The 51,229-nt window shown below is 73.5% G+C and carries 39 protein-coding genes; 18 read left to right on the top strand and 21 right to left on the bottom strand.

All coding sequences use genetic code 11. The features are described from left to right. Positions 1-657, top strand: a 657-nt coding sequence (locus tag ADK60_RS28205; RefSeq protein ID WP_107094740.1) for a GNAT family N-acetyltransferase, incomplete at its 5' end; no start/stop codon positions are given. Positions 658-748: 91 nt separating this feature from the next. On the opposite strand, the gene ADK60_RS28200 is transcribed toward ADK60_RS28205, so the two are convergent. Together ADK60_RS28200 and ADK60_RS28195 are read right to left on the bottom strand one after the other, a co-directional pair. After that, the gene (locus ADK60_RS28200) at positions 749-1,981 is read right to left on the bottom strand and encodes a serine hydrolase domain-containing protein (protein ID WP_053649700.1); all 1,233 of its coding nucleotides are present in this window, start codon (positions 1,979-1,981) and stop codon (positions 749-751) included. Between the two features lie 152 nt (positions 1,982-2,133). Beyond that, entirely contained in the window at positions 2,134-2,340 is a 207-nt protein-coding gene (locus ADK60_RS28195; RefSeq protein ID WP_030395545.1) for a hypothetical protein, read from the bottom strand. A gap of 403 nt (positions 2,341-2,743) precedes the next feature. On the opposite strand from ADK60_RS28195, the gene ADK60_RS28190 reads away from it, so the two are divergent. The 5 genes from ADK60_RS28190 (at position 2,744) to ADK60_RS28170 (ending at position 10,228) form a co-directional block, all read left to right on the top strand. After that, the gene (locus tag ADK60_RS28190) at positions 2,744-3,424 is read left to right on the top strand and encodes an RNA polymerase sigma factor (protein ID WP_053649698.1); all 681 of its coding nucleotides are present in this window, start codon (positions 2,744-2,746) and stop codon (positions 3,422-3,424) included. Next, positions 3,421-4,488, top strand: coding sequence for a CU044_5270 family protein (locus tag ADK60_RS28185; RefSeq protein ID WP_053649696.1), 1,068 nt, complete (start codon positions 3,421-3,423; stop codon positions 4,486-4,488). The genes ADK60_RS28190 and ADK60_RS28185 overlap by 4 nt, the downstream gene beginning before the upstream one ends. Positions 4,489-4,665: 177 nt before the next feature. Next, positions 4,666-5,136, top strand: coding sequence for a DUF11 domain-containing protein (locus ADK60_RS28180; RefSeq protein WP_053649694.1), 471 nt, complete (start codon positions 4,666-4,668; stop codon positions 5,134-5,136). A gap of 241 nt (positions 5,137-5,377) precedes the next feature. Continuing rightward, positions 5,378-8,866, top strand: coding sequence for an ATP-binding protein (locus ADK60_RS28175; protein WP_053649693.1), 3,489 nt, complete (start codon positions 5,378-5,380; stop codon positions 8,864-8,866). A gap of 201 nt (positions 8,867-9,067) precedes the next feature. Then, positions 9,068-10,228 carry an N-acetylmuramoyl-L-alanine amidase gene (locus ADK60_RS28170; protein WP_079008742.1) on the top strand — a complete coding sequence of 387 codons (1,161 nt, stop codon included), beginning with the start codon at positions 9,068-9,070 and terminating at the stop codon, positions 10,226-10,228. Positions 10,229-10,352: 124 nt separating this feature from the next. Here ADK60_RS28170 and ADK60_RS28165 read toward each other — a convergent pair whose 3' ends face one another. From ADK60_RS28165 to ADK60_RS28150, 4 genes are all read right to left on the bottom strand, one after another. Beyond that, complete coding sequence (locus ADK60_RS28165) at positions 10,353-11,384, bottom strand: PLL family lectin (RefSeq protein WP_107094739.1); 1,032 nt, start codon at positions 11,382-11,384, stop codon at positions 10,353-10,355. A gap of 175 nt (positions 11,385-11,559) precedes the next feature. Then, positions 11,560-13,230, bottom strand: coding sequence for an AMP-binding protein (locus tag ADK60_RS28160; RefSeq protein ID WP_053649689.1), 1,671 nt, complete (start codon positions 13,228-13,230; stop codon positions 11,560-11,562). Between the two features lie 113 nt (positions 13,231-13,343). Continuing rightward, positions 13,344-13,934 (bottom strand): isochorismatase family protein, encoded by a 591-nt coding sequence (locus ADK60_RS28155; RefSeq protein ID WP_053649687.1) that lies wholly within the window; start codon positions 13,932-13,934, stop codon positions 13,344-13,346. Positions 13,935-14,104: 170 nt separating this feature from the next. After that, positions 14,105-15,604 carry an MFS transporter gene (locus ADK60_RS28150; protein WP_053649685.1) on the bottom strand — a complete coding sequence of 500 codons (1,500 nt, stop codon included), beginning with the start codon at positions 15,602-15,604 and terminating at the stop codon, positions 14,105-14,107. Between ADK60_RS28150 and ADK60_RS45125 the strand changes: the two genes are divergently transcribed. The 3 genes from ADK60_RS45125 to ADK60_RS28140 all read left to right on the top strand — a co-directional run bounded on the left by ADK60_RS45125 (position 15,603) and on the right by ADK60_RS28140 (position 17,486). Next, on the top strand, positions 15,603-15,794 hold the full coding sequence (locus tag ADK60_RS45125) for a hypothetical protein (RefSeq protein ID WP_159400619.1): 192 nt from the start codon (positions 15,603-15,605) through the stop codon (positions 15,792-15,794). The two genes, ADK60_RS28150 and ADK60_RS45125, sit on opposite strands and share 2 nt — an antisense overlap. Before the next feature lie 101 nt (positions 15,795-15,895). Then, entirely contained in the window at positions 15,896-16,351 is a 456-nt protein-coding gene (locus tag ADK60_RS28145; protein WP_053649683.1) for a MarR family winged helix-turn-helix transcriptional regulator, read from the top strand. 64 nt (positions 16,352-16,415) lie between these two features. Further along, on the top strand, positions 16,416-17,486 hold the full coding sequence (locus ADK60_RS28140) for a TIGR03617 family F420-dependent LLM class oxidoreductase (protein ID WP_053649680.1): 1,071 nt from the start codon (positions 16,416-16,418) through the stop codon (positions 17,484-17,486). Positions 17,487-17,622: 136 nt separating this feature from the next. Here ADK60_RS28140 and ADK60_RS28135 read toward each other — a convergent pair whose 3' ends face one another. Next, positions 17,623-18,327, bottom strand: a complete 705-nt coding sequence (locus ADK60_RS28135) for a ScbR family autoregulator-binding transcription factor (protein ID WP_053649708.1) — start codon at positions 18,325-18,327, stop codon at positions 17,623-17,625. Positions 18,328-18,638: 311 nt separating this feature from the next. Further along, the gene (locus tag ADK60_RS28130) at positions 18,639-19,058 is read right to left on the bottom strand and encodes a RidA family protein (protein WP_053649678.1); all 420 of its coding nucleotides are present in this window, start codon (positions 19,056-19,058) and stop codon (positions 18,639-18,641) included. 193 nt (positions 19,059-19,251) lie between these two features. On the opposite strand from ADK60_RS28130, the gene ADK60_RS28125 reads away from it, so the two are divergent. Further along, positions 19,252-19,848 (top strand): C40 family peptidase, encoded by a 597-nt coding sequence (locus ADK60_RS28125; RefSeq protein ID WP_053649676.1) that lies wholly within the window; start codon positions 19,252-19,254, stop codon positions 19,846-19,848. Between the two features lie 56 nt (positions 19,849-19,904). On the opposite strand, the gene ADK60_RS28120 is transcribed toward ADK60_RS28125, so the two are convergent. Then, complete coding sequence (locus ADK60_RS28120; protein WP_079008741.1) at positions 19,905-20,402, bottom strand: MarR family winged helix-turn-helix transcriptional regulator; 498 nt, start codon at positions 20,400-20,402, stop codon at positions 19,905-19,907. A gap of 91 nt (positions 20,403-20,493) precedes the next feature. Here ADK60_RS28120 and ADK60_RS28115 point away from each other — a divergent pair, with 91 nt between their 5' ends. Next, complete coding sequence (locus tag ADK60_RS28115; RefSeq protein ID WP_053649673.1) at positions 20,494-20,904, top strand: VOC family protein; 411 nt, start codon at positions 20,494-20,496, stop codon at positions 20,902-20,904. A gap of 35 nt (positions 20,905-20,939) precedes the next feature. Here ADK60_RS28115 and ADK60_RS45120 read toward each other — a convergent pair whose 3' ends face one another. Both ADK60_RS45120 and ADK60_RS47850 read right to left on the bottom strand, forming a co-directional pair. Continuing rightward, positions 20,940-21,299, bottom strand: coding sequence for a hypothetical protein (locus ADK60_RS45120; protein WP_053649671.1), 360 nt, complete (start codon positions 21,297-21,299; stop codon positions 20,940-20,942). Positions 21,300-21,451: 152 nt separating this feature from the next. Next, positions 21,452-28,732: an RHS repeat-associated core domain-containing protein gene (locus ADK60_RS47850; RefSeq protein ID WP_053649669.1), complete on the bottom strand. Its 7,281-nt coding sequence runs from the start codon at positions 28,730-28,732 to the stop codon at positions 21,452-21,454. A gap of 373 nt (positions 28,733-29,105) precedes the next feature. On the opposite strand from ADK60_RS47850, the gene ADK60_RS28100 reads away from it, so the two are divergent. Then, positions 29,106-33,410, top strand: coding sequence for a LamG domain-containing protein (locus ADK60_RS28100; protein WP_053649667.1), 4,305 nt, complete (start codon positions 29,106-29,108; stop codon positions 33,408-33,410). Positions 33,411-33,532: 122 nt separating this feature from the next. Here the strand turns inward: ADK60_RS28100 and ADK60_RS45115 are convergent, their stop codons facing one another. The 3 genes from ADK60_RS45115 to ADK60_RS28085 form a co-directional block, all read right to left on the bottom strand. Beyond that, positions 33,533-33,760: a hypothetical protein gene (locus tag ADK60_RS45115; protein ID WP_053649665.1), complete on the bottom strand. Its 228-nt coding sequence runs from the start codon at positions 33,758-33,760 to the stop codon at positions 33,533-33,535. A gap of 176 nt (positions 33,761-33,936) precedes the next feature. Next, positions 33,937-35,238 carry a threonine--tRNA ligase gene (gene thrS / locus ADK60_RS28090; RefSeq protein ID WP_079008740.1) on the bottom strand — a complete coding sequence of 434 codons (1,302 nt, stop codon included), beginning with the start codon at positions 35,236-35,238 and terminating at the stop codon, positions 33,937-33,939. 226 nt (positions 35,239-35,464) lie between these two features. Then, positions 35,465-36,199 (bottom strand): leucine-rich repeat domain-containing protein, encoded by a 735-nt coding sequence (locus ADK60_RS28085; RefSeq protein WP_053649663.1) that lies wholly within the window; start codon positions 36,197-36,199, stop codon positions 35,465-35,467. A gap of 162 nt (positions 36,200-36,361) precedes the next feature. Here ADK60_RS28085 and ADK60_RS28080 point away from each other — a divergent pair, with 162 nt between their 5' ends. Next, entirely contained in the window at positions 36,362-38,026 is a 1,665-nt protein-coding gene (locus ADK60_RS28080; protein WP_053649661.1) for a peptide-N4-asparagine amidase, read from the top strand. 106 nt (positions 38,027-38,132) lie between these two features. Here ADK60_RS28080 and ADK60_RS28075 read toward each other — a convergent pair whose 3' ends face one another. The 5 genes from ADK60_RS28075 to ADK60_RS28055 all read right to left on the bottom strand — a co-directional run bounded on the left by ADK60_RS28075 (position 38,133) and on the right by ADK60_RS28055 (position 44,073). Next, positions 38,133-39,917: a vWA domain-containing protein gene (locus ADK60_RS28075; RefSeq protein ID WP_053649659.1), complete on the bottom strand. Its 1,785-nt coding sequence runs from the start codon at positions 39,915-39,917 to the stop codon at positions 38,133-38,135. Between the two features lie 22 nt (positions 39,918-39,939). After that, the gene (locus tag ADK60_RS28070; RefSeq protein WP_045939158.1) at positions 39,940-41,004 is read right to left on the bottom strand and encodes an AAA family ATPase; all 1,065 of its coding nucleotides are present in this window, start codon (positions 41,002-41,004) and stop codon (positions 39,940-39,942) included. 177 nt (positions 41,005-41,181) lie between these two features. Next, entirely contained in the window at positions 41,182-42,501 is a 1,320-nt protein-coding gene (lysA, locus tag ADK60_RS28065; protein ID WP_053649704.1) for a diaminopimelate decarboxylase, read from the bottom strand. Between the two features lie 223 nt (positions 42,502-42,724). After that, entirely contained in the window at positions 42,725-42,931 is a 207-nt protein-coding gene (locus tag ADK60_RS28060; RefSeq protein ID WP_053649657.1) for a hypothetical protein, read from the bottom strand. Positions 42,932-43,152: 221 nt separating this feature from the next. Beyond that, positions 43,153-44,073 (bottom strand): SMP-30/gluconolactonase/LRE family protein, encoded by a 921-nt coding sequence (locus ADK60_RS28055; protein ID WP_053649656.1) that lies wholly within the window; start codon positions 44,071-44,073, stop codon positions 43,153-43,155. A 91-nt stretch (positions 44,074-44,164) separates the two neighbouring features. Between ADK60_RS28055 and ADK60_RS28050 the strand changes: the two genes are divergently transcribed. Continuing rightward, entirely contained in the window at positions 44,165-44,605 is a 441-nt protein-coding gene (locus ADK60_RS28050) for an Lrp/AsnC family transcriptional regulator (RefSeq protein ID WP_045939170.1), read from the top strand. Positions 44,606-44,722: 117 nt separating this feature from the next. On the opposite strand, the gene lpdA is transcribed toward ADK60_RS28050, so the two are convergent. Then, positions 44,723-46,135, bottom strand: coding sequence for a dihydrolipoyl dehydrogenase (lpdA, locus tag ADK60_RS28045; protein WP_045939160.1), 1,413 nt, complete (start codon positions 46,133-46,135; stop codon positions 44,723-44,725). A 229-nt stretch (positions 46,136-46,364) separates the two neighbouring features. Next, positions 46,365-47,990: a M28 family metallopeptidase gene (locus tag ADK60_RS28040; protein ID WP_079008737.1), complete on the bottom strand. Its 1,626-nt coding sequence runs from the start codon at positions 47,988-47,990 to the stop codon at positions 46,365-46,367. A gap of 109 nt (positions 47,991-48,099) precedes the next feature. On the opposite strand from ADK60_RS28040, the gene ADK60_RS28035 reads away from it, so the two are divergent. From ADK60_RS28035 to ADK60_RS28020, 4 genes are all read left to right on the top strand, one after another. Next, positions 48,100-48,279, top strand: coding sequence for an antitoxin (locus ADK60_RS28035; protein WP_045939161.1), 180 nt, complete (start codon positions 48,100-48,102; stop codon positions 48,277-48,279). 260 nt (positions 48,280-48,539) lie between these two features. Further along, entirely contained in the window at positions 48,540-49,025 is a 486-nt protein-coding gene (locus ADK60_RS28030) for a cation:proton antiporter regulatory subunit (RefSeq protein ID WP_045939162.1), read from the top strand. A gap of 7 nt (positions 49,026-49,032) precedes the next feature. Beyond that, entirely contained in the window at positions 49,033-50,388 is a 1,356-nt protein-coding gene (locus ADK60_RS28025) for a cation:proton antiporter (protein ID WP_053649654.1), read from the top strand. 300 nt (positions 50,389-50,688) lie between these two features. Beyond that, positions 50,689-51,229 (top strand): TetR/AcrR family transcriptional regulator (locus tag ADK60_RS28020; RefSeq protein ID WP_053649652.1); only part of this gene is annotated, 541 nt, incomplete at its 3' end.

Here is a 51,229-nt window from a genome sequence, read left to right as displayed (position 1 = left end):
CCCATACCCACCCCCGCACCCACCCCCGCCGACCCGGACGGCGCCGAGCCGCGCACCTTCCGCCGCACCACGCTCGACCTGGGCGACACGGTGCTCCGGCCGTGGGGGCGGCCCGACGCCGAACCGGGGCCGGTGCTGGACAGCCTGGTCGCCGCCGCGGCCGATCCGCTGATCGCCCTCTGGAACCCGCTCGCGACCCACGACCCGGCCGCCGCCCTCACCTGGCTGGAGTCCCGCGAGGACAGCTGGGACCGGGGCGTGGCCGCGCCGTTCGCCGTGCTGGACGCCTCCGACGGCGCCCTGCTGGGCTGCGTCAACCTGCGCTGGACCGATCGCGCGGACGGCCTGGCGATGATCGGCTACTGGGCGCTGCCGGCCGGACGCGGCCGGGGTCTGATCGGCCGGGCCACCAGGGCCGTCACCACCTGGGGCTTCCGCACGGCCGACGCCCGCCGGATCGAGATCGCGCACTCGGTCGGCAACGAGGCCTCCTGCCGGCTGGCCCTGAACTGCGGCTACCTCCCCGAGGGCACCCTGCGGGCCTCGTTCCGCTTCGGCGACGGGACGTACCACGACGAGCACCTGCACGCCCGCCTGGCCACCGACCCCGAGCCTGCGCCTGCGCCTGTGCCTGTGCCTGTGCCCTCGCCCAGGTAGCGGCAGCCCGCCCGGAGCTCCACCGGGCCGACCACCCGGTGGAGCTCACGGACCGTCGACGAACAGCCAGCCGTTGACCAGCCGCCCTTGATCAGCCGACCTTGAGCGGGTGGTCCGGGGCGAGCAGGGCGGCGATCCGGGCGGCGACGTCCTGCGCGGTGTTGCGGTCCGGCGCCGCGCAGTTCCGCGTCGTGCTGACGGCGATCGCCAGATGCTCGTCCGGCTGGTAGGCCTCGACCGCGGCGTAGCCGGAGAAGGAGGGGTTGGACAGGATCCAGCCCCGGTCCACGATGACGCCCAGGCCGAAGTGCTGGGCCTCGGTCTGCGGCAGGCAGACGTCCTGCGGACAGCCGTGCACCGGACCGGGCAGGCCGACGGTGCCGGGGTTCAGCTGGGTGCGGAAGGACTCCGGGGAGAGCAGCGCGCCGGTGCCGACGGCCTCCACCGAGCGGGTCAGGTCACAGATGTCGCTGACCAGCACCGCGCCCGGGGCGGTGGTCCAGGACGGGTTCCAGAAGGTCGACTCCTCGTACGTGCCGCGCGAGGCGGTGAAGGCGTGCTGCACGGGGGTGGGGATGTCGGGGGTGAAGCTGTTGACGGTCTGGCGCAGACCGAGCGGCCCGAAGATCCGCTGCTCCAGCAGATGGTCCAGCCGGGTGCCGGTGATCCGCTCCAGCGCCTCGCCGAGCAGGACGAAGTTCGCGTGCGAGTAGCTCCAGTTGGTCCCCGGCTCGTACCAGAAGTTCTGCCCGGTGGAGATCGCGACCAGTTCCTCCGGGGTCCAGTGCCGGAACGGCTCGGCGGCGAGCTCGTCCAGGAAGCCCTTGTCGGTGACGTAGTCGGCGAGCCCGGAGGTGGTGTCGCCGAGCATCCGCAGGGTGATCCGGTCCGCCTGCGGCAGGTCCGGCAGCCAGGGGGCGACCGGGTCGTCCAGGCCGATCCGGCCCTCCTCGGCAAGCTGCAGCAGGACGATGCCGAGGAACGGGAAGGCGACCGAGCCGGCCCGGAAGTGCATCGCGGGTTCGGCCGGAACACCCGTCATCGACTCGCCGAGAGCGCCGGTGACGAGCTCCTGGCCGTCGACGGTGACCCGCAGGACGACCGACTTCAGGTCGAGCTCCTGCTGGACCTGCCGGGCGATGTCGAGCACCTCGCGGGCCCGGGGGTCGGCGTCGGGGTCCGAGCGAACACAGGCGCGCGCGGGCGAGGGGTTCTTGGCGACGGCGCGGGCGGCGGCCGGCGGTCCGGCCGGGAGGGCGACGGAGGTCAGGGTCGCGGCCGCGAGGACGGCGGCGGCGAGCACCCTGCTACGGGAGAAGGTCATGACCGCACTATGGGCGGACGCTCCGGGCACGATCCGGCGCAACACTCCGCAGGGTCCTCCGGTGGAAGCAGCGCCGCGCCCGGCACATCGCCCCGCCGGACACGCGCGAACGCCCCGGGGCCACAGCCCCGGGGCGTTCGAGGAGCGTGGGATCAGCCGTTGGAACGGTCGAAGTACTGCACCCAGCTGCCGCGCGGGCCGACGAGGCCGACCGCACCGTTGCCGGCCTGCAGGCCCGACGAGGCGGACGGCTGCGAGCCCCCACCGTGAGCCACCGCAGCGGTCGGCGCGATCACGGCCGCCGCGGCGGCGACGGTGGCGATCACGGCGAACTGGCGGAGCTTTCCACGAACCGACATCTCAGGTTCTCCTTGATGGATGGTCAATAGCCTTGGCCGACCGCCTCCGAGGACGACCGGACGCGACACACGTTTGCACACGAACGTGGAAAAACCCGACACCCCCGCAACCCGGACGGGCCGAACGGGTGAGAACATACGCCCCCCGGGTGACCCCCACAGACCCGTCCGGCCGTACCCCGCCACCCCGTCCTCCTCGCCCGCCACTCAGCCTACGATCCAGGACGAACTCCGGGCCCGCCGCACTGGCGACCTCCCGAAGACGAGCCAAACCCCCCGACCGGGCCCGGGGTGGTGGGTGGTGAGCCGTGCTGCATGATCGGCAGCACGGGGGACATCCCTGAGGGCGCCACTGGTGACGCGCGTCACAGGAACCGTCCGGTCCGCTCGGACAAGGCTTGACGTGAACCATCCGCACTCCCGGCTCCGGGCCGGGAATCCTGAAGCATTTCGCGAGCTCTTCCGGGAGCACTCCTCCTTGGTGTACCGCCATGCCGTGCGTGTGACCGGGAACTGGGCGCTCGCCGAGGACGTGGTGTCGCTGACCTTCCTGGAGGCCTGGCGCCTGCGCGGGAAACTGCGCGACGAGGGTGACAGTCCACGGCCGTGGCTCATGGGCATCGCCGTCAATGTGCTGCGCAATACGACGCGTGCCGCGCGCCGCCACAATGTGGCGATGGCCCGCATGCCCGCGGCCGATCCGGTGCCCGACTTCGCCGACGAACTCGTCGGCCGGATGGCCGACTCCGAGCAGCTCGCGGCCGCCCGGAAGGCGCTGGGGCGACTGCGGCGCTCGGAGCGCGAGGTCTTCGCCCTCTGTGTCTGGTCCGGGCTCGGCTACGCGGAGGCGGCGGCCACCCTCGGCGTACCCGTCGGCACCGTGCGGTCGCGCCTCTCGCGGGCCCGCACCCGGCTGCGCAAGCTCGCGGACGACGAGCTGCGCGCCGCGAAGAAGAACGCCGTGAAGACGAACGCCACGAAGAAGAGCACCGCGAAAAAGAACCCGGAACCGCTCCCGGTCCCCGGACAAGTACAGGGCGGCCGCAGCATTGCGGCCCGGCCGCACAAGGAGACGCACCGATGATCCGCAACCCGTGGCGGCACAACGAACCGCTCGACCGCGCGGAACTGGCCCGTCTGCTGCCGGCGCCGGCCGATCCCCGCCTGGCGGCCGACCGCCAGGACCTGCTCGAGGAGTACTTGATGAGCGAGATCCACCAGTCCGACCACGCCACCGCGGGCGCCGCGGCGGCCTCACCCGCACGGGGGCCGCTGCGCCGCGCCGTGCTGTTCGCCACCCCCGTCGCCGCGGCCGCGGCCCTGGCCGTGGTGGTGTCCGTCGGCGGCTCGCCCGGGGCCGACACCGTGGCCGCCCCCGAGCTGGTCAAGGCACCCGTCGTGCAGATCGAGGAGGGGAGCACCGTGCAACTCGCCTCGACGGTCCGCGAGATCGCCGCCGCCGCGACGGCGCGCACCACGCCCCAACCGGGGCCGGGCCAGTTCATCTACATCAAGAGCCGGGTCTCCTTCATGACCACCCGCCACAACGTGGACACCGAGGAGTCCACCACCTGGGTCCAGCCGCTGCACGACCGCGAGGTGTGGAAGTCGCCCGACGGCACCAAGGGCTGGCTGGACGAGCCGGGCTACCAGGACAAGGGCGGCATCACGCTGGACAACAAGGAGCCCCGCAAGCAGTCGACCTACAAGTGGCTCGCGGCCCAGCCGGCCGACCCCGACGCCCTGTTGAAGTCCGTCTACGCGACGGTGAGCGGCGACCGGGACCACGACCAGCAGGCGTTCAACGAGATCGGCTCCGTCATCCGCGAGCAGCTCGTGCCCGCCGCGCTGGCCGCCTCGCTCTACGAGGCCGCGGGCAGGATCCCGGGCGTCGTGGTGGTCGAGCACGCGCAGGACGCCTCCGACCGGGACGGGATCGCGTTGGCGCGGCTCGACCCCCGGACCGGCGAGCGGTCGGAGTGGATCTTCGACCGGGAGACCCACCAGTACCTCGGCAGCCGCGGCGTGCAGGTCAGGGAGTTCGGCGGCGTCAAGCCCGGCACCGTCGTGGAGCGTACGAGCATCGTCACCCGGGCGATCGTCGACGCGAAGAACCAGCGTCCCGGTGCCGGGCAGGCCACCGTCTGACGGTCCCGCACCGGCCGGCCCGCCGGGTCACCCGTACGGGCGATGCCCCGCCGTGCCCCGCCGTGTCCCGCCCAGGCGGACCGGCGGGGCACCGATGCTGGCCCTGACACGGCCCGACCGGGCCCGTCGCCGGCCCCGAGCCGTGGTCCGGCGTACCGAACGAAACGGGTGAGTGCGATGTCCCGACTGCTGCTTTCCAGGGCCCTCCGGGCGGCGTGCGCGGCGGTGCTGCTGAGCGCCGGACCGGCGGCCGCCGACGCGTGCGCGGCCGGCGCGGACCTCGCGGTCTCGGCCGCCGACCCCGCCCCGGTGCGGGACGGCGGCTCCACCCTGCTGCACCCGGTGGTGACCAACACCGGCGGCACCGCCACCGCCGTACCGTTCACGCTGTACGTGCACCTGCCGCCCGGGGTGGTGGGCACCGGGCAGTCCCCCACCGCGACCTGTACCACGCTGCCCCACGGCCACACCGTTGCCTGCACCGTCCCGGCCGGCCTGGCGCCGGGTGCCTCGGCCACCGCCGAGGTGCGGATCTCCGTCGCTTCCGGCATGGATCCCGAGGTGCTGGACGGCACCGTCGAGGCCGAGCTTCCGGACGACCCGACGCCGGACAACAACAGCAGCACGTTCAGGATCACCGTGATCTGACACAGCACCCCCCGCTCCGGAGCACCTTCCCGCTCCGGAGCACCCGCCCGCCCGGCTGTCAACCCCCGCTCTGCACACGACAGATGGCCGAAAGCAGGACAACGCGGGGGCCGATTCACTACGGTCGTCCTCACGACAGCGGCACCGGCGGCACCGGACTCGTGGTCGGCGCGACCCGCCGGGTGGGACGGCAGGGGGTGGCATGGCTCAGGCACGGAGGCGTCCGTCGCGTGCGGAGGCGGTGCGTCAGCGCACCGGTGCTCAATTCATCGGCCGCAGAGCGCAGCTGGCGCTGTTCGTGGACAATCTCGCCCGTGACCCGGACCCGGATGCCGGGCCGGATCCGGCGGACTTCCTGTTCCATGTGCGCGGGGTCGGCGGGGTCGGCAAGTCCACACTGCTGGCCCAGTGGCGCGAGGCGGCCCGGCGGGCCGGTGCGCTGACCGCGCTGGTCGACGAGACCGATGTGCACGGCGTCGGCACGGCGCTCACCGCGCTCGCCCGCCAGCTCGCCGAACAGGCCGGTCCGCTGCGGGAGTTCGACAAGGCCCTGGAGCAGTACCGGCGTTCGCTCCAGTCCGCGGCGGACCGCGAGCCGGAGCAGCCGCCCGGCGGGGAGGGCGCGTCGCTGCCGACCCGGCTGGTGACCCAGGCGGCCTTGGGGGCGGCCTCGGTGCTGCCGGGCGCGGGTGTGGTCGCGGCGATGGCGAACCCGGACGCGGTGGCCCAGGGCGCCGAGCGCCTGATCGCGGGGGTGCGCCAGCGCCGGCGGGGCGGCGACGTCGAGGAGGCGGCACTCGGCCGGGCCTTCGTCTCCGAGCTGTCCCGGCTCTGCGAGCGCGACCGGGACCGGGACCACAGCCGCGACCGGGACCGCGGCCGGGACCGGGACCGCCGGCCGTGGATCGTCCTGTTCCTCGACACCTGGGAACTGACGGGCCGCTATCTCGACGGGTGGCTGCGGGAGATCCTCGACGACGCGTTCGGCCCCCTGCCGCTGGAGGTGGTGTTCGTACTGGCCGGCCGGGACGAGCTGGCCGAGCGCGAGTGGGCGCCGTGGCGGCCGGTGCTGGTGGACGTGCCGCTGGAGGTGTTCACCGAGCAGGAGGCCCGCGACCTGCTGACCGCGCGCGGGGTCACCGATCCGCTGGTGGTCGACGCGGTGCTGCGGATGTCGATGCGGCTGCCGCTGCTGGTCGCGCTGCTGGCGGCGGCCGATCCCGGCGCGGTCGAGGAGGTCGCCGACGTCGGCGCCGACATGGTCGACCAGGCGGTGGTGCGCTTCCTGCAGTGGATCCCCGAACCGGAACGCCGGGACACCGTGCTGGCCGCCGCGCTCCCGCTGCAGCTGAACCGCGACCTGTTCGCCTGCGCCGTCCCGGAGGCCGAACCGGCCGTCTGGGACTGGCTGTCGGTGCAGCCGTTCGTGACCGGGCGCGGCGACTTCCTGCAGTACCACGCCGTGGTCCGCACCAGCATGGTGCGCCGGCGCCGGATCCACACCCCGCGGGAGTGGACGGCCGCGCACACCCGCCTCGCCGAGCACCACGCCGCAGCGCGGGCGGCGGTCGAGCAGTACCTGCCGGCGGCCCGGCGCGGCGCCGACCCCAGGTGGCGGCGGCAGCTGCTGAACGAGACCTACCACCTGCTGTGCTCCGATCCGCTGGCCCGGCTGCCGCGCGCCCTGGAGCACACCGCGCGCACCGCCGGGGACGCGCCGGACGCGCTGGCGCCGTGGGCGGAGATGCTCAACCAGGCCGCCCAGGACAGCGACGACGCCGAACTGACCCGCTGGGCCCGCCGGATCCACGCGGCGGCGGCCGGCGAGCAACCGGTGCTGGCGGTCCTGGACGTGCTCGCCGGTCCCGGTCTGCCGGTCCGGGTGCGGGCCTGGGCGCTCACCCATCGCGGCTACCAGTACTTCGTCGAGGACCGGGACGACGACGCACTCGCCGACCTCGACCAGGCCGTCGCGATCGCCGCCGACCTGCCGCAGGCCCTCGCCTACCGGGGGCGCGTGCTCAACTGGCACGGCCACCACGAGCAGGCGCTGGCGGACTTCACGGCGGCGCTGGCCCTCGACCCGGAGTACGCCTGGGCGCTGTCCCGGCGCGGCGAGGCCCGGCAGTTGGCCGGCCTGACCGAGGAGGCGATGGCCGACTTCACGGCGGCGCTGACGCTCGACCCGGACGACGCCTGGGCGCTGGGCTCGCGTGGCCAGGCGCACCGGCTGGCCGGGCGGTTGGACGAGGCGGTCGCCGATCTGACCGCCGCCATCCTGCTCGACCCGGAGTACGCCTGGGCGTTCACCCAGCGCGGTGAGGCGTTCCGGACGGCCGGGCGGCTGGCCGAGGCGGTCGCGGACTTCACCGCCGCGCTGGCGCTGGATCCCGGTGACGCCTGGTCGCTGAGTTCACGGGGCCAGGCCCTGCGGCAGGCCGGGCGGCTGGACGACGCGATCGCCGATCTGACCGCCGCGCTGGCGCTCGGCCCGGAGAACGCCTGGGCGCTGGCCGAGCGGGGCGAGGCGCACCGGCAGGCGGGCCGGCCCGAGGAGGCGGTCGCGGACTTCACGGCGGCGATCGCGCTCACTCCGGAGCACGCGTGGGCGCTGGGCTCGCGTGCCCAGGCGCACCGGCAGGCGGGCCGGTTGGACGAGGCGGTCGCGGACTTCACCGCCGCGCTGGCCCTCAACCCGGAGTACGCGTGGGCGGTCGGCGAGCGGGGCGAGGCGCATCGCCAGGCGGGCCGGTTGGAGGAGGCGGTCGCGGACTTCACGGCGGCGCTCGCGCTGGACCCGGAGTACGCCTGGGCGCTGGCCGAGCGGGGCGAGGCGCACCGGCAGGCGGGCCGGCTGACGCAGGCGGTGGCGGACCTGACCTCGGCGCTGGAGCTGGACCCCTCGGACGTGTGGGCGCTGCGGGCGCGCGGGCAGGCGTACCGGCAGGCGGGCCGGCTGGACGACGCGATCGCGGACCTGTCGGCCGTTCTCGCGATCGACCCGGACTACGCCTGGGCGTTGGCGCTGCGCGGCGAGGCGCACCGGCTGGCGGGGGACCTGGCGGAGGCGATCACCGATCTGAGCGCCGCGCTGGCGCTCGAACCGGACGACCCCTGGGCGCTCGGTTCCCGGGGGCAGGCCCGGCGGCAGGCCGGTCTGGTGGAGGAGGCGATCGCCGATCTCACGGCGGCGGTCACCCACAATCCCGACTACACCTGGGCCCTGGCCGAGCGCGGTCAGGCGCACCGGCAGGCCGGGCGTCCGGCGGCGGCGGTCGCCGACCTGTCGGCGGTGCTGGCCCGTGATCCGGCGGATCTGGCGGTGCGGTGCGCGCTGGCCGCGGCGTACCGGCACGACGGCCGGTTCGAGGAGGCCCGGGCACTGCTGGCGGAGGTGGCGCCCGAGGTCGCGGCGTCGTCGACGGTGCTGGTGGAGGTGGCGGTGCTGCGGCTGCTGACGGAGGGGCCGACGGGTTCGGCGGACACCTGGGAAGCCTTCCTGGAGTGCCCGTACGAGGACCCCCGGGACCCGTTCGAGCCGGCGGTGCGCAAGCTGCTGCACGGTCTGGTCGCCGGGGATGCCGAGCCGGAGGAGCTGGCGCGGGCGTTCCTGGCGGTGCCGGGTGCCGGGGCGGCGCGGGCCGATGTCTGCCTCTATCTCGGCGAACTCGCGTGCGCCGGGGCACCGGTGGGGGCCCGGGCGGCGGCGGCCCTGCGGATCCTCGGGTAGCGGCGGCGGGCCCGGAAGAATCGGGCGGGGCGGGCGGGCGCACTGGTCGGGCGCAGTGGACGGGTGGGCTGCCCGTTCGGGCAGCCGAATTTTAGGGGTTGCCACCAGAAACGATCATTTGGGTAGATTCATGATCGACTCATTGACCGGCTCACGCCCGGTCGACCTGCACTACCGTGCCACCCCGAGAACAGGATTCCGATGCCGAACCCCAGCTCCGCCGTGAGCCGTCGCACGCTGGTGACCGCGATCGGCGCCACCGCCGCCGCGATCGCCACCGCCCCGGCCGCGCACGCCGCCGCGCCGAGCACCACGGCCGCGCCGGCCACCCCGGCCCCGGCCGCTCCGGCCGCGCCCGGCAACCAGGCCGCCCGGACCGTGACCGTCCCGGCCACCCGGGCCCGCTCCGCCGCCGGGCGCGCCGCCGCCGGTGTGCGGACCGACTTCCCGATCCAGTACGTCGGCGTCAGCTGGGACGGCCCGCGCCGCGGCGGCGCCATCCGGCTCCACCACGAGGAGACCGGCCCGGGCGCCTGGCAGCCGATCGTCACCGGTTGTGCGGGCGGCCCCGATGTCGCTGGCACCGCCGCGAAGGCCGCCCCGGTCTCGGCCGCGCTGGTCCCGGCCGGCGGGGCGGTCGGCTACGACCTGCGCCTGCCCGACGGTGCCACCAACCTGCGCTCCACCGCGCTGGACACCACCGCGGGCCCGGCCCGCACCACCACGCTCTCCCCGACCACGCCGGTCACCTTCTGCGGCGTCGAGTACCTGAGCCGCGCCGCCTGGGGCGCCGACGAGTCCAAGCGGTTCAAGAACGGCGTGGAGAACTCCCCCGCCAAGTACTACCCGCTGCAGACCCTGACGGTGCACCACACCGACACCGCGAACGCGGACCCGGACCCGGCCGCCACCGTGCGGGCGATCTACGAGTACCACGCGATCACCAACGACTGGGGCGACATCGGCTACCACTTCCTCATCGACGAGGCCGGCCGGATCTACGAGGGCCGCTGGTCCGGTGACGACGGCATCCCCGGGCACGACGCCAACGGCAACGCGGTGACCGCCTTCCACACCGCCGGCTTCAACTCTGGCAACCTCGGTGTCGCCCTGCTCGGCACCCTGGTCAACCAGGAGCCCACCGCCAAGGCCCGCCACTCGCTCGCCCTGGTGCTCGCGCTGGCCGCCCGCACCCACGGGCTCGACCCGCAGGCGCACGTCACCTTCGTCAACCCGGTCAACGGGGTGACCAAGCCGGTCGACCTGATCAGCGGTCACCGCGACTGGCTGGCCACCGACTGCCCCGGCGGCATCATGTACGGCACCCTCCCCGCCCTGCGGGCCGAGGTCGCCGCGCTCTGAGTCCCGCTCCGGCGGGCGCAGCGCTCCGCCGGGCGCGACCGGTCACCGCCGTTCCGGGGCCTCGGGCACTCCCGACGCCCCGGAACGGGCCGGCCCGCGGGGACGGACCCGTGTCCGCCGCACCTCAGGGCGCCCCGAGCGACCGCCAGCCGGACCAGTCGCCCGGATCGGTCTCCCAGGTGTGCTGGACGCTGCCGTCGGCGAACCGCGCGAACACGTCCAGTCCTGCGTCGGCGTTCCGGGCCACGGCCGGGTCCCCGACCAGGGTGCCGCCGAGTGAGGCCCAGTGCGTCCAGCCCTGGCCGATCGGCCGCTGCGCGGTGTACTGGAGGGTCCCGTCGGTGCCCCGGGCGAAGAGTTCCAGCCGGCCGTCCCTGTTCCGGGCGGGCGCCTGAACGCCGGCCAGCGAGCCGCCGAGCGACTCCCACTTGCCCGTCCAGCCGTTGCTGGCAGCGGTCTGCCAGACGTGCCAGACCGTGTTGTCGCTGAAGCGCACGAACAACTCCAGCCGCCCGTCGTCGTTCTGGACCACCGACGGGTCGTCGGCCACGCTGCCGCCGCCGAGCAGCCTGCCGACCTTCCAGCCGTTGATGAGCGGGCGCTGCCAGGCGTGCTCTATCTCGCCGCCACCGCCGTTGGTGAACACCTCCAGATGACCGTCGGCGTTCGGGGCCGGCGCGGGATCGCCCACCTCGTCGATCTCGATCGTCCCCCAGGAGGACCAGCCTCCCTCGGGCTCGGTCTGCCAGATGTGCTGGACCTCGTTCCCCGTGCTGTGGACGAAGACCTCCAGCCGTCCGTCGTCGTTCTGGGCGACCGAGGGGCTGCCCACCGTCCGACCGCCGAGCGACTCCCACCGCGTCCAGCCGTGGTCGCCCCCGGGACCCTGGCGGATGTACCGGAGGGCGGCGTCGTCCCCGTTGTGGACGAAAACGTGGAGGCTGCCGCGGGCGCTCGGCGCCACCACCGGGACTCCCGTCAGTGTGCCGCCGAGCGACTCCCACGGTGACCAGTCCCGATCCCCGTCGGGGGTCACCTGCCAGATGTGGTGGAGGGCGCCGTCCGCCCCGCGGGCGAACACCTCCAACCGGCCGTCCGCGTTCGACCCGATCCACGAGTACGCGGTGGCGAAACCCGTTCCGACTGTCGTAACCATGAGACTCCCCTTCCCGGTGCGGCGACGCCGGCCACCGGAGGTCGAGCGGAGATCCGCGGGAAGCGCGTCGAGCGCGGTTCACCGACCTACAGGTTCGTCTACGATCCTATCCTCACCCGGCGCGCCCGTACAGCGACCCCGGGTAACCCTCCACCGGCCGGCCCGGCCGCCGCGCTCAGGCGTGCTCGACGTCCGCCGCGTCGGCCAGGCCCAGCAGTTCGACGGCCCGCTCCCGCATCTCCACCTTGCGGACCTTCCCGGTGACCGTCATCGGGAACTCCTCCACCAGGTGCACGTAGCGCGGCACCTTGTAGTGCGCGATCCGGCCCGCGCAGTACTCGCGCAGCGTCTCCGCGGTCAGCTCGGGCGCACCGGGCCGCGGCCGGATCCAGGCCATCAGCTCCTCGCCGTACTTGACGTCGGGGACGCCGACGACCTGGACGTCCAGGATGTCCGGGTGGGTGTGCAGGAACTCCTCGACCTCGCGCGGGTAGATGTTCTCGCCGCCCCTGATCACCATGTCCTTGAGCCGGCCGGTGATGTTGAGGTACCCCTCCTCGTCCATCACCGCGAGGTCGCCGGTGTGCATCCAGCCCTCGGCGTCGACCGCCTCCGCGGTGCGGTCCGGCTGGTCCCAGTAGCCGAGCATCACCGAGTAGCCCCGGGTGCGGAGTTCGCCGGGGGTGCCGCGCGGCACGGTCAGGCCGGTCTCCGGATCGGCCACCGCGACCTCCAGGTGCGGGCCGACCCGGCCGACGGTGGACACCCGCCGCTCCAGCGGGTCCTCGGCCCGGGTCTGGGTGGAGACCGGGGAGGTCTCGGTCATGCCGTAGCAGATGGCGACGTCCCGCATGCCCATCCGGTCGACGACCTGCTTCATCACCTCGATCGGACACGGCGAGCCGGCCATGATCCCGGTGCGCAGACTGGACAGGTCGTGCTCGGCGAAACCCGGGTCGTTCAGCTCGGCGATGAACATGGTCGGCACGCCGTAGAGCGAGGTGCAGCGTTCGGCCGCCACCGCGCGCAGGGTGGCCACCGCGTCGAAGGCCGGGGCCGGGATCACCACGCAGGCCCCGTGCGCGAGCGCCGCCAGGTTCCCCATCACCATCCCGAAACAGTGGTAGAAGGGGACGGGCACGCAGATCCGGTCCGCTCCCGTGTAGCCGCACAACTCCCCGACGAAGTAGCCGTTGTTGAGGATGTTGTGGTGCGAGAGGGTGGCGCCCTTGGGGAAGCCGGTGGTGCCCGAGGTGTACTGGATGTTGATCGGATCGTGGGCGCCGAGTCCGGCGCCGACCGCCGCCAGTCGCTCCCGGTCGCCGCGCTCCCCCGCCGCCGCCAGCTCCCGCCACTCCGGCGAGCCGATCAGCAGCACGTCCCGCAGACCGGGACAGCGCGGGCCCGCCTCGGCGAGCATGGCCGCGTAGTCGGAGGTCCGGAAGCTCGGCGCGGCCACCACCGTGCGGATGCCCGCCTGCCGCAGCACGTACTCGACCTCGTGCGCGCGGTAGCCCGGGTTGACGGTCACCAGGATCGCGCCGATCCGGGCGGTGGCGTACTGGGTGAACACCCACTCGGGGCAGTTCGGCGCCCAGATGCCGACCCGGTCGCCGACCCCGACGCCGAGGCCCAGCAGGCCGAGCGCGATCCGGTCCACCTCCGCCGCCAGCTCCCGGTAGGTCCAGCGGCGCCCGCTCGGCAGGTCCACCAGCGCCTCCCGGTCGGGGAACGCGGCCACCGCGCGGTCGAGTGCGACACCGATGGTGTGCTCCAGCAGCGGCACCGAGGTACTGCCGGCGCTGATGCTGGGAGCGGGGGCGGGCACGGGAGGGGGCGGGGTCATGGCAACGGCTCCAGGACTCGTCCGGGCACAGGGCGACCGAGTCTACGCAGACCACCACCCCCCGTCACCCGGTTCCGCCGGCCCCGTTGCGGCGGCGCGGCGACCGGCCCGGGTCAGGCCAGGACCACCGGGGTACCCGTCAGATCGACCCCGGCGGCGCGGAGTTCGCCCAGCGCCGTGGCGGTGGTGTCGGCGGCGACCCCCGCCGTGTAGTCGAGCAGGACGCGGACCGCGAAGCCCGCCCTCGCGCCGTCGAGCGCGGTGGCCCTGACGCAGTGGTCGGTGGCGATGCCGACGACGTCGACACCCTCCACGCCGCGGGCGCGCAGCCAGTCGGCCAGCGGGGTGCCGTCCGCGGCGAAGCCCTCGAAACCGCTCTTCGACGCGGACCGGGCGCCCTTGAAGAACACCTCGTCGACCGCTCCTTCGGCCACGGCGGGGGCGAAGTCGGGATGGAACTCGCCGCCCTCGCTGCCGACCACGCAGTGCACCGGGAAGGAGTCCCGGAAGTCCGGGTGGTCGGAGAAGTGCGGGCCCGGGTCGATGTGGTGGTCCCGGGTGGCGACCACGCAGCTGTACTCGCCGTCCGCGGTGCGGACCAGGTCGGCGATGGCACCGGCCCGCCCGGCGCCGCCCTTCACCGGGACGCTGCCGCCCTCACAGAAGTCCTTCTGCACATCGACCACGATCAGAGCCCGACCCATGGTGAAATCCCTTCCTCGGGGGGTGACTTGTCCCTCGGTATGGTCGCCCGCCCGGATCGGGGAGGACGGCGCACGCGCCGGGCACTCACCCGATCGGGTCCGCACCCGATCGGGTCCGCAGCTGATCGGGTCCGCAGCTGATCGGGCAAGGCTCGCGGCCGCCCGGTCGGTCAGGCCGGGGTGCCGTCCTGGACCGGGGCGCTCCCGACGGTCCCGGCGGTCCCGGCAGTCCCGGCGGACTCCTGGGCCGCGGCGGGCTCCTGGACGGCGCGGACCGGCGGCGCCGGGACGGTGGCGGCCACCGCCGCGGCGGCCAGCGCCACCCCGCAGCCGATCAGCAGGCCCACCCGGAAGCCGGTCTCGGAGGGCAGCACGTGCCCGCCCACCGTGGTGGTCAGCTGGGCGAGCACGACGCCCACCACGGCCGCGGAGACCGAGGTGCCGAGCGAGCGCATCAGGCTGTTGAAGCTGTTCGCCGAGGCCGTCTCGGAGAGCGGCACCGCACTCATGATCAGCGCCGGCATCGCGCCGTACGCGAGGCCGACACCGGCGTTGCAGATCAGCGTGACCACCAGCACGCCCCAGGTGGACCCGATCAGCAGCATCGACAGCCCGTACCCGGCCGAGATCGCCAGCGCACCGGCGACCAGGGTGAACTTGGGCCCGCGCGCCGCCGAGAGCCGGCCGCCGAGCGGCGAGACGACCATCATCATCAGGCCGGACGGCGCCATCCACAGCCCCATCGCGAGCATCGACTGGCCCAGCCCGTACCCGGTGGCCTCCGGCAGCTGGAGCAGCTGCGGGACGATCAGCGCCTGCGCGTACATGCCGAAGCCCACCAGGACGGACGCCGCGTTGGTCAGCAGCACCCTCGGCCGGGCGGTCACCCGCAGGTCGACCAGCGGCTCGGCGAGGCGCAGCTCCCAGGCGCCCCAGGCGAGCAGCAGGACCACCGCGGCCGCGAACAGACCGAGCGTCGTCCCGTCGGTCCAGCCCCAGTCACCGCCCTTGGAGACCGGCAGCAGCAGGCAGACCAGGCCGGCGCCGAGGCCGAGCGCCCCGACCGCGTCGAAGTGTCCACCGGCCGGGCGGGTGGTGGGCGCGGGGACCAGGAGGCGGATCATCGCCGCGACCGCCACGGTGAGGACGGCCGCGCCCCAGAACAGCGCCCGCCAGCTGGCGTACTGGGCGACGGCCGCCGAGATCGGCAGGCCGAGACCGCCGCCGATGCCCATCGAGGCGCTCACCAGGGCGATCGCGGAACCGAGCCGCTCGGGCGGCAGTACGTCGCGCAGCAGGCTGATGCCGAGCGGCACCACGCCCATGCCCATGCCCTGGAGGCCGCGTCCGGCGATCATCGGCAGCACCGAGGAGGTCAGCGCGCAGATCACCGAGCCGAGCAGCAGCGGGACGCAGCACGCCAGCAGCATCCGCCGCTTGCCGAACAGGTCGCCGAGACGGCCGCTGATCGGCACGAACACGGCGGCGGAGAGCAGGGTGGCGGTGATCACCCAGGAGGCGTTCGAGGGGGAGGTGTCCAGGATCCTCGGCAGCTCGCCGATCAGCGGGGTGACCAGGGTCTGCATGATCGCGGCCACCGTACCGGTGAGGGCGAGGGTGGCGACGACTCCCCGGGTCCGGTCGGGGGCGGTGGTCTGTGGGGCGGCCATGAGCGGGGGCTCCTCGGTTCCGGTCGGCGGGCAGAGCGGGGCAGGTGCGGCGTGGTGCGGTGCGGTGCGGCGTGGCTTCGTGCGCGGCGGCGCGGTCGTGCGGCGCGGCGCGATCGTGCGCCGCGGCGCGATCGTGCGCCGCGATGCGATCGTGCGCCGCGATGCGCGTTCATATGCAGAGTACACATGATGTGTATCGTGCACATCACCGCGACTGGGCGGCCGCCTGCCATACTGTGCGCAAACACCGCAGGTCAGCGCCCCGGAACCAGGGACGGGAAGGACGGCATCATGAGCGGGCCCACGGACGAGGTGGCGTTCGAGTACATGGTGCTCAGCCGGCACCACTACCTGAGCCCGGCCGGCGCCCGGCCGGAGGGCAGCCGGCTCGATCGCAGCGCCTACATCCTGCTCAGCCGGATCCGGATGCAGGGCCCGATGTCGATCGGCGAACTCAGCGACGCCTTCGGACTGGACGCCTCGACCCTCAACCGGCAGACCGCCGCGATGACCCGGGCCGGGCTGGTCGAGCGGATCCCCGACCCGGACGGCGGGATGGCCCGCAAGTTCCGCACCACCGAGGAGGGCGAACGCCGCCTCGACGAGGACCGCGCCGCGCACGCCCACGCCCTCGACCTGGTGATGGCCGACTGGCCGACCGAGGACGTCCGGACCTTCGCCGAGTTCCTGCGGCGCTTCAACACCGGCATCGAGCGCCTCGACGGCCGCCCCTGGCCCCGCGCCTGACCCACCGTCGCCCGGCACCCCGGCCCCGACGATGCCCGCCCGCCCCACCAGGAGCTCCGACCGCATGGACCGTCCGCAGGCCCCCGCCCTCCTCCTCGACGCCCTCGCCCCCGCGCACCCGGCCGGCATCCTCGACGCCGCCGAGCGGGCCGAACGACGGGGCGCGGACCGGCTGGTGGTCTCCGAGACCGCCTACGACCCCTTCCTGCAACTGGCCCGCGCCGCCGACCGCACCAGCTCCATCGAACTGGCCACCGGCGTGGCGGTCGCCCTCCCCCGCACCCCGATGACGCTCGCCTACCAGGCCTGGGGGCTGCACGCGGCCTCCGGCGGCCGGGCCGTGATCGGACTCGGCTCACAGGTCAAGCCGCACATCGAGAAGCGCTTCGGGATGCCCTGGGACCGGCCCGCCGCCCGGATGCGCGAGTACGTGCACGCGGTGCGGGCGATCTGGCACAGCTGGCAGACCGGCGACCGCCTGCGCTTCCGGGGCGACTTCTACACCCACACGGTGATGACCCCGGTCTTCGCCCCCGACCCGGTCCCGGCCGGGGTGCCGCGGATCCTGCTGGCAGGGGTCGGCCCGCTGATGGTGCGCACCGCCGGGGCGGTCGCCGACGGCTTCCTCAGCCACCCGTTCACCTCGGTCGACTACCTGGCCCGGCAGGTGCTGCCGGCGCTGGCCGAGGAGCGCGGCGCGGCCGAGGCGGCGGGCGCAGCCTGGACCGGGCGGCCGTTCGAGATCGTCGGGAGCGTGCTCACCGCGACCGGACGCACCGAGGAAGAACTGCGGACCCACCGTGCGTCCGTCCGGGAGCGGCTCGCCTTCTACGCCTCCACGCCCGCCTACCGCCCGGTGCTGGCCCAGCACGGGTGGGAGGACCTGCACGAGGAACTGCACCGGCTGTCGCTGCGCGGGCGGTGGCCGGAGATGGCGGCGCTGATCGACGACCGGGTCTTCGACACCTTCGCCGTCGCGGGCAGCGTCGAGGAGGCCGCCCGGGAGATCCACCGCCGCTACGCGGGCCTGGCGACCAGGGTCTCGGTCAGCCTGCCCGAGGACGCCGACCCGGACCTCGGCCTGGACGTCCTGGACGCGCTGCGCGCCCTGGACGGCCGCCCGGCGCCGCACTGACGGGGCCTGGGCGGCTACCCTCCGCAGTCGACCCGGAAGGGCGGTCCGGCCGGAAAACCGGATGCGCCGTATGGTTCGACCGCGCCACCCGCCCTACGGGTGAAGGGTCGTGACAGTGCCTCAGCCCGCGTCGACCTCAACCCGCGTCGGCCTCGGCGCCTTCCGGGCCGGCGTCGTCCGCCGCCTCGCGCGCCGCAGCCTCCCGTGCCGCCGTCATCTCGGCGTAGACCCGCGCACCCCGGTCCGGGGCCAGGTCCAGACAGGCCAGCACACCGGGGACGGCCACGCTCGGCATCAGGTGCCGGTACAGCGTCGAGACCCGGACGGCCAGGTCGGCGCGGCCGGTGAAGCGCTGCGACTGGAGCTGCACGCCGACCCAGGAGGCCGTCATCAGCCCGGCCGTGTCGGCCGGCACCACGTGCGGCAGCAGTTCGCCGCGCTCGCCCGCGTCGACCAGCAGCCGCTCCAGCCTGGAGATCCAGCCGGGCGCGGCGTCGATGCCCATCTGCTTGTCCGCGCCCTGGTCCACCGAGAGCCGGACGGCCGCGCTGACCAGCGGATCGATGGGCACCAGATGCGTGACCACCATCCCGGTGTCCACGAACTCCTGGAGCTTGCAGGAGCGCTCCGGCACCGCCTCGGCCTCGAACTGCCCCTCGATCACCCCTTGCGCGAGCTCCCGCTTCGAGGCGAAGTGGAAGTAGACGGCGCCGCGCGTCACCCCGGCCCGGGCCACGACCTCCCCGATGGTCGCCCGCTCGTAACCGAACTCGTCGAACACCGAGGCCGCGGCCTCCAGAATCAGCCGCCGCGTCCGCAGCGCCCGTTCCTGTCGCGCCACCCCGACCACCCCCACCACACCCGCACCGAAACAAAACCAAACAGCCCGTATCTTACCCGGGGCGCGGGACCGCCCCGACGGCCGTACCGGCGAGGGCGCCCGCACACGGGCTGTCAGAGAATACCGACCGTGCGGTCCGCTCCGAACGCGCACCCCGGGGCCGGCTCGCCCTCACCCGGTGCGGGGGCGTACTCCCGGGCGCGCCTCCCGGACCTGCTCCGAGTGTGCTCCGGGTGAACTCCCGGGCGGCGACCGGCCGGAGAGGCCCGACCCCACCCGTCCCGGCCCCACTCGTCCCGGCCCCGCTCCGCTCACCCCGCCTCCGCCCGGTCGAGCACCGCGACCGCCTCGACCTCCACCAACTGGTCGTGGTACCCGAGCACGGAGACCCCCAGCAGGGTGCTCGGCACATCGTGCGCGCCGAGGTACTCGCGATAGACGTTCCAGACGGCCACCAGGTCGCTCTGCCGGGAGGAGGCCACGTACACCGTGGTGCGCACCAGGTCCGTGAGCGCGGCACCCTCGCCCTCCAGCACGGTGACCAGATTCCGCATCACCTGGTGGGCCTGCCCCGCGTAGTCGCCCACGGCCACCGTGCGCCCCTCGGTGTCCAGCGGGCAGGCTCCGGCCAGCCAGAGCGAGCGGACCGGCACGTCGACGGCCGCCGCGTAGGCGTAGTCGACGGCCTGGGTGAGCCGGTGGTTGCGGATCAGCCTGACGGCGCTGCTCATGGGTGCCTCCCGGACGGTCGTTCGGTGTTGTCGGAACCATCGTTCGAAGCCGGGGACGGGACCGTCAATCGATTTACCGCGACACCCCGCCCGCCCCGGGCCCCGCCGGTCGGGAATTCACCTCTGCGGGTGATGGCGGCACGGGAGCCCGAACCGGGATCCTGGTGGTTCGCCGACGACCGAGGGGGCTGCCGTGCCGTTTCCGCACACCACCGGGGGCTGGGGCCGCCGCCGGCTGCTGGGGGTCGCCCTGGGGGCCGGTCTGGCCCCGCTGGGGGCCGCCTCCGCCGCCGCCCGCCCCCGCGAGGAGGACCCGGGGCTCCCGCTCGGCCTCCGGGTCGCCGCCGTGGCGACCGCGCAGATCGGCGTGCCGTACGCCTGGGGCGGCGGCGACCGGCTGGGGCCGAGCCTCGGCTTCTGCGACGAGGAGAACGGCTACCTGAACGGGCAGTGCCTGGGCGAGAGCACGATCGGCTTCGACTGCAGCGGCCTGTCGCTGCACTGCTGGTACCGGGCCAGCGGCGGAGCGGTGGAGCTCGGCCACTACACGGTCGCCCAGTTCCACCGCTCCGCCCCGGTCGACCGGTCCGGACTGCTCCCCGGCGACCTGCTGTTCTTCTCCCGCCCGGACGCGCCGCTGCACCATGTGGGCCTCTGGGCCGGTGACGGCGCGATGATCCACGCGGAACGCACCGGCACCCTGGTGGCCCGGGTCGAGAACGTCCTCGACCTGCCGCGCTGGGCCGGCGAGTTCGCCGGCGCCCGCCGCCCCCTGCCGCTCGACCGCTGACCCGCCGACCCGCCCGACCTGCCGACCGCCCGACCCGCCGACCGAGGCCGAGCGGGTCACGGGGTGCCCGGCAGCTCCGCGTGGATCCGGGCGAGCAACTCGTGCAGGACGCGCCGTTCCGCCCCGCTCAGCGGGGCCAGCACCTCGTCCTGCACGGCCAGTGCCTCGGCGCGCAGCTCGGCGAGCAGCGCCCGGCCGGCCTCGGTGACGGTGACCGAGAGCCGACGGCGGTCCGCGGCGTCCCGGGTCCGTTCGACGTACCCGGCGAGGGCCAGTTGGTCGGCGACCTTGGCCATGTCACTCGCGTCGACCCCCAGCCGCCGCACGAGGTCCCGCTGCGCGTGGGGCCCGAAGTCGGCCAGCGCGGCGAGCACCGCCATGTCCCACAGCCGCAGCCCGCGCCGGGCGAGGCGTTCGGCGAGCCGCGAGCGGGCCGCCTTCCCGGTCCGGGACAGCAGATAGGTGCTGAGGTCCAGCAGTGTCGGCGGGGTCGCCCGGGCGGGTGACGGACCGTCGGCGGCGGGAGCGGTGGAGCCGGGTTCCTCTGAGGCCATGGGAGAAGTCTAGGGTGCGGCCCTATAGTGGGAACAGACCCACGATTTCGTAGCCGTAACGACCCCGCACCCGAGGCGAGGAACCCTGACCATGGACGCCCTGTACCACCGCCTGCTCGTCGCCGACTTCCCCGCCTGCTACGGCTTCTACCGGGCCGTACTGACCCCGCTGACGGGCGCCGCCCTGGTCAAGGGGACGCCCGACGGCCCCTACGCCACCTGGGACCTCGACGGTCAGGCCGTGCTGTCGCTGTTCGACCGGAGCCTGCTGGCCGCCGCCGTCGGCACCGCCGCACTGCCCGCCGAACCGGCCGCCACCGCCCAGGACGGCACCATGCTGGTGTTCCGGGTCGAGGACGTCGGGCCGGCGTTCGACCTCTGTCTGCGGCACGGCGCCGACCCCGTCGTCGGCCCCACCGACCGCCCCGAGTGGGGGCCGGGACTGCGCACCGCCCATCTGCGCGACCCGGAGGGCCGGCTGATCGAGCTTCAGTCGTACTGACCCGCCCCGGCCACCGGTCCGGACCGGGCGGGGGCTCAGCCGCGCGGGCGGCGCAGCATCTGCTGCGGCAGGCTGCCGGCGGTCCAGTAGCCGTCGAGGATGCGCAGCAGGCCCTCCGGGTCCCGCATCACCTCGGCGATCCGGTCGCCGTGGGCGTCGGCGAGGGGGTCGCGGTCGACCGTGCGGCGGTCGGCGGCGGTGAAGGAGGAGGAGTAGGCGTGGCAGGCGGGGCACCAGAGGTAGTTGATCATCGACGGGCCGCTCCGGCCGAACTCCTCGTGGTGGTAGGAGCGCAGGCCCGCGTGGTCGCAGACCGGGCAGATGCGCTCGGCCACCGGCAGGTCGAGCTGGTCGCGGAGTGCCTCGCGGTGGTTCTCGTCGTACGGCCGGGCCATCGGACGGTGGTCCTCTCGGTAGTGCGGGTCGTGCGGGTCGTGCGGGTCGTGCGAGTGACACAGGTCGTGCGGGCGGCACGGGTCGGCCGCGGCGGGGCTTCCCCGCCGCGGCCGGCCCTACCGGTGAGCCGTGGGAACGGCTCGGTCATGGGTCAGTCCTGTCCCGATATCCTCCGCCACATCATGATGCCGAAGTCTTCGGCGTCCTTCTCGGTCCCCGTGTCACCGTAGTTGCGCATCCGGTTCTGGTGGTGGGTCTCGTGGAAGAACGTGATCACGGCCTCCCGCATGTTCCGAAGGCCCTTGTTGGACATCTCGATGATCGGCAGTCCGTTGCGGCCGGTCTTGGGCTTCGCCGGGTACGGATAGCTCGTCCGGTACGTGTGCGGGCTGTTGCCGTAGTTGAGCTCGCCGGTGTTGCCGTCGATGATCCGTTCCTTGTGGACGACGTCGTACTTGTCCCACTCGGCGCGGTAGCCGGCCCGGGACAGGTACTGCTTGAGCCGACCCAGGCTCACGACCGGGCCGTCCGCGTACTCGTTGGGCTTCTTGTCGGGCTTGCTGCGGTAGGCGTTGCCGTCCTTGGTGCCCCCGTTGCCGGCGTCCGGGGTGGCCGCGGGCTCGTCGGCGCTCTTCGCACCGCTCTTGCCGCTGCCGCCCGGCTCCGTCCCGCCCTTGCCGGTACCGGACTTCGGGGTGGACGGGGCGTCCCCGCCCTTGGGTGTGGTCGGCTCCGGATCGGCCTTGGTAGTGGTCGGCAGGTCGCCGGAGAGCAGCTTCTTGACGGCGCTGACCACGTCGTCACCGGACTCGACGGCGACCTTGACGGCCTTGACCGCCTTGACGCCGGCGCTGATCATCTTGACGGCGCCGTAACCGTCGATCAGCAGTGAGCCGACCACGCCGGTCCACTGCCCGGCCACGTACGAGGTGGAGCTGGTGTCGACGCCGAACACGTTGGCGAGCGGGTGGTCGTCGACGTAGCCGGTGTGGCCCAGCCGGAACGGGGAGTCGTTGGAGTACCCCGTCATGTCGTTGAACACGTCGTTGTCGCCGTTGGCGATGTCGGCGAACGAGTTCCAGCCGTCGGAGAGCCAGTTGACGCTCCACTGCCACGGGTCACCGACGATGGAGTCGCCGACGCCGGTGAAGAAGCTGCCGACGTCGCCCCAGCTCCACCAGAGACCGTTGGGGTCGCTGCCGGAGGTGGGGTTGCCGGCCCCGTAGCCGTAGCCGCCCATCTGGTTGGGGTCGCCGGCCTCGAAGACCGGGTCCACCTGGAGGAAGCGGCCCTGCACCGGGTCGTACTGCCGGGCGCCGAGCAGGTCGAGGCCCGAGGTGGTGTCGGTCGGTCTGCCCAGGTAGCCCCGGTTGTCCGCCCAGCCGCCCGGCGCGGTGCCGCGCGGGTTGCCGTACGGGTCGAAGGCGCGCCGGGTGACGGCCAGGGTGGTGCCGTCCACCTGGAGTTGGGCGGTGCCCTGCGGGGTGGTGGGCTGGTAGCTGATCGTCCCCTTGCTGGAGCGGACCGTCACGGTGCCGTCGGGCGCGCGGTAGTACCGCAGGCCGGTCACGGTCCTGGTGGCGGTGTCCAGGGTGAGCTGCTGGGTGCCGGAGAACAGGTAGAGCGTGGTGCCGGCCGGTCCGCGCTGGAGCAGCAGGCCGCCGTCCGCGTCGTACAGGTAGCCGGTCTGCTTGCCGTCGGTGGTGACCGTCGCGGTCCGGCCCTCGGCGTCGTAGCCGAAGGACTGGGTGGACGGACGGGCACCGGTGGTGGTCCGGGTCTCCACGTTCCCGGAGGCGTCGTAGCCGGGGGTCAGCACACTGGTCCCGGCGGTGGGGTTGCGGGTGGTGACGCTGGTGACCGCGGTCGGCTTCCTGGTCGGAGTGTTGCCGCCGCCGGGGTAGGCCAGGGTCTGCGTGGTGTCCTTCGCCGCGTTGCCGGTGACGTCGTGGCTCACCTGCTGGGTGCGGTCACCGAGCCGGTTGAACTGCCAGTCCAGCCAGTACGGGTCCGGGCCGCCGACGGTCGACGGCGTGGGGCGCGCGGTGTTGCACTGACCGAGCTGGCCCGCCGTGGCGGCGGTCAGCCCCTTGGTGTCGGTCCAGGCGGTGACCAGCCGGTGCTGGGCGTCGTAGCCGAAGCACTGGGTGTCGACGGTCCGGTCGGTGCCGCCGCTGGAGCGGACATCGGAGACCGCGGTGACGTTGCCCGCCTGGTCGTAGCGGTAGGAGGTGTCGGAGATCGGGTTGGCGGTGTTGCTCTGCAGGGTGACCCGGTTGGTGGCCGGACGGCCCGTCGCCTGGTCGTAGGTCTGCGCGGTGCGCAGCTGCTTGGCCGGCGTGCCGAGGGTGGTCTGCAGCACCTGGCCGAGCGGGCTGTACTGGACCGTGGCGACGTACGGCCGGCTGGGCGAGCCCATGCTGACCAGGCCGCCCTCCAGGTTGTAGCCGTAGCCGACGGTCTCCGCCGGGAGCCCGCCGGCGGCGCCGTACTCGGACGAGGCCAGCAGGCCGACGGTGCTGGTGTACGAGGCCTTGGCGGTGTAGGTGCCCGCCAGCGCGCCCTCGCTCGACGGGATCACCGTGGTGGTCCCGGTCGGCTGGCCGACCGCGTTGTAGCCGTCGAACTTCTGCACGTAGGCACTGCCGGCCTTGCCGCCGACATAGCGGACGGACGCGACCGGCCGGCCCTTGCCCAGGCTGTCGTACGTCCACTCGGCCAGCAGCTTGGTCGGGTCGCCGGCAGTGTCGCCCGCGTACTCGGCGGTCCGGCGGCCCAGCCCGTCGTAGCTGAACGAGAGGCTCTGCTTGCGGGCGTCGGTGGTGCGGACCACCTGGCCGAGGTCGTCGTACCCGGTGCTGGAGTCCCCGGTGGACGGGTCGCTCTGGCCGGTCGTCCGGCCCTGGAGGTCGTACGTGTAGGACCAGGTGTTGCCCACGGTGTCCTTGACCGTGGCGATCTGGCCGCGCGGCGTGTAGGTGTAGCGGGTGGTCAGGTCGGCGGCCGGGGTGGTGTTCGCCGTTCCGGTGGACCAGAGCTGGACGTTGGCGGCGTCGTAGACCGCGACGTTGTCGTCCGCCTGCACCTTGAGGTAGCCGCCCGCGTGTCCGGCCGTCCCGCTGGACCACAGGATGGTCTTCCCGGTGGCGTCCAGGACCACGAGGTTGCCGTCCGCCTGCATCAGCGCGTAGGCGCCCGGGTGCCCGCCGGTGTTGGCGGACCAGAGGGTGCGGTTGTCCACCAGCGCGGTCAGCACGAGGTTGCCGTCGGCCTCCATGGCGAGCCGGACGCCCGCGGAGAGCACCGAGGTGCCCGAGGAGAGCCGGCTGCCGCCGTCGAGCTTGCGGTCCGGCGTGGTGTCGCGGACGGTGGTGGCGGTGGTCCGGCCGAGCGCGTCGGTGTAGGTGCTCTTCGCCTTGCCGCCCTGGGCCGGCGTGGTGTCGACCCGGTCGACGCCCCGGTAGGTGGAGGTGGACTTCCACAGCGTGCTGGCGAAGGACACCAGCGTGGTGGTCACCGGACGGCCCTGGCCGTCGAAGGCGGTGCGGGTCACCGACGGGCCGGTCCGGTTGGCCTCCGCCCACATGGTGGCGGACGGGGCGTTGGCGGCATCGGCGTAGGTGCCGATGCTGGAGACCGTCCAGCCGTGCGAGTCGTAGTAGGTGGAGGTGACCAGCCGGCCGGCCGAGTTGTCCGCCGGGGTGGACTGGGTCTGCCGGGGCTGCAGGGTGCCGTCGTAGATGGTGACGGAGGTGCTGTAGGAGCCGTCCTCACGCAGGCCCTTGGTGGTCACCGAGGACGGCGTGGGGTTGTCGCCCGCGCCGTGCACGTCGTAGGCGTACGTCCGGTCGGGGGTCTGGGTGGCCTTGTCGCGGCCGGGGGACCAGACCTTCTCGCGGCGGCCGAGCGCGTCGTACGTCGCGTCGGTGACCAGGTTGTTCACGTCCACCGCGTGGGTCACCGACCCGCGGCCCGGGGAGACCGTGCTGCTGGCCGCCCACTTCAGCGGGTTGCTGGTGCCGAGCTTGGTCGGCAGGACGCCCGACGGCGGGTCGTAGCTGCTGGTGGTGGTCCGGCCCGCCGCGTCCGTGCTGGCGGTGACCCGGCCGTACCGGTCGAAGGTCATCGCGCCGAGCACCTGGAACTGCGGCTTGCCGGCGGCGTCGTAGGAGGTGGCCGCCTCGGTCGCGGTGACGTTGCCGAGGGTGCGGCCGTTCTGGCCGAGCACGCCGAGCGTGCCGGGCCGCTCGACCGAGCCGTCGCCGTCGTAGTAGACCCGCTTGTGCGACAGCGTGGTGGTGCTGCCGGGCGCCGTGCTGCACGGGCCCGCGAGGCTGATCGTCTCCTTGGGATAGACCAGCATCATCGGGTTGTCCGACGGGGCGTCGGCGTACGTGGTGACGGTGCAGGTCCGCTGCTCGGGTGCCGAGAGGTCGCCCTCCTCGTCGGCCTTCCAGATCCGGCCGTAGCCGTCGAATGCGGTGCCGGTCCTGGTGGTCCGCCACTTGCCGTCCGACAGCAGCCCCATCGTCCGGGACGAGGTGGAGGTGATCCGGCGGGCGGTCGTGTCGGGCAGCGTGGAGAGCTTGTCCGGCGCCGGGTCCTCGGAGGTCCAGGCCTTGCGGGAGGCGCTGGCCGTGACGGTGGTGCCCGGCGGGGAGGTCAGCGTACGGGTGACGACGCTGCCGCCGGCCTGGCTGTGGCCCAGGGTCTGGTACGGGGTACCGGCCATCCAGGCGCTGTCGGTGATCTCCTCGTCCAGGACGTTCTTCACCTTGACGGTGCGCTTGGACCCGTCGGCCTTGTAGTCGCCGTCCATGCCCTGGAGGTAGGAGACGGTGCTCTGGGTGATCGGGTCCGGGGCCGCGCCCGTGGTGGTGGTGACGGTCCGGTAGCCGCGGAAGTCGTTCCACGTCCGGTGTTTGTCGTCGGTCAGCTCGGAGTCGTCCCGGTGCCAGGCGGCGCCGTCCGAGTAGGTGTAGCCGGTGACCTTGGCGGGCGAACCGGCCTTGGTCCGGTCACTGGAGGTGACCTGGGAGACCAGGGTCTTGTGGAACCAGTCCTCGATCGGCTCGACACCGCCCGGGGTGTTCCAGAACACCGGGTAGCAGGCCATGGTGTTGGCGTCGGCCGAGGCCGGCATGGTCTTCTTCTCGCGCGAGCACTCCGGTGCCCGGTAGGTGACGGCGACCGACTCACCGGTCTCGGTCTGCACGCTGGACATCCGCGGGTGGTACAGCGGCGGGGCGGCCGGGGTGAGGCCGTCGACCCGGTTGTCCATCTCGATGCCGACGAACTTGACCGGGTCGAGGCTGATCGGGCCGTCGCCGCCGGCGGAGGTGTCCTTGCCGGTGTGCACGATCTCCGAGAGCCACATCACCGACTGCAGCGAGCCGGTGGCCTTCGGGTCCTGGGTCTTGCCGGTGACCGGGTCGTAGGTGCCGCCCGCGTCCGAGAAGACCTGCTTCAGCTCGTAGGTGTCGACGTCCTGCCAGCCGGAGGACGTCCGGACCCTGGTGTCGACGCCCTTCAGCCGGTGGGTCTGCCAGAAGGTCGGACCGCTGATCAGGCAGACGCCCTCGGTGTCGCCCTCGTCCCCGATCTTGGTCTTCCAGTCGGAGGGGCAGTTCAGGTCGTACGGGGTGTCCGGCCAGTCCTTGGCGGTGTCCGAGGAGAGGTTGCCCTCCTTGCAGACGGTGTCCGAGGTGGTGCACCGCTGGGCCGTGCGGAAGACGACCTCGGCGGCCGGCTCGCGGCCCGCCCGGGCGTCCGCCAGCTGGTAGCCGTACGAGATCCGGGTGAGGTGCCCGCCCCGGACGTACTTGGTGAGGGTGCCGCCCTTCTCGTCCTTGTCCTCGTCGGGGACCTGGCCGAAGCCCATGTTGTAGTAGTTGGACTCGGTCGACCAGTCGTAGCGCTGCACGTTGCCGTGCGGGTCGACCACGAAGTCCAGGTTGAACCGGTAGCCCACCGGCCGGTCGCACCGGGAGTCGTCGCCCTGGTCCGAACTGTGGCACGGGTCGCCCGACTTGGGATGGTAGACCGGGATGCCCCAGGCGCTGTCGGTGGCGTCGTCCGCGGTGCCGCCGGGCGCGTGGTTGAGGCCCAGGTAGTAGGCGGTGCCGTCGGTCGTGGTGACCTTGAAGTACTCGCCCTGCCAGAGGCCGTTGGTCGCGCCGCTCAGCCGCTCGATCCGGGTGCCGTCGTCCGACAGCAGGTGGTAGAGGCCGTCGGAGTCCTTCACCAGCTGGCCGCTGTGGCTGCCGAGCGAGAGGGTGGCGTTCCAGCCGGCCCAGCAGGAGTCGCCGGAGTCCTTGATGCCCTGGTCCTTGCAGCTCTTGTAGGAGCGCTCGATGAAGCCGGGGCTGTAGGACCAGCCGTCACCGATCCAGGACGACTGGGAATTGCGGGCCGAGGTCTCGCCGTCCACCGACTGCGAGTCGTAGGACAGGCTGACCGCCGGAGCCTCGCCCCCCAGGGAGGGCGGCACCGTCACCGGGTAGTGGTAGGTGAAGGCACCCGAGGCGGAGGCGGACCAGGCGCCCGAGGCGGACAGCGAGGTCGCGCCGAAGTCGCCCTGGGACCCGCTGGTGCCGGCCACGGCGGCCACCGCGACGCCGGCGGAGGACTGCGCGGCGGCGGTCGCGGCGGACGGTGCGGCGAAGACGCTGCCCGCCTTCGCGGCACCGGTCCCGGCGCCGGTGGCGGCGAGCGCGACCGTGCCGCTCAGTTTCCGGTTGACCGGGTCGTTGACCGCCTCGACGGGCGTGCGGGTGCGGCAGGCGGCGAGCTGCGGCGTGGTCAGCGCGCACGCGGGCATCGCCACCAGCTGCAGCCGGGAGGCCCAACCGCCGCCGTACGCCTGCTCGATGGCGCCGTAGTCCAGGGACACCGCGACGTTGCCGGTCTCCGTCCGGGCGTCGGCCCGGTCCAGACCGACCAGCAGGCCGTCCACGCCGGCCTTCTTGGCCTGGCCCCGGTCGGCGAGCTTCACCCGGACCGAGGAGACCGGGCTGACCGGGGCGACCGCCGGCGCGAGCGCCTCGGCCCGGGCGCCGAGCGCGGTGGGCGCGGCGGGCGAGACCGAGACCGGCAGGTCGCCGGCCTTCGCCCCGCCGGCCGGCGCCGCCAGGCTGCGCGCTGCCGGGACCTTCCCCAGGTCGACGGTGGCGGTCCCGGCGGCCGGCCATCGCACGGGTTTCACCACGTGCGGGACCAACTCGCGGGCCCCCGGCGGGATCGCCGGGGAGACCGCGCCCCCGGGCCGGCTGTCGGCCGGGCCCCCGGGGACCTTGGGCAGGTCGGGGAGCGGGTCCGCCTCCCAGACCTTGTCCGTGTACTGATATCCGCCGACGATGGAGTCGGCCACGGCGAGCGGTGTCACCAAGGAGAGGACCGCGGCCGTCGCGACCGCGACGGTCCCCCGTTTCATCCAGGCCCGTTTCCGGACACCGCTGACTCCGCGCGTTCCTGCGCGCATGTTCAATCCCCCAGAGAACAAAAAACAGCCGGTGCCTGACGGACCACCAGCTGACGGCTCATTCGGCCGTTCGGAACCGTATTGCCATGGTCAAGCCAAGGCAATACCCTTCCCCAGCGGTCACTCCGACCTCTTTCGTCACACGGGCCCCAAGAAGCCTCCACAAGTGACACCAGGGCGAGCAAAGACCGCAAATCCGACACGTGGCGGGGGGCCACGGGGCGACCGCCGTGTGAGGAGAGTCACAGCGGCGCCCGGGGCAGCCCGCCTCCGGTCCCTGAAAGGGCGATCCATGGGGGAGCACCTCCGCGCCCGGAGAAATCCGGTGCGCTCACTGACACGCCGTCTGGCGCTGTCGGCCGCGGTCACCGGCCTGCTGCTCGGCAGTGCCGGTCCCGCGCTGGCGGACGACCCGGCCGCCGGCGCCGCGGGCCCGGCCGGCGCGACCACCCCGGCGGACTCACCGCTGGCGGCCGCCAGGGCCGAGGCCGCCCGGACCGGCGCGCCGGTCACCGTCGACAGTCTGACCACCGAGACCGCGCAGACCGTCGCCAACGCCGACGGCACCTTCAGCGTCACCACCCACCTGCAGCCCGCCCGGGTGCGCAAGGACGGTCACTGGAAGGACGTCGACGCCGCCCTCACCAGGAACGGCGACGGCACCCTCTCCCCCGCGGCCACCCCCTCCGGGCTGACCCTCTCCGGCGGGGGCGGCGGACCGCTGGCCACCCTCACCGACACCGAGGGACGCAAGCTCTCCTACACCCTGCCCTTCCCGCTCCCCGCCCCGGTGGTGACCGGCAGCACCGCGCGGTACAACGGCGTCCTGCCGGGCGTCGACCTCAAGGTCACCAGCACCGACCAGGGCGGCTTCCACGAGGTGCTGATCGTCCACGACGCCGCGGCGGCCGCCGACCCGGCGCTCGCCGCGCTCAAGTTGACCACCCGGGTCAGCGGCGGCCTGTCGCTGACGGCCGACCAGGACGGCCGGGTGGCGGTCACCGCCGCCGACGGCAGCGCGGTGTTCCGCTCGCCGACCCCGCTGATGTGGGACTCCGCCACGACGCCCGGCCCGGCCTCCGCGCCGGCCGTGCCCGCCGTGCCCGCCGCACCGGCGTCCAAGCCGCTCGCCGGGCCGCAGGCCGCGTCGCGCGCCGACGCCCCCGCGGGCAACCTCCCCACCGACCCCGGACCCACCGGCACCGAACCCGCCACGGCCTCCACCCCTGAGCAGCCGGGCAGCTCCGCTCAGGTCAAGCGGATCGCGGTGACCCAGCAGGCCGACACCCTGACCCTGGTGCCGGACGCCGGGCTGCTGGGCGGCGCCGACACCGTCTGGCCGCTGTACATCGACCCGTACACCAGCCCCGTCACCAGCAAGAAGAGCCACTTCATCACCGTCAAGGAGGGCTGTGCGGGCCAGAGCCCCTACGACGACGCCCAGGACAACGGCGAGGGCGTCGGCTACCAGCGCTGGCAGGACTGCTTCGGCCTCAACCGCGCCTACTTCGAGCTGAACATCGCCAATCTCGACAAGAAGATGGTGATCTCCAAGTCGGTCGTCCACCTGACCTCGACCTACGGGGCCTCGTTCGACTGCGACAACGAGAGCGACATCCGGCTCGCGACGGTGACCGGGATCAGCGGGTCCACCACCTGGACCCACCAGCCCACCGTCACCGGTGACGGCTACATCGGCGGCACCCAGAAGGTCAAGAGCTCCAACATCAGCCAGAAGTGCGGCAATCACGCGCTCAGCTTCGACGTCACCGGGCAGATCCGGAAGCTCTCGGGCGTCAAGGACAGCTGGACCTTCGGCCTCTGGGGCAACGAGTCCAAGTCGACCGGCAACAACGACTTCGTCCGCTTCGCCAACAACCCTTACCTGACCACGGTGTTCGACATCGCCCCCGAGGTCCCGGACGGCCTGGGCACCACCCCGGCCACCCGCGCCCCCGCGAGCAACGGCTGCGGCGGCGCGGCGGACGGCTGGATCGGCCAGTCCGGCCTGGCCGGGGACGCCTCCGACATCACCCTCGACGCACACCTCAACACCGAGATGAGCGGGGTCAACCTCCGCTCCCGGTACGAGATCTGGGACACCAAGACCGCGGCCGCCGACGGCGGCTCGACCGACCGGGGCGCCCCGGTCAGCGGCTGGGTCAGCGACGGCGGCACCACCCGGGTCAACATCGGCTTCAAGGTCGCCGACGGCCACCAGTACGGCTGGCACGTCAAGGCCGAGGACGGCACCCTGGCGAGCGGCTGGTCCCCCAACTGCTACTTCAAGGTCGACCTGAGCGCGCCCAGCATCCCCTCCTTCACCGACTCGCCGGTCTTCCCGCCGCTCGGCGGCGACAAGGCGCCCACCGGCCACGCCGGTGACACCGGCGTCAGGATCGCGGTGACGGCCAACGACCCGACGCCCACCGGCTGCACCCGGGGCAGCTGCGTCAGCAGCGGCATCGACCGCTTCGAGTACGCGCTGGACACCAACATCCCGGCCAACGGCGCCGCCTCGGTCAACGCCGTGGCCACCACCGGCGGCAGCGCCGGCGCCGAGGTCCCGATCGTGCTGAGCGCCGCCCAGTGGGGCGCGCACACGCTGTTCGTCCGGGCCGTGGACAACGCCGGCAACACCCAGGGCACCGTCGGCCAGTACAGCTTCTTCGCCCCCTGGAACCCCGCCGCCAAGGTGACCGCGGGTGACCTCGACGGCGACGCGGTGCCCGACCTGGTCGCCCCGACCACCGACGGCGACCTCGTCCTGGTCCGCGGCAACGCCGACCCGGCCGGTCCCCCGGTCAGCGCCTCCACCAAGGCCCAGAGCCCGGACGGCACCGGGTGGGACAACTACCTGATCGCCCACCGCGGCACCGCCACCGGCACCAACGTCGACGACCTGTTCGCCTACTCCAGGGCGACCCACGAGCTGTACCTCTACCAGAACGACGCGGTGACGCCCGGCGGTACGACAGGGCGCTTCACGCTCACCCAGAACGTGGTGCCCCTCCGGAACTCGGGCTCCTGCCCGGCCAAGGGCTCGGACGGCACCTGGAACAACGTCACCCAGATCCTCGCCCCCGGCAAGCTCGCCCAGTTCGCCGACGCCCCCGACCTGATCACCGTCGACAAGGGCGAACTCTGGTACTTCCCCGGGACGTTCCAGGCCGGCTGCAACCTCGCGGCCGGTGTGCGGATCGGCACCGGCGACTGGTCCCGCACCACCCTGGTCGCCCCCGGCTCGGTGGGCGGCGTGCCGACCCTGTGGGCCCGTGACGACGCCACCGGCGCGGTCAGCAGCTTCCCGCTCACCTTCGACGGCGGCGTGCCGACCACCCGGATCGCCGCACCCGGCCACGCCCCGCTGGTCTCCGGCATCCTCGACACCGCCGGCAAGAACCTCTGCCTGGACATCGCCGGCGGCAAGACCGTCAACGGCACCGCGGCCTGGATGTACACCTGCAACGGCACCGACGCGCAGCAGTTCACGCTCGGCGCCGACGGCAGCGTCCACGCCCTCGGCAAGTGCCTGGACGTGAAGGGCGGCGACACCGGCAACGGCACGCCGGTCCAGCTCTACCAGTGCAACAACTCCGGCGCCCAGCAGTGGGCCCCGGGCCCCTACCCGGGCACCCTGAAGAACACGCAGTCCGGCCGCTGCCTGGCCGACCCGGCGGGCAACCGCAACCCGCGCACCCAGACGATCATCTGGGACTGCCTGAACATCGCCGACCAGAAGTGGGCCGCCACCACCGGCAACGCGCTGCCCACCGCGCAGAAGGTGCTGCCGCTCGGCGTCGGCGAGCGGGACCACCCGACCGTCGCCTCCCCGGGCGACGTGCAGGGCACCGGGTTCCCCGCGCTCTACGCCGGCTCCCGCTCCGGCCGACTGACCGAGTACCCGGGCGCCGCGCCGACCGGCGGCCTCGCCGCCTTCGGGGCCCCGGTCGGCATCGGCAACGTCCGTCAGCCCTCCGCCTGGTGGAAGCTCGACACCACCGCGGACAGCATCCGCCCGAGCGGTGGCCTCACCCTCACCGGCGGCGCGGCCCTCGGCACCGACCCGGCGCGCGGCGGGGTCCTGACCCTCAACGGCTCCACCGGGTACGCCGTGACCACCGGCCCGGCGGTGGACACCGGCCGCAGCTACACGGTGTCGGCCTGGGTGAAGCTCACCAGCCTCACCGACAACTCCACCTTCGTGTCGCAGTCCGGCACCAACGCCAACGCCCTCCAGTTGTACTACTCCAGCGGGGCCCACGCGTTCGCCTTCGGACACGCCCACACGGACGACACCGCCGGCGCCTTCACCAGCGCCTACGGACCCACCACCGGCGCGCTGGCACCGAAGACCGACACCTGGTACCACCTGGTGGGCGTCTACGACGCGGACTCCGCGGACCTGCGCCTCTACGTCAACGGCGAGGCCGCGGCGACCGCCGACTACGCGGGCACCGTCTGGAACGCGACCGGCCCGCTGCAGCTCGGCCGCCGCCTCTACAAGGGCGCCTACGGGGAGTACGCCGCCGGCCGGATCGCCGACGTCCAGCTCTACCCCGAGGCGCTCACCGCCATCGGCGTCGCCTCCCTCGACGGCAAGCGGCCCGTCCCGACCCGGCTGAGCTGACCCCCGCCCCGGCCACCGCGGCCCGTCCGCCCCGCACCGGGGCGGCCGGGCCGCAGTCGTTCGCGGGTGCCGCCGGCCGGGGGCGCGGGCCGGCGGAACCGCCGTGATCCGAGAGGCGCGCCCTACCGCGGGGCGTCCAGGTGGTAGAGCGCCGAGCAGGTCCGGCCGTGCAGCGGGACGACCTGGCGGGCGGCGACCGGGGTGTGGCCGACCGCGGCCGTGCAGTACCGGGAGTCCGGGACCGGCAGCGGACGCAGCGTGACGCCGGTGGCGGGAGCGGCGACCGCCACCCCGCCGAGGGCCAGCCCGGCCGTCAGGGCGGCGACGACGATTCGGCGGGCGAGGCGCATGGGGTACCTCCGGAGGAGCGCGAACGATGGACGGCGGCCGGGGACGATGGCCGCCGCCCCCATTCGAACGGCGGGTGCGCCGGGCGGCCCGGCCGACACACCGCGCGCGCCGCTAGTCGTATGTGTACGACTGCGCCCGACGCGATCCGACCGCGACCGTCCGGCGCCGTCCGGCGTCATCCGGACGGCTCGTCCCACAGCTCCTGGGCGCACGCGCCGACGAGCGCGCGGATCCGGGCCAGCGCCTCCCCCGCCGGCAGTCGCTCCGGCCGCCGGCCGTCCCGCAGGCGCAGGGCGAGCAGGTCGTCCGCCGCCTCGCGCGGCCCGAGGACCGCCTGGTAAGGGACCAGCCGGGCCTCCCGGATCCGCGCGCCCAGGCTGCCGCGCTCGGGCCCGGCGACCTCGGCCCGCAGCCCGAGGTCGAGACAGCGCTCGCGCAGCCGCTCGGCCCGTGCCCGCTCGCCCTCGGTCAGCGGCAGCAGCACCAGCTGGGTCGGTGCCAGCCAGGCCGGGAAGGCCCCGCCGTACAGCTCGATCAGATGGGCGACCACCCGCTCCACGCTGCCGATGACGCTGCGGTGCACCATCACCGGGCGGTGCTTCGCCCCGTCCGGTCCGATGTACTGGAGGCCGAACCGCTCCGGCTGGTGGAAGTCGATCTGCACGGTGGAGAGGGTGGACTCGCGCCCGGCCGCGTCGGCGATCTGGACATCGATCTTCGGCCCGTAGAACGCGGCCTCGCCCGCCACCGCCTCGAACGGCACGCCGGAGCGCGACAGCACCTCGGTCAGCAGCGCGGTGGCCCGTTCCCAGAGCGCCGGGTCCGCCACGTACTTGCCGCCCTCGCCCGGCAGCGAGAGCCGGTAGCGCACCGGCCGGATGCCGAGCGCACGGTGGGCCTCGCCGATCAGCTCCAGCGCGGCCACCGCCTCGTCCGCGGCCTGGTCGGGGGTGCAGAAGACGTGCGCGTCGTTCAGCTGGATCGCCCGCACCCTGGTCAGCCCGCCGAGCACGCCGGAGAGTTCGGAGCGGTACATGCCGCCGAGTTCGGCGATCCGCAGCGGCAGTTCGCGGTGGCTGCGGGGCCGTGAGCGGTAGATCAGGGCGTGGTGCGGGCAGAGGCTGGGGCGCAGCACGACCTGCTCGGAGCCGAGGTCCATCGGCGGGAACATGTCGTCCCGGTAGTGCTGCCAGTGGCCGGAGATCTCGTACAGCTCGCGTTTGCCGAGAACGGGCGAGTACACATGGCGGTATCCGGCGCGCCGCTCGCGGTCGCGGACGAATTCCTCCAGGGTGTGCCGGATCGCGGCGCCGTCGGGCAGCCAGTACGGGAGGCCGGAGCCGATCAGCGGATCGGTGTCGAATAGTCCGAGCGCACGGCCCAGCCGGCGGTGGTCGCCCTCCGGTCCGGCAGCACTGCGGCCGGGGGCGGAAGCGGCGTCGGAGGCGGTGTCGGGGGCGATCGGGTGGCTGTTCATGGGGGTCTCCACTCTGCGGTGCGGGCGAGTGGACCGGTACGGCGAAGCCCCGGGGCACTCGCCCCGGGGCTTCGGACCAAATCAGCAGTCAGCGCGCCGGGACTCTCTCCGGCGTCGTCGTGAGGACGGCTGCAGCGCGCTTCATACCGTCCACGCTAGCAGCCGAACGCCACGGTGGGCGAACGGTTTCCGTCCGACCGGGGCGGGCCGCTCGACCGCCCGGGTCTCAGCGCAGGACCTCGCAACCGCGTGCCGCCAGGGCGGCGAGCAGCGCCGGCGCCGGTTCGACCGGGTTCCAGCGCAGGTCCAGCTTCTCCAGCGCGGGCAGCCCCGCCGCCCCGTCCGCCAGCCACTCCGGCAGCGCGGTGATCCGGTTGCCGCGCAGGTCCAGTCGGCGCAGCCGGGGCAGGCCGGCCAGGGCCGGGGGCACCTCGGTGAGCGCGTTCTCGCGGAGTTCGAGTTCACGCAGTTCGGCGAGCCCGGCGAAGGAGTCCGGCAGACCGGTCAACGCGTTGCCGCGCAGCCAGAGTTCGCGCAGTGCGCGCAGGCCGCCGAGCGAGTCCGGCAGCGCGGTGAGCAGGTTGTGCTGGGCGCGCAGCTCGACCAGGCCGGTCATCGCGCCGATCCCGGCCGGGAGTTCGGCGATCCGGTTCTCGCCGACGTTGAGGTAGCGGAGCGCCGTGAGGCGGCCGAGGGCCGCCGGGAGCCGGGTGAGCGCGTTGTCGTGCAGGTAGAGGAAGTCGGTGAGGCCGGCGAGGTCGCCGAGCTCCTCCGGGACGGCGGAGATCCGGTTGTGCCCGAGGTCGAGGGTCCGCACCCGGTGCAGCCGGCCGATCAGGGGCGGGACTTCGGCGATGCCGGTGTCCGCGAGGATGAGGACCGTCAGATCGGTGCGGTCCCACACCTCCTCGGGCACGGTGCCGAGGTGTTGCCGCCAGAGGTTGAGGATGATGTCGGTCACCCGGCCATCCTGCCGCGCGGGCGCCACCGGGGCACTCCTCACCCCCGGACGCGAACCGCTTGACGCTTGCATGCCAGGCTCGGGAGGATGCCGGAACCGTCCGACGAGCTACGCGCCGACCGTCCTCGCCCCACCCTCCGGTCGGCCGGGAGAGGGCCCCCCTTGGCCGTCCATCCACTGATCCGACGCGCCGGCCGACTGGCCGGCGCCGTCCTCCTCGCCCTCGCCGGGGCACTGACCGCCGCCGGACCGGCGCACGCCGACTTCGGCACCGACTACCACGACCCGTTCACCGCGGCGAAGCCGCTCACCCGCCCCGACACCCGCTCCTGCAGCGTCGAAGTGATGCACGACCAGCCGTTCCGCAGCGGCTACGGGAACCCGCCGGACACGCCGTACACCACCAGCGTCACCCCGCCCGCCGACTGCGCCGGCCCCTGGTCCGCGGTCGTGCTGGACCTGCACGGACAGGTCGCCGGGAGGCAGTTCGACCGGCTGTTCACCGTCCGGGTCGGCGGCGTGCAGGTCCTGCTCTCCTCCACCCCCGAACCGTCCAAGGACGGCATCGAGTGGGCACTCGAACGCGATGTCACGCGCTACGCACCGCTGTTCGCCGCCGGGCCGCAGCCCTTCGCGCTCGACCTCGCCAACGTCACGGACGACACCTACACCGGCGTGTTCCGGATCTCCGCGAGCCTGACCTTCTACACCGCCTCCGCCCGCTGGCCCGCCGCCAGGACCGCCGACCGGCTGCTCACCACCGGACCCTTCGGACTCGACCGGGCCACGCCGAGCACCGGCACCGACCTCACCTTCCCGCCCAACCTGGAGCGCCTGACCGCCGAGGTGTACGCGCGCGGCGGCGGCGCCTGCGAGGAGTTCGCCTACGCCTCCGCCCCCGAGGAGTTCGCCCGCGCCAACCCCGGGACCGGCGCCTGCGGCCAGGGCCCGTTCCGCGAACTGCGGCTCAGCGTGGACGGACGGGTGGTCGGCGCGGTCTGGCCCTACCCCGTGATCTACACCGGCGGCTGGGACCCGCTGCTGTGGCGGCCCACGCCTGGCATCTTCGCCTTCGACCTGCCCGCCTACCGGCTGGACCTCACCCCGTACGCCGGGCTGCTGGTGGACGGCCGCCCGCACCGGGTCGCGATCGCCGTCAACGCCGCCGAGGCCCGCAGCAACGACCTCTGGACCGGCCAGGTCAACCTCTTCGCCGAGGTCGACCACGGTGCCGCCCGCACCACCGGTCAGCTGACCGACTACCGGGTCGCCCCGGAGGCCGCGACCACCACCACCCTCAACGACCACGGCGGCGGCAGCGGCGACTGGACGGTCACCGCCGCCCGGCACGACCTCGCCCGGGGCTGGCTGCAGACCTCGCACGGCCGGGTCACCACCGAGGTCCGCGACGACCTGGTGTTCGGCTCCACCCAGCGCTTCCGCGCGAACGGCAACGATCTGACCCTGCACAACCGCACCGACCTCACCCGGGCCACCGCCACCTGGGGCTCCGGGCCCCGGCGCACCAGCACGGTCCACGAGAGCCAGCCGCTCGACGTCACCTACCGGTACACCGAGGACGCGGCCGGCAACACCGACCAGACCACCGCCATGGACCTCGGCCAGCACCGCGAGGCGACCACGGCGACCGGCGCCCGGGTGACCGGACGCAGCACCGTCGACCACACCCTGCGCCCGACCGCCCACCGCCACGACGGCGACACCACCGTCCGCACCGGCACCGCCACCGAGGACTACCGCAGCACCGGCCCGGACGGCCCCTACCACCGCACCGTCACCACCGTGGACGGCTGGCCGGTCGGCTGACCCTCCGTCCGCACCGGGCCGGAGCGGCGCACCGGCCCGGGCGCCGTACTGGCCAGCACGGCGTACCGGCCCGGTGCGGCTGACCGGTCTTCCGGACGAGGCACCCTCAGCTCATCCGGAAGACCGGTCCGCGCGCGGTGAACGGCAGTGCGGCGCCGCGGGGGATCAGGAAGGCGTGCTCGCGGCGCAGCCGCAGCACATCGCACTCGCCGTCGGTGATCACGAGGACGGGCGCCCCGGGAGGGAAGTCCTCGGCCCGTTCCAGCAGGTCGATGCCCGGCTGGAGGACGGTGCCGCCGCGCCCGTGCACCCGCAGCCGCCCGGCGATCTCCTCCACCGGGAGGTACCCGGCGTCGTGCGCGGCGGCGTCGCAGTGCACCACCCGCGCCGCCGGCACGTCCCGGGCGGCGGCGTAGGAGGCGATCGCGCCGAGCGCCTTGCCGAGCAGCGTCCGGTCCATCGAGGCGGAGGTGTCCAGGACGACCCCGAAGGTGCAGCGCGGCACCTCCTCCTCCGGGTGGTGGCGGCCCGCCCGGGGGATGTCCGGCGTGGCGGACTGGCGGCGCGCGGGGCGGGCGTAGCTGCGCACCGGTTCCGGCCGGGGCACGAACTCGTCGAACCAGCGCGCCAGTAGCGCGTCCCACGGGAGCGGCGGGTGGGCGAGTGCGCGGATCTCCTCGACCAACCCGGCCGGGAGCAGGCCGCGTTCTCGCCCGTGCAGCTCGAAGCCCTGCTGGAGGCCGCGCCGGTAGAAGTCGTCGAGGTCCACGAAGTCCCGGGGCGGTCCCAGCCGTTCGCCGAGGACGTCCGGGCGGTTCTTCCCCGCCAGGGTGGCGAGGCGGCGGATCCGGCGCCGGTCGCGGACGATCCGGTCGTACACCTCCTCGGCCGACAGCCCCTTCAACTGCGGGTCGTGCAGCAGCCCGTCCGGCATCTCGCCGACGCCCATCTCCAGCAGCCAGCCGTTGATGACGTAGTCGGCGGCGACGTTGAACAGGAACGGGTCCCGGCCGCCGCGGCGCTCGCCGTGCCGCAGGGCGGCGTGCAGGATCTCGTGGCCGAGGACGAACCGCCACTCCTCGTCGGAGTAGTGGCGCAGCGGGTTGACGTAGATCTCCCCGGCCTCGGTGTCGACGGCGGCGACGGCGATGTCGTGGGCCCGGGCCAGTTCGGCGTCGGCCACCACGGTGAGGCCGGCCGCGACGACGCCGAGCAGCGGGTACGAGGAGACGAACCAGTTGAGCGCCCTGCTCCAGGGCCGCTCGGGCAGGCGTTCGCCGGTCTCGGCGTCGATCCGGCCGCCGGCCCGGTCCATGGCGGCGGACATGGTGCGGGTGAGCGCGACCGCGAACTCCACCGACCAGTCCTCGGGCTGCCCGTGGCCGCGCCACTCCAGCAGCAGTTGGTCACCCTCGGCGGTCCCGGCCGTCCCGGCGACCGCGGGCAGGCCGTCGCGGCGCCACCGGGCGGCCAACTCCTCCTCACCGCCGCTCGGGTACTCCTGCGGGAGGACGACCGGGGCGCGGCCGACCGGGAAGGTGGCGAGGAAGCGGTTGACCACCGCGCAGCGGGCGGCGGCCTCGAAGGCGTCGGGCGGGGTCCGGGTGCCGCGGGCACCCGGGAGGTGGCCGAGGCCCAGGTGCAGCAGACTGTGCGCGAGTACCCAGGCCCACTCCTCGGGTTCGGCCCGGCGGCGCGGATTGACGTGCAGGGTGCCGTTGGAGTCGGCCACCGCCCAGCCGTCCGGCGGAGCGGTGTCGCAGTCCTCGGTGCGGCAGATGTCGGCGCGCAGGGCGGCGAGGGCCGGATTGCGGCGGAGCAGCCGGACGCCCTCCGCGAAGGCCTCGGTGCCCGGGTCCTGCTCCCTGCGGTCGGTCCGGGTGCGCTTCACCGGCGGGCCCCGGCGGCGCGCTTCACCGGCGGGCCTCGACCAGCCGGGGCATGTCCCGGGCGGCCTCGATCAGGAACCAGGGGGGCAGCACCGGGTTGCCGTCCGAACCGTCGGCGATCACCGTCCGGGCGACCTCCACCGAGATCTCGGCCAGCTGCACCAGCAGCGACTTGGCCCGGAACGCGGTCTGCCGCTGCGCCCCGGAGGCGTGCTCCTTCTGGGCGGGCAGTTCCTTGACCAGTCGGCCGCGGAAGGCGTCGGCCAGGTAGTAGAGCAGGTCGCGGTCCTCCACCCGGTGCGGCCAGCGGGCGTCGCCCTTGAGGATCGCCTCCAGGCCGTAGGAGTTGCGGACGATCTTGGCGTAGCCGCAGAAGGCGATCGCGTGCTGCGCGGTGAGCAGCCCGTGGGCGACGACCTTGAGCGTCCCCTCGTCCAGGGTGGGCCCGAAGGAGTGCAGCGCGTCCGAGAGCATGTGCCAGGCGCGCGGGGTGGAGAACGGCTCCTCGGTCTTGGGCGGCGCGGACCACAGGTGGTCGGGCCGGTCGGTGAGGTGGTCGACGATCCAGGGGTGGATGCCGGCGCCGCCCGCCCAGCGCAGCCAGTCCTCGGCGCTGGCCCGGAGATGGACATGGACCATGCGGTTGACCAGTGCGGACGCCATCGGGCGGGCGAGCGCGCCGTCGGTGGCCCGGTTTCCGGCGCCGATCACGATCGAGCCGGGCGGCAGCTCGTAGGAACCGATCCGGCGGTCCAGGATCAGTGAGTAGAAGGCCTTCTGGACGTCCGGCGACGCCGCGTTGAGCTCGTCCAGGAACAGGCAGTAGGGCTCGTCACGGGCGATCTGCTCGGGCGGGCAGAACCGGGAGCGGCCCTCGGGGGTGAGCTGCGGGACGCCGATCAGGTCCTCCGGGGCGAGCTGGGTGCCGACCAGGCTCACGCACTCCAGACCGAGCGCCTCGGCGAACTCCCTGACCAGGGAGGACTTCCCGATCCCCGGGGCGCCCCAGAGGAACACCGGGCGGACGGTGGCCAGGCCGAGCAGCAGTTCGGGGATCTGGGCGGGCGAGACGCTGACTGCTCCCTGCACGGGGCTCCTTCGCGGCGACGGTGCGTGACCGGCCCAGTGTGCGGCGGGAATCGGCCCGGGCGCATCTGGATTTCCGGGCCCGGGAGGCGGATTCACTCCCGGGCCCGGAGTGCCGGGCGGCCGTCGACGGTCGGCCGTCGACCCGGTCAGCCGCAACAGGGCCGGCCGTCGACAGGGTCAGCGGCCGACCTCGCGGGCGCGGAGGTCCTCGACGGTCTCCCGCCGGATCAGCAGGCGCAGCCGCCCGTCCCGCACGGCGGCGACCGGCGGCCGGCCGACCAGGTTGTAGCCGGAGGCCATCGAGAGCTGGTAGGCACCGGCGGCCGGAACGGCCAGGAGGTCCCCCGGGCGCAGGTCGGCCGGCAGCGTGGCGCCGTGCACCAGGACGTCACCGGCCTCGCAGTGCCGGCCGACCACGTCGAAGGTCGCCGTCGGACCGTCGGTGGGGCGCCCGACCGTCCGCACCTGGTAGGCGGAGCCGTAGAGGGCGGGGCGCGGGTTGTCGCTCATGCCGCCGTCCACGGCCGCGAAGGCCCGCCCGTCCGTACCGCGCTTGACCGACAGGACACGGTAGAGCGCCACCCCGGCCGGAGCCGCGATCGCCCGGCCGGGCTCGACCAGCAGCCTGGGGACGGCGAGGCCGAGTTCGGCGCAGCGGGCGGCGAGCCGGGCGGTGAGCCCGGCGGCGAAGCGGTCCGGGTCCAGCTCCGCGTCCCCGGCCAGGTAGCGGACGCCGTACCCGCCGCCGAGGTCGAGTTCGGGCAGTTCGACGCCGTGCCGGTCGCGGATCTCGGCGAGGAGTCCGACCAGCCGGTCGACGGCGGCGAGGTAGGGTCCGGCCTCGGTGATCTGGGAGCCCAGGTGGCAGTGCAGGCCGGTGAGCCGCAGGCCGGGCTGGCCGAGGATCCGGGCGACCGCGTCGGCGGCGTCCCCGCCGTCGATCCGGAAGCCGAACTTCTGCCCGTCGACGCCGGTCCGCACCGCGCGGTGGTGACCGGCGGCCACCCCGGGCAGGACCCGGACCAGCACCCGCTGCGGGGCGTCCGCGACGGCCAGGGCGGCCAGCCGGGGGATCTCGGCGGCGCCGTCGACCACGATCCGGCCGACCCGCAGGCGGCGGGCGAGGCGCAGTTCCTCCGGGGTCTTGGCGTTGCCGTGCAGCAGGATGCGCTCGGGCGGGAAGCCCGCGGCCGCGGCCAGGCGGAGCTCGCCCGCCGAGCAGACGTCGAGGCCGAGGCCCTCGTCGGCGGCCCAGTCCACCACCGCGCTGCACAGGAAGGCCTTGGCGGCGTAGAAGACCTCGGCCGTCGGCAGGGCGTGGCGGAAGGCCCGGGCGCGGGAGCGGAACTCCTGCTCGTCGAGGACGTAGAGCGGGGTGCCGAAACGGTCGGCGGCCTCGGCCAGCCCGACGCCGCCGATCAGCAGGTCGCCGTTCGGGCCGGGGAGGGCGGAGGCGGGCCACGGGCTGCCGAGCGGGCCGGGGTCGGCGGCGGGCAGGGTCCGGGCGGGCCCGGAAGACCGAGCGGGCTGAGCGGACTGAGCGGACTGAGCGGACTGAGCGGACTGAGGAGACTGAGGGGACCGAGCGGATCGGGGGGATTCGGGGCCCGGGGAGGACGGGGGCGTGCGCAGGGTGGTCGTCACACGATGCTCCTGGTCGGAACAGGTCTGGAGGGGAAGGACGGGGTCGGCGGCGCGCGGTGGGCCGGCCGACGGGTGGTCAGTCCTCGTAGTACATCGCGTGGCGGCAGTGCGCGGAGCCCGCCCGGCGCTCCTCGGGTTCGCGCTCCGCCGCCGTCGTGGCGGCCGTGCCGGACCGGGGGTCGAAGACGGTGCCGTGCAGCAGTCGGCGCAGCAGGGCCTCCTCGGCGGCACCGGACAGCCGGCGGTTGCGGGGGTCGTCGGAGATCACCTGGAACTCGGTCATGGCGGGTCGTCGTCCTTCCGGTCGCGGCGGGGGCCTCGGTCGGTCCCGCTCGCAGATCCAGTCCACCCCCACGGGCGGTTGTCCGCACCGGCTCTTGACGCAGGGCGTACGCGAACCGGCCCCGCCTTGACGGCACCTTGACGGGTGCGACGGGCCGAGGAGGGCGACGGCCCCGGTGCGACGCGGAACGTCGCACCGGGGCCGTCGCACCGGGGGCCGCGTCAGGCGTGGCGGGGGACCCGGTGGGTGCCGGTCATCGAGGTCACCAGCGAGTACAGCGAGGTGGTGGCGGTGATGAAGAGGCGGTTGTTCTTGGGGCCGCCGAAGGTGAGGTTGGAGACGGGTTCGGGGACGAGGATGCGGCCGATGAGGGTGCCGTCCTCGGCGTAGCAGTGGATGCCGTTCTCGAACGCCGCCGCCCAGAGCCGGCCGTCGCGGTCGAAGCGGATGTTGTCGAAGCGGCAACCCTTGCCCTCGATGTGGACGCCGCCCCCGGCCAGGGTGCCGTCCTCGCGGATGTCGAAGACCCGGATGTGCCCGGCGCGGCTGTCGGAGACGTAGAGGCGCTGCTCGTCGCGGGAGAGCAGGACCCCGTTGGGGCCGCGGAAGCCGTCGGCGGCGAGCTGGACCTCACCGCTGTCCGGGTCGATCCGGTAGAGGTTGCAGGCGCCGATCTCGCTCTCGGCGACATGGCCCTCGTAGTCGCTGGTGATGCCGAAGTCCGGGTCGGAGAACCAGATCGCGCCGTCCGAGCGGACCACCGCGTCGTTGGGCGAGTTGAGCCGCTTGCCCCGGTAGTGGCTGGCGAGGACGGTGACCGTGCCGTCGTGCTCGGTGCGGGTCACCTGGCGGTTGCCCTGCTCACAGGTGATCAGGCGGCCCTCGCGGTCGAGGGTGTTGCCGTTGCTGTGCCCGGCCACCGACCGCAGGACACCGACCGTCCCGGTGGACTCGTCCCAGCGCAGGATCCGGTCGTTGGGGATGTCGCTCCAGATCAGCTGCCGCCAGGCGGGCACGTAGAGCGGGCCCTCGGCCCAGCGGCAGTCCCCGTGGAGCTGCTCGAGCCGGGTGTCCCCGTAGGTGCAGGGGCGGAAGCGGTCGTCCAGGATCTCGTACAACCCGAACTCAATCTGACCAGACATCATTCATGTCCTATCGCAAACGGCCGAATGTGGTTCCGATGATCATGAGTATGACAGAACCAGGTATGGTTCTGCCATGGCGATCGAAAATCTGGACGACACCGACCGGGCCCTGGTGGCGTTGCTCCAGCAGGACGCGGGCCAGGCCTACGCGGCACTCGGCCGCGCCGTGGGGCTCTCCACCGCCGCCGCCCACGAGCGGGTGCGCAAGCTGCGCGAGCGCGGCGTCCTCCGCCGCACGACGGTGGAGGTCGACCCGAAGGCGCTCGGCCTCGGGGTACTGGCCTTCGTGATGGTCGACTCGTCCGCGTGGATGGGCGATTCGGCCGGGGCGTTCGCCGCGATCCCCGAGATCGAGGAGGCCCACATCATCGCCGGCGCCGCGTCGGTGCTGGTCAAGGTGCGGACGCCGACGACCGAGCAGCTCCAGGACGTGCTGCGCCGGCTCTACGCGATCGAGGGCGTCAACGGGACCCAGGCCACGGTGGTGCTGGAGTCCTTCTTCGAGCGGCCGCCGTCCCCGACGCTCTGACCGCGGCGGGAAAAGCCGCACGAAAACACGACCGCGGCGGGAACCCGCAGGAAAACACGACGGGTCCGTCCGGCGGGGTGATCCCCGCCGGACGGACCCGGCCGCGCTACGGGCTGATCACATGTTGATCATGTGACCGGCCAGCCCGTGGATCGCCTCCTTGACCGCCTCGCCCAGCGTCGGGTGCGCGTGCACGTTGCGGGCGACCTCGTGCACGGTGAGGTCCCACTGCTGGGCCAGCGTCAGCTCCGGCAGCAGTTCGGTGACCTCGGGGCCGATCAGGTGGGCGCCGAGCAGCTCGCCGTGGGTGCCGTCGCTGATGACCTTGACGAAGCCGATCGGGTGGCCGAGGCCGTGCGCCTTGCCGTTGGCGGTGAACGGGAACTTGGCGACCTTGACGTCGTGACCCAGCTCGCGGGCCTGCGCCTCGGTGTAGCCGAAGCTCGCGATCTGCGGCTGGCAGTAGGTCGCGCGCGGGATCATCGCGAAGTCCAGCTCCATGGTCTCCACGTCGGCGATGGTCTCGGCGGCGATCACGGCCATCGACTCGGCGGCGTGCGCCAGCATCAGCTTGGCGGTGACGTCACCGATCGCGAAGATGTGCGGGACGTTGGTCCGGCCCCGGCCGTCGACCGCGATCGCGCCCCGCTCGGTGAGCTTGACGCCGGTGTTCTCCAGGCCGTAGCCGTGGACGCGCGGCGCGAAGCCGATCGCCTGGAGGACCTTGTCCGCCTCCAGGACCTGCTGCTGCCCGTCCTTGGCGGTGACGGTGACCTTGACCTTGGCGGCCGGGTCCTTGTCGTCGATCGAGTCCACCCGGGTCGAGGTGAGCACCTGGATCCCGAGCTTGCGGTACTGCTTGGCCAGCTCGGCGGAGACCTCCGCGTCCTCCAGCGGCACCATCCGGTCGAGGAACTCCACGATGGTGACCTGCACACCGTAGTTGTGCAGCACATAGGCGAACTCGACGCCGATCGCGCCGGCACCCGCGATGACGATGCTGCCCGGCAGGTCCTCGGTGAGGATCTGCTCCTCGTAGGTCACCACGCGGTCGCTCAGGCTGGTGCCGGGCAGCAGCCGGGTGCTGGCACCGGCGGCGATGATGCAGTGGTCGAAGGTGACGAGCTCGAAGCCGCCGCCGTTCAGGGCCACCTGGAGGGTGCGGTCGTCGACGAAGGTGCCGCGGCCGTCGTACTCCGTGATGCCGTTCTTCTTCATCAGGTAGTGGACGCCCTTGACGCGGCCGTCGGCGACGGTGCGGCTGCGCTTGAACGCCTCGCTGTAGTCGAAGGTGACCTTCCCCTCGACCTTGATGCCGAAGGTCTTGGCCTCCTTGGTGAAGATGTGCGCGAGTTCCGCGTTGCGCAGCAGGGCCTTGGAGGGGATGCAGCCGACGTTCAGGCAGACCCCGCCCCAGTACTTCGACTCCACGACGGCGGTCTTCAGGCCGAGCTGGGTGGCGCGGACGGCCGCGGTGTACCCGCCGGGACCGGCCCCGAGAACGACGACGTCGTAGTGCGTACTGCTCATGGTGCTGATTCCTCCGAGGGTGTCACGGTGTCGTGCGCTCGCCGTCCATGGTGTCAGGCCACCGCTCCGCGCACCCGGCGGACCCCCGATCGCCCGGCACCGGCGCGCATCCTGGCGGGATTCCGGCGGGATTCCGACAGCCGTGCGGCCCCGCCCCCGAGGAACGCGGGAGCGGGGCCGGAGGCGGGGTCAGCCCCGATCAGCCGTGCTCAGGCCTGCTCAGACCTGCTCAGGCCGCGACCTCGTGGGCGTGGCTCTCCTGGAGACCGCCGCCGCTGCCCACCTGGCCCTCGGTCTGCTTCGGCGCGACGGGCGCGGTCAGCGAGGAGAGGTCCCAGGCGTAGCGGCCGACGGCGTTGGCGATGGCGTCGATGTTGAGGTCGAAGGCGGCGAGGTCCAGGTTCTCCAGGTCGTCGCAGGCCTTGTGGTAGCACTTGTCGAACGCGACCCCGGCGGTGCCGCCGTACCTGGCCGCCTGGTCGGCGCTCTTGATCACCTCGGCGCCGGTGTCGGTACCGCCGGCCGGGATGCCCGCCTCGATGAACGGCCCGTAGTCGGAGCGGCCGGTGAAGTCGGTGCCCTCGTGCGGGACGCTCCAGTCGTCGAAGAAGTCCGTGATCAGGCGCTCGATCTGGGCGGAGCCGGCCGGGCCGGGGCCCGAGCCGACGTGGTCGGAGTCGTCGCCGTCGTAGACGAACTGGGCCGAGTTGGGCGAGGCGATCATGTCGAAGTTGAGGTAGAGCCGGATCTTCTTCTTGTCGGCCTCGGAGAGCGAGTCCACGTACGCCTCGGAGCCCTTGAGGCCGAACTCCTCGGCGGACCACCAGGCGAACCGCACCTTGTTCTTGACCGGCCGGGTGCCGAGGTTCTTGGCAACCTCGAGGATGCCGGCCGAACCCGAGCCGTTGTCGTTGATGCCGGGCCCCTCGACCACCGAGTCGAGGTGGGAGCCGACCACGACGGTGTTGTTCGGGTCCCCGCCGGGAGTCTCCGCCAGCACGTTCCAGGTCTTGCGCTTCTCCATGAAGGTGCGCAGGTCCAGGCTGACGGTGACCGGCCCGGCGGCGGCCTTGGCGGCGAGGGCCTCACCGGCCGCCTTGCTGGTGCTGCCGACCGGGAGCCGCCCGGCGTCCGGCTCCCCCAGCGTGCCGCTGAGCTCGGCGTCGGTGTTGTTGTACACGACGGCGGCGGCCGCGCCCGCGGCCGCCGCGGCCGCCTGCTTGACCGCGAAGCTGCAGCCGCCGCGCTTGATCAGCGCGACCTTGCCGGTGAAGGCGCCGGCCGCGTAGTCGGACGCCTCGCAGCCGGTGGTGTCGTCCACCGGGACGACCGCGAGCGGGGCGGTGATGCCACCCGCCGGGCCGCTGAGGGAGTACGTCATGGCCTTCAGCGGCACCGTCTCGGCCTGCGGGGAGACGACGGCGAACTTCTCGGAGAGGGCCTGGAAGAAGGTGTACTCGAACTCCTGCTTGGAGACCTTCAGCCCGGCCCGGCGGGCCTGGTCGTAGACGTACTGGGCGGACTGCTCGTGGCCCCGGGCGCCGGCCACCCGGGTGCCGCCGTTGCGGTCGGCGAACCGCTGGAACGCCTCCAGGGTCCCGAAGGCGTCGTCGGCGTCGCTGCCCGCGATCAGCCGGGCGGCCAGCTTCGCGCCGTTGCGGGCCGGGTCCGCATCGGCGGCGGCGCTGCCGGTGCCGACCAGCAGCAGCGGGGTCACCAGCGCCGCGACCGCCAGCGCGGCGCCCGCCGTCCTGCGGGTGGGGGCGGCCTTGGAGCGGGGTGCGGTGGCCGGGCGACCGGTCCGAGCGTTCAACGTGAGTCCTTCCGACGGTCTGTGGGTCTCCCGATTTGACATGCTCCGGGACGTCTTGCCAACCCCGGCGCGAAAGCTGACCGGATGCGGACACCCCGGTCTGCGGCGATGCTGGAGGAGGTGGGGCCGTCTCTTCCGGGAGTGTGACCAGATGTCCATGTTGGATAAGCTCAAGGGCCTGCTCAAGGGCCATGAGGACCAGGCCGAGAGGGGCGTGGACAAGGCCGGCGACATGATCGACGAACGGACGCAGAGCAAGTACAGCGGCCACGTCGACACGGCGCAGGACAAGATCAAGGACCAGCTGCGGGACGACCGGCCGCCGCAGTAGGCCCACCGCGTCGGACCCCCCGAGCTCCAGAACCGCGGACCGTCACGCAGTCGCCCGGTCCGTGCCAGGCCCGTGCCCCGCGCCCTCCGGCGCCCGCACGGGCCTGGCCACATTTTCGGACTTTACATACTCATTACTATTGATCCGGTTGCGCGTTCGCGTCCCGTACGCGGTCAGGCGCCGGTGTTCCCCTGCCCCGGCGCGCCCGTGTCCGTGTCCGCGCACACCGAGGGAACCCCCCTGACGAGAGGACAGCCGCCGTGTCGATCGCCCGTGTCCGGACCACTCCGCTGCCCGGTGTCGGTGTCCAGTACGACCTCACCACCCGAGAACAGCGGCACCTGTCGGTGATCGCGCACCGCGACGGCTCACGCAGCCTCAACGTCTACCGCTCGGACGACCCGGACGCCTGCTCGCAGGCGTTCCGGCTGACGGCCGAGGAGTCCGCCGCCCTGGTCGACGCCCTGACGCCGACCCACCACAGCCCGGCCCTGCTGCACACCACCGACCTCGGCCTGGTCGCCGAGCGGCTCCCGGTCGACGGCACCTCGTACTGGAACGGGCGACTGCTCGGCGAGACCCGGATGCGCACCGAGACCGGCGCCTCGATCGTCGCCGTACTGCGGCGCACCGGCGCCGTCCCCTCGCCCGCGCCGGACTTCCGGCTGGCCGGCGGAGACACGCTCATCGTGATCGGCACCCGCGAGGGTGTGGACGCGGCGGCGGCGATCCTGGAGCGGGGGTGATCGGGGGGTGCACACCGCCACCGTCTTCATCGAGCTCGGCTCGGTCATCCTCGTCCTCGGTCTGCTCGGCCGGATCGCCGGCCGGTACGGCTTCTCCCCGATCCCGCTCTACCTGCTCGGCGGCCTCGCCTTCGGCACCGGCGGGCTGCTGCCGCTGAGCGCCAGCGAGGAGTTCGTGGCGACCGGCGCCGAGATCGGCGTCGTCCTGCTGCTGCTGATGCTGGGTCTGGAGTACACCGCCGCCGACCTGGTCACCAATCTGAAGGCCCAGTACCCGGCCGGCGCGGTCGACTTCCTGCTCAACGCGATACCCGGCGCGGTCGCCGCGCTGCTGCTCGGCTGGGGCCCGGTGGCGGCCGTGGTGCTGGCCGGCGTCACCTGGATCTCCTCCTCGGGCGTCATCGCCAAGGTGCTCGGCGACCTCGGCCGGCTGGGCAACCGGGAGACCCCGGTGATCCTCAGCATCCTGGTGCTGGAGGACCTCGCGATGGCGGTCTACCTGCCGATCCTCACCGCCCTCCTGGCCGGGGCCGGGCTGGTCGCCGGCTCGATCACCCTCGCCATCGCGCTCGCCACGGCGGGAGCGGTGCTGTTCGTCGCGCTCCGCTACGGCCGGCTGATCTCCCGTTTCGTCTCGCACGACGACCCGGAGAAGCTGCTGCTGGTGGTGCTGGGGCTGACGCTGCTGGTCGCCGGCATCGCGCAGCAGCTCCAGGTGTCGGCGGCGGTCGGCGCGTTCCTGGTCGGCATCGCGCTCTCCGGCGAGGCCGCCGAGGGCGCGCACACCCTGCTGAGCCCGCTGCGCGACCTCTTCGCGGCGGTGTTCTTCGTGTTCTTCGGTCTCAGCACCGATCCGACCAGCATCCCGCCGGTGCTGCTGCCGGCACTGCTGCTGGCCGCCGTCACCGCCGTCACCAAGGTCGTCACCGGCTACTGGGCGGCCCGGCGGGCGGGGATCGCCACCCGCGGACGGTGGCGGGCCGGCGGGGCGCTGGTGTCCCGGGGCGAGTTCTCGATCGTCATCGCCGGGCTGGCCGTGACGGCCGGCATCGAGCCCGGGCTCGGGCCGCTGGCCACGGCGTACGTGCTGATCCTGGTGGTCACCGGGCCGCTGGCCGCGCGGTACACCCAGCCCGCCGTGGAGCGGCTGGGCGCGGTGGTCGCGCGGCGGCGGGGCGCGTGGGTGCCGGAGGCGCGGGCGGGCGGGGCTGCGGGCGGTCCGGTCGCGGGCGGGGTGGCTGCTGAGGCGGTGTTGCCCGTGCAGGGTCCCGGGGTGGAGCCGGTGGAGGACTCGCCGGACGCCGAGGACGCGCTGGACCCCGGTCCCGGCCCCGGTCAGGCCCTGGACGGGCTGTCGCGCTGACCCGGGGACGCGACTGACTCCCCTGCCCCCGGGCGGCTCACCTCCGGTGATCCGCCCGGGGGTTCTCCTTGTCCTGGTCGTGCCTCCCGTTTGTCCCCTCTGCCCCGCTGCCGCAGTTCTCACAGGGCCCGGGGCCCGGCCGCTCGCGCACCCGTCCGCAGTCCTCGGACACCCGGTCCAGCCAGCAGGCCGGCTCGCCACCCTCGTCCATGCGGCGATTGTGCCCCCGGGCCGGACGGGAGCGCGAGTAGACAGTGGGCGAGTAGACAGTGTCTACTCGATCTTGATAGAAACATCCCCATGACCGAACAGGACAAGGCTGTCGGCCTGCGTGCCCGCCTGGTCGCGGCCGGGGTCGAACTGCTCGCGCTCGAAGGCGTCCACGCCCTCACCCTGCGCGAGATCGCCCGCCAGGCCGGGGTCTCGCACGGCGCCCCGCGCAGGTACTTCGCCACCCACGCCGAACTGCTCGCCGCCATCGCCGGACACGGCTTCGGCGAGCTGGCCACCGCACTGGGGCTCGACGCGCCGGGCTCCGCCGGCACCTCCGCCTCCGCCTCTGCCTCGGCGGCCGCGGCCCGGCAGCGGCTCGACGGCCTCGCCCGCGGCTACCTCGCCTTCGCGGCCGAGCAGCCGGGCATGTTCGAGCTGATGTTCCGTCACGACGTGCTGGAGGGCAGCGGCGCGGAACTGCGTCGCACCTCGCTCCCCCTCTTCGAGGCCGTCCCCCGCCTGGTCGCCGCGATCCGGCCGCCCGCCGGCCCCGGTCACGGGGACGGGGACGGGGACGGGGCTGGGGTCGGGGACGGGGACGGGGCTGGGGACGGGGACGGGGCTGGGG

Origin of the sequence: Streptomyces sp. XY431 (assembly GCF_001279805.1) — a bacterium.
Lineage (GTDB): Bacteria > Actinomycetota > Actinomycetes > Streptomycetales > Streptomycetaceae > Kitasatospora > Kitasatospora purpeofusca.
Note: the sequence above shows the minus strand (reverse complement) of the source record. Positions and strands in the feature narration are given on the sequence as shown.

What these genes read in the sequence shown, in the direction of transcription:
- ADK60_RS45115 (WP_053649665.1), bottom strand. Translation starts at nt 33,760, where the DNA reads ATGCGCCTCGCCCGCCGAATCGTCGTCGCCGCCCTGACGGCCGGGCTG.
- ADK60_RS28035 (WP_045939161.1), top strand. Translation starts at nt 48,100, where the DNA reads ATGTCCATGTTGGATAAGCTCAAGGGCCTGCTCAAGGGCCATGAGGAC.
- ADK60_RS28185 (WP_053649696.1), top strand. Translation starts at nt 3,421, where the DNA reads ATGATCCGCAACCCGTGGCGGCACAACGAACCGCTCGACCGCGCGGAA.
- ADK60_RS28170 (WP_079008742.1), top strand. Translation starts at nt 9,068, where the DNA reads ATGCCGAACCCCAGCTCCGCCGTGAGCCGTCGCACGCTGGTGACCGCG.
- lpdA (WP_045939160.1), bottom strand. Translation starts at nt 46,135, where the DNA reads ATGAGCAGTACGCACTACGACGTCGTCGTTCTCGGGGCCGGTCCCGGC.
- ADK60_RS28115 (WP_053649673.1), top strand. Translation starts at nt 20,494, where the DNA reads ATGGACGCCCTGTACCACCGCCTGCTCGTCGCCGACTTCCCCGCCTGC.
- ADK60_RS28145 (WP_053649683.1), top strand. Translation starts at nt 15,896, where the DNA reads ATGAGCGGGCCCACGGACGAGGTGGCGTTCGAGTACATGGTGCTCAGC.
- ADK60_RS45125 (WP_159400619.1), top strand. Translation starts at nt 15,603, where the DNA reads ATGAGCGGGGGCTCCTCGGTTCCGGTCGGCGGGCAGAGCGGGGCAGGT.
- ADK60_RS28055 (WP_053649656.1), bottom strand. Translation starts at nt 44,073, where the DNA reads ATGTCTGGTCAGATTGAGTTCGGGTTGTACGAGATCCTGGACGACCGC.
- ADK60_RS28140 (WP_053649680.1), top strand. Translation starts at nt 16,416, where the DNA reads ATGGACCGTCCGCAGGCCCCCGCCCTCCTCCTCGACGCCCTCGCCCCC.
- ADK60_RS28060 (WP_053649657.1), bottom strand. Translation starts at nt 42,931, where the DNA reads ATGACCGAGTTCCAGGTGATCTCCGACGACCCCCGCAACCGCCGGCTG.
- ADK60_RS28130 (WP_053649678.1), bottom strand. Translation starts at nt 19,058, where the DNA reads ATGAGCAGCGCCGTCAGGCTGATCCGCAACCACCGGCTCACCCAGGCC.
- ADK60_RS28195 (WP_030395545.1), bottom strand. Translation starts at nt 2,340, where the DNA reads ATGTCGGTTCGTGGAAAGCTCCGCCAGTTCGCCGTGATCGCCACCGTC.
- thrS (WP_079008740.1), bottom strand. Translation starts at nt 35,238, where the DNA reads ATGAACAGCCACCCGATCGCCCCCGACACCGCCTCCGACGCCGCTTCC.
- ADK60_RS28200 (WP_053649700.1), bottom strand. Translation starts at nt 1,981, where the DNA reads ATGACCTTCTCCCGTAGCAGGGTGCTCGCCGCCGCCGTCCTCGCGGCC.
- ADK60_RS47850 (WP_053649669.1), bottom strand. Translation starts at nt 28,732, where the DNA reads ATGAAACGGGGGACCGTCGCGGTCGCGACGGCCGCGGTCCTCTCCTTG.
- ADK60_RS28155 (WP_053649687.1), bottom strand. Translation starts at nt 13,934, where the DNA reads ATGGGTCGGGCTCTGATCGTGGTCGATGTGCAGAAGGACTTCTGTGAG.
- ADK60_RS28120 (WP_079008741.1), bottom strand. Translation starts at nt 20,402, where the DNA reads ATGGCCTCAGAGGAACCCGGCTCCACCGCTCCCGCCGCCGACGGTCCG.
- ADK60_RS28040 (WP_079008737.1), bottom strand. Translation starts at nt 47,990, where the DNA reads ATGTCAAATCGGGAGACCCACAGACCGTCGGAAGGACTCACGTTGAAC.
- ADK60_RS28165 (WP_107094739.1), bottom strand. Translation starts at nt 11,384, where the DNA reads ATGGTTACGACAGTCGGAACGGGTTTCGCCACCGCGTACTCGTGGATC.
- ADK60_RS28180 (WP_053649694.1), top strand. Translation starts at nt 4,666, where the DNA reads ATGTCCCGACTGCTGCTTTCCAGGGCCCTCCGGGCGGCGTGCGCGGCG.
- ADK60_RS45120 (WP_053649671.1), bottom strand. Translation starts at nt 21,299, where the DNA reads ATGGCCCGGCCGTACGACGAGAACCACCGCGAGGCACTCCGCGACCAG.
- ADK60_RS28160 (WP_053649689.1), bottom strand. Translation starts at nt 13,230, where the DNA reads ATGACCCCGCCCCCTCCCGTGCCCGCCCCCGCTCCCAGCATCAGCGCC.
- ADK60_RS28150 (WP_053649685.1), bottom strand. Translation starts at nt 15,604, where the DNA reads ATGGCCGCCCCACAGACCACCGCCCCCGACCGGACCCGGGGAGTCGTC.